56 protein-coding genes, 2 tRNA genes and 1 pseudogene are annotated in these 56,117 nt (G+C 65.9%); 41 read left to right on the forward strand and 18 right to left on the reverse strand.

Annotated features, from left to right (window positions below):
* Positions 1-899 precede the first annotated feature (899 nt).
* From C477_RS22185 to C477_RS22205, 5 genes are read left to right on the forward strand one after another with little or no spacing between them, the layout of a single operon-like run.
* On the forward strand, positions 900-2,168 hold the full coding sequence (locus C477_RS22185; protein WP_008896821.1) for an urea ABC transporter substrate-binding protein: 1,269 nt from the start codon (positions 900-902) through the stop codon (positions 2,166-2,168).
* Positions 2,169-2,170: 2 nt separating this feature from the next.
* Entirely contained in the window at positions 2,171-3,052 is an 882-nt protein-coding gene (urtB, locus tag C477_RS22190) for an urea ABC transporter, permease protein UrtB (protein WP_008896822.1), read from the forward strand.
* Entirely contained in the window at positions 3,049-4,155 is a 1,107-nt protein-coding gene (locus tag C477_RS22195; protein WP_008896823.1) for an ABC transporter permease subunit, read from the forward strand. Before urtB ends, C477_RS22195 begins: the two co-directional genes overlap by 4 nt.
* Positions 4,155-4,934, forward strand: coding sequence for an ABC transporter ATP-binding protein (locus C477_RS22200; RefSeq protein ID WP_008896824.1), 780 nt, complete (start codon positions 4,155-4,157; stop codon positions 4,932-4,934). The genes C477_RS22195 and C477_RS22200 overlap by 1 nt, the downstream gene beginning before the upstream one ends.
* Positions 4,934-5,632 (forward strand): ABC transporter ATP-binding protein, encoded by a 699-nt coding sequence (locus C477_RS22205; protein ID WP_008896825.1) that lies wholly within the window; start codon positions 4,934-4,936, stop codon positions 5,630-5,632. The genes C477_RS22200 and C477_RS22205 overlap by 1 nt, the downstream gene beginning before the upstream one ends.
* 52 nt (positions 5,633-5,684) lie before the next feature.
* Here the strand turns inward: C477_RS22205 and C477_RS22210 are convergent, their stop codons facing one another.
* Positions 5,685-6,224, reverse strand: a complete 540-nt coding sequence (locus tag C477_RS22210; protein ID WP_008896826.1) for a CBS domain-containing protein — start codon at positions 6,222-6,224, stop codon at positions 5,685-5,687.
* Positions 6,225-7,062: 838 nt separating this feature from the next.
* A complete protein-coding gene (locus tag C477_RS22215) occupies positions 7,063-7,416 on the reverse strand; it encodes a DUF555 domain-containing protein (protein ID WP_008896827.1) in 354 nt (117 codons plus the stop codon).
* Positions 7,417-7,786: 370 nt separating this feature from the next.
* Here C477_RS22215 and C477_RS24280 point away from each other — a divergent pair, with 370 nt between their 5' ends.
* Entirely contained in the window at positions 7,787-7,963 is a 177-nt protein-coding gene (locus tag C477_RS24280; protein ID WP_169332656.1) for a hypothetical protein, read from the forward strand.
* 133 nt (positions 7,964-8,096) lie between these two features.
* Positions 8,097-8,828, forward strand: a complete 732-nt coding sequence (psmB, locus tag C477_RS22220) for an archaeal proteasome endopeptidase complex subunit beta (protein ID WP_049914769.1) — start codon at positions 8,097-8,099, stop codon at positions 8,826-8,828.
* 139 nt (positions 8,829-8,967) lie between these two features.
* On the opposite strand, the gene C477_RS22225 is transcribed toward psmB, so the two are convergent.
* Entirely contained in the window at positions 8,968-10,092 is a 1,125-nt protein-coding gene (locus tag C477_RS22225) for a Gfo/Idh/MocA family protein (RefSeq protein ID WP_008896830.1), read from the reverse strand.
* A gap of 279 nt (positions 10,093-10,371) precedes the next feature.
* Between C477_RS22225 and C477_RS22230 the strand changes: the two genes are divergently transcribed.
* On the forward strand, positions 10,372-11,094 hold the full coding sequence (locus tag C477_RS22230; protein ID WP_008896831.1) for a ThuA domain-containing protein: 723 nt from the start codon (positions 10,372-10,374) through the stop codon (positions 11,092-11,094).
* A gap of 36 nt (positions 11,095-11,130) precedes the next feature.
* Here the strand turns inward: C477_RS22230 and C477_RS22235 are convergent, their stop codons facing one another.
* Both C477_RS22235 and C477_RS22240 read right to left on the reverse strand, forming a co-directional pair.
* Complete coding sequence (locus tag C477_RS22235; protein WP_008896832.1) at positions 11,131-11,982, reverse strand: translation initiation factor eIF-2B; 852 nt, start codon at positions 11,980-11,982, stop codon at positions 11,131-11,133.
* Between the two features lie 60 nt (positions 11,983-12,042).
* Positions 12,043-12,369, reverse strand: a complete 327-nt coding sequence (locus tag C477_RS22240) for a DUF5783 family protein (RefSeq protein ID WP_008896833.1) — start codon at positions 12,367-12,369, stop codon at positions 12,043-12,045.
* Between the two features lie 325 nt (positions 12,370-12,694).
* Here C477_RS22240 and C477_RS22245 point away from each other — a divergent pair, with 325 nt between their 5' ends.
* The 6 genes from C477_RS22245 (at position 12,695) to C477_RS22270 (ending at position 17,156) form a co-directional block, all read left to right on the forward strand.
* Positions 12,695-13,018: a hypothetical protein gene (locus C477_RS22245; protein ID WP_008896834.1), complete on the forward strand. Its 324-nt coding sequence runs from the start codon at positions 12,695-12,697 to the stop codon at positions 13,016-13,018.
* 106 nt (positions 13,019-13,124) lie between these two features.
* Positions 13,125-13,445, forward strand: a complete 321-nt coding sequence (sugE, locus tag C477_RS22250) for a quaternary ammonium compound efflux SMR transporter SugE (protein ID WP_008896835.1) — start codon at positions 13,125-13,127, stop codon at positions 13,443-13,445.
* Positions 13,446-13,648: 203 nt separating this feature from the next.
* A complete protein-coding gene (locus C477_RS22255; RefSeq protein WP_008896836.1) occupies positions 13,649-14,725 on the forward strand; it encodes an Mrp/NBP35 family ATP-binding protein in 1,077 nt (358 codons plus the stop codon).
* Complete coding sequence (locus C477_RS22260) at positions 14,722-14,985, forward strand: hypothetical protein (RefSeq protein ID WP_008896837.1); 264 nt, start codon at positions 14,722-14,724, stop codon at positions 14,983-14,985. The genes C477_RS22255 and C477_RS22260 overlap by 4 nt, the downstream gene beginning before the upstream one ends.
* Before the next feature lie 331 nt (positions 14,986-15,316).
* A complete protein-coding gene (locus C477_RS22265; protein ID WP_008896838.1) occupies positions 15,317-16,324 on the forward strand; it encodes a helix-hairpin-helix domain-containing protein in 1,008 nt (335 codons plus the stop codon).
* A gap of 208 nt (positions 16,325-16,532) precedes the next feature.
* Positions 16,533-17,156: a uracil-DNA glycosylase gene (locus tag C477_RS22270; RefSeq protein WP_008896839.1), complete on the forward strand. Its 624-nt coding sequence runs from the start codon at positions 16,533-16,535 to the stop codon at positions 17,154-17,156.
* Between the two features lie 12 nt (positions 17,157-17,168).
* Here C477_RS22270 and C477_RS22275 read toward each other — a convergent pair whose 3' ends face one another.
* Entirely contained in the window at positions 17,169-17,405 is a 237-nt protein-coding gene (locus C477_RS22275; protein WP_008896840.1) for a hypothetical protein, read from the reverse strand.
* Between the two features lie 110 nt (positions 17,406-17,515).
* Here C477_RS22275 and C477_RS22280 point away from each other — a divergent pair, with 110 nt between their 5' ends.
* From C477_RS22280 to C477_RS22320, 9 genes are all read left to right on the forward strand, one after another.
* Entirely contained in the window at positions 17,516-18,295 is a 780-nt protein-coding gene (locus tag C477_RS22280; RefSeq protein ID WP_008896841.1) for a hypothetical protein, read from the forward strand.
* 40 nt (positions 18,296-18,335) lie between these two features.
* Positions 18,336-18,419, forward strand: a tRNA-Ser gene (locus C477_RS22285).
* Positions 18,420-18,571: 152 nt separating this feature from the next.
* On the forward strand, positions 18,572-19,135 hold the full coding sequence (locus C477_RS23745) for an urease accessory protein UreE (protein ID WP_152423378.1): 564 nt from the start codon (positions 18,572-18,574) through the stop codon (positions 19,133-19,135).
* A 336-nt stretch (positions 19,136-19,471) separates the two neighbouring features.
* Complete coding sequence (locus tag C477_RS22295) at positions 19,472-20,290, forward strand: hypothetical protein (RefSeq protein WP_008896843.1); 819 nt, start codon at positions 19,472-19,474, stop codon at positions 20,288-20,290.
* Positions 20,291-20,392: 102 nt separating this feature from the next.
* Positions 20,393-21,481, forward strand: coding sequence for an AI-2E family transporter (locus tag C477_RS22300; RefSeq protein WP_008896844.1), 1,089 nt, complete (start codon positions 20,393-20,395; stop codon positions 21,479-21,481).
* A 122-nt stretch (positions 21,482-21,603) separates the two neighbouring features.
* Complete coding sequence (locus tag C477_RS22305; RefSeq protein WP_008896845.1) at positions 21,604-22,230, forward strand: hypothetical protein; 627 nt, start codon at positions 21,604-21,606, stop codon at positions 22,228-22,230.
* A complete protein-coding gene (locus tag C477_RS22310) occupies positions 22,227-22,877 on the forward strand; it encodes a hypothetical protein (RefSeq protein ID WP_008896846.1) in 651 nt (216 codons plus the stop codon). Before C477_RS22305 ends, C477_RS22310 begins: the two co-directional genes overlap by 4 nt.
* A 249-nt stretch (positions 22,878-23,126) precedes the next feature.
* Entirely contained in the window at positions 23,127-24,458 is a 1,332-nt protein-coding gene (locus C477_RS22315; protein WP_008896847.1) for a hemolysin family protein, read from the forward strand.
* A 48-nt stretch (positions 24,459-24,506) separates the two neighbouring features.
* Positions 24,507-25,361 carry a universal stress protein gene (locus C477_RS22320; RefSeq protein WP_008896848.1) on the forward strand — a complete coding sequence of 285 codons (855 nt, stop codon included), beginning with the start codon at positions 24,507-24,509 and terminating at the stop codon, positions 25,359-25,361.
* A gap of 24 nt (positions 25,362-25,385) precedes the next feature.
* Here the strand turns inward: C477_RS22320 and citE are convergent, their stop codons facing one another.
* The 5 genes from citE to glmS form a co-directional block, all read right to left on the reverse strand.
* On the reverse strand, positions 25,386-26,429 hold the full coding sequence (gene citE / locus C477_RS22325) for an L-malyl-CoA/beta-methylmalyl-CoA lyase (protein WP_008896849.1): 1,044 nt from the start codon (positions 26,427-26,429) through the stop codon (positions 25,386-25,388).
* Between the two features lie 97 nt (positions 26,430-26,526).
* A complete protein-coding gene (gene mch, locus C477_RS22330; protein ID WP_008896850.1) occupies positions 26,527-27,639 on the reverse strand; it encodes a 2-methylfumaryl-CoA hydratase in 1,113 nt (370 codons plus the stop codon).
* Entirely contained in the window at positions 27,632-28,909 is a 1,278-nt protein-coding gene (locus C477_RS22335; RefSeq protein WP_008896851.1) for a methylaspartate ammonia-lyase, read from the reverse strand. Before C477_RS22335 ends, mch begins: the two co-directional genes overlap by 8 nt.
* Before the next feature lies 1 nt (position 28,910).
* Positions 28,911-30,350, reverse strand: coding sequence for a methylaspartate mutase subunit E (locus C477_RS22340; protein ID WP_008896852.1), 1,440 nt, complete (start codon positions 30,348-30,350; stop codon positions 28,911-28,913).
* Complete coding sequence (gene glmS / locus C477_RS22345; protein ID WP_049914774.1) at positions 30,351-30,806, reverse strand: methylaspartate mutase subunit S; 456 nt, start codon at positions 30,804-30,806, stop codon at positions 30,351-30,353.
* A gap of 138 nt (positions 30,807-30,944) precedes the next feature.
* Between glmS and mct the strand changes: the two genes are divergently transcribed.
* Entirely contained in the window at positions 30,945-32,117 is a 1,173-nt protein-coding gene (mct, locus tag C477_RS22350) for a succinyl-CoA:mesaconate CoA-transferase (RefSeq protein ID WP_049914775.1), read from the forward strand.
* Between the two features lie 219 nt (positions 32,118-32,336).
* Here the strand turns inward: mct and C477_RS24660 are convergent, their stop codons facing one another.
* On the reverse strand, positions 32,337-32,753 hold the full coding sequence (locus tag C477_RS24660) for a hypothetical protein (protein ID WP_239641921.1): 417 nt from the start codon (positions 32,751-32,753) through the stop codon (positions 32,337-32,339).
* On the opposite strand from C477_RS24660, the gene C477_RS22355 reads away from it, so the two are divergent.
* The 7 genes from C477_RS22355 to C477_RS22385 all read left to right on the forward strand — a co-directional run bounded on the left by C477_RS22355 (position 32,655) and on the right by C477_RS22385 (position 37,982).
* Positions 32,655-33,767 (forward strand): 4Fe-4S binding protein, encoded by a 1,113-nt coding sequence (locus C477_RS22355; RefSeq protein WP_239641918.1) that lies wholly within the window; start codon positions 32,655-32,657, stop codon positions 33,765-33,767. The two genes, C477_RS24660 and C477_RS22355, sit on opposite strands and share 99 nt — an antisense overlap.
* Positions 33,768-34,012: 245 nt before the next feature.
* Positions 34,013-34,339, forward strand: a complete 327-nt coding sequence (locus C477_RS22360; RefSeq protein WP_008896856.1) for a DUF5785 family protein — start codon at positions 34,013-34,015, stop codon at positions 34,337-34,339.
* A 147-nt stretch (positions 34,340-34,486) separates the two neighbouring features.
* Positions 34,487-35,248 carry a GTP cyclohydrolase III gene (locus C477_RS22365; protein ID WP_008896857.1) on the forward strand — a complete coding sequence of 254 codons (762 nt, stop codon included), beginning with the start codon at positions 34,487-34,489 and terminating at the stop codon, positions 35,246-35,248.
* Positions 35,249-35,421: 173 nt separating this feature from the next.
* Complete coding sequence (locus C477_RS22370) at positions 35,422-36,042, forward strand: CBS domain-containing protein (protein WP_008896858.1); 621 nt, start codon at positions 35,422-35,424, stop codon at positions 36,040-36,042.
* Between the two features lie 141 nt (positions 36,043-36,183).
* On the forward strand, positions 36,184-37,410 hold the full coding sequence (locus C477_RS22375) for a phosphoglycerate kinase (protein ID WP_008896859.1): 1,227 nt from the start codon (positions 36,184-36,186) through the stop codon (positions 37,408-37,410).
* Positions 37,376-37,897, forward strand: coding sequence for a GNAT family N-acetyltransferase (locus C477_RS22380; protein ID WP_008896860.1), 522 nt, complete (start codon positions 37,376-37,378; stop codon positions 37,895-37,897). Before C477_RS22375 ends, C477_RS22380 begins: the two co-directional genes overlap by 35 nt.
* Positions 37,898-37,908: 11 nt before the next feature.
* Positions 37,909-37,982: transfer RNA gene (locus C477_RS22385), tRNA-Thr, on the forward strand.
* Positions 37,983-38,609: 627 nt separating this feature from the next.
* Here C477_RS22385 and C477_RS22390 read toward each other — a convergent pair.
* Together C477_RS22390 and C477_RS22395 are read right to left on the reverse strand one after the other, a co-directional pair.
* On the reverse strand, positions 38,610-40,115 hold the full coding sequence (locus C477_RS22390; protein ID WP_008896861.1) for an HTTM domain-containing protein: 1,506 nt from the start codon (positions 40,113-40,115) through the stop codon (positions 38,610-38,612).
* A 505-nt stretch (positions 40,116-40,620) separates the two neighbouring features.
* Complete coding sequence (locus C477_RS22395) at positions 40,621-41,247, reverse strand: universal stress protein (RefSeq protein WP_008896862.1); 627 nt, start codon at positions 41,245-41,247, stop codon at positions 40,621-40,623.
* A gap of 142 nt (positions 41,248-41,389) precedes the next feature.
* On the opposite strand from C477_RS22395, the gene C477_RS22400 reads away from it, so the two are divergent.
* The 7 genes from C477_RS22400 to C477_RS22430 all read left to right on the forward strand — a co-directional run bounded on the left by C477_RS22400 (position 41,390) and on the right by C477_RS22430 (position 47,985).
* Positions 41,390-42,409, forward strand: a complete 1,020-nt coding sequence (locus C477_RS22400) for a thiamine pyrophosphate-dependent dehydrogenase E1 component subunit alpha (protein ID WP_049914776.1) — start codon at positions 41,390-41,392, stop codon at positions 42,407-42,409.
* Complete coding sequence (locus C477_RS22405) at positions 42,409-43,461, forward strand: alpha-ketoacid dehydrogenase subunit beta (protein ID WP_008896864.1); 1,053 nt, start codon at positions 42,409-42,411, stop codon at positions 43,459-43,461. Before C477_RS22400 ends, C477_RS22405 begins: the two co-directional genes overlap by 1 nt.
* The gene (locus C477_RS22410; protein ID WP_008896865.1) at positions 43,458-43,721 is read left to right on the forward strand and encodes a lipoyl domain-containing protein; all 264 of its coding nucleotides are present in this window, start codon (positions 43,458-43,460) and stop codon (positions 43,719-43,721) included. The genes C477_RS22405 and C477_RS22410 overlap by 4 nt, the downstream gene beginning before the upstream one ends.
* 7 nt (positions 43,722-43,728) lie before the next feature.
* Positions 43,729-44,484, forward strand: coding sequence for a 2-oxo acid dehydrogenase subunit E2 (locus tag C477_RS22415; RefSeq protein WP_008896866.1), 756 nt, complete (start codon positions 43,729-43,731; stop codon positions 44,482-44,484).
* A gap of 83 nt (positions 44,485-44,567) precedes the next feature.
* A complete protein-coding gene (locus C477_RS22420; RefSeq protein ID WP_008896867.1) occupies positions 44,568-45,395 on the forward strand; it encodes a DUF6159 family protein in 828 nt (275 codons plus the stop codon).
* A 206-nt stretch (positions 45,396-45,601) separates the two neighbouring features.
* Positions 45,602-47,185 carry a long-chain-fatty-acid--CoA ligase gene (locus tag C477_RS22425; RefSeq protein ID WP_008896868.1) on the forward strand — a complete coding sequence of 528 codons (1,584 nt, stop codon included), beginning with the start codon at positions 45,602-45,604 and terminating at the stop codon, positions 47,183-47,185.
* Positions 47,185-47,985 (forward strand): enoyl-CoA hydratase-related protein, encoded by an 801-nt coding sequence (locus C477_RS22430; RefSeq protein WP_008896869.1) that lies wholly within the window; start codon positions 47,185-47,187, stop codon positions 47,983-47,985. The genes C477_RS22425 and C477_RS22430 overlap by 1 nt, the downstream gene beginning before the upstream one ends.
* Positions 47,986-48,042: 57 nt before the next feature.
* Here C477_RS22430 and C477_RS22435 read toward each other — a convergent pair whose 3' ends face one another.
* The gene (locus C477_RS22435) at positions 48,043-48,507 is read right to left on the reverse strand and encodes a dCTP deaminase/dUTPase family protein (protein ID WP_008896870.1); all 465 of its coding nucleotides are present in this window, start codon (positions 48,505-48,507) and stop codon (positions 48,043-48,045) included.
* A 224-nt stretch (positions 48,508-48,731) separates the two neighbouring features.
* On the opposite strand from C477_RS22435, the gene C477_RS22440 reads away from it, so the two are divergent.
* Positions 48,732-49,556: an MOSC N-terminal beta barrel domain-containing protein gene (locus tag C477_RS22440; protein ID WP_008896871.1), complete on the forward strand. Its 825-nt coding sequence runs from the start codon at positions 48,732-48,734 to the stop codon at positions 49,554-49,556.
* 173 nt (positions 49,557-49,729) lie between these two features.
* Positions 49,730-53,671 (forward strand): disk-shape morphogenesis protein volactin, encoded by a 3,942-nt coding sequence (locus C477_RS22445; RefSeq protein WP_049914777.1) that lies wholly within the window; start codon positions 49,730-49,732, stop codon positions 53,669-53,671.
* 126 nt (positions 53,672-53,797) lie between these two features.
* On the opposite strand, the gene C477_RS23750 is transcribed toward C477_RS22445, so the two are convergent.
* Together C477_RS23750 and C477_RS22450 are read right to left on the reverse strand one after the other, a co-directional pair.
* Positions 53,798-53,929, reverse strand: a complete 132-nt coding sequence (locus C477_RS23750) for a rubrerythrin-like domain-containing protein (protein ID WP_008896873.1) — start codon at positions 53,927-53,929, stop codon at positions 53,798-53,800.
* Positions 53,930-54,002: 73 nt separating this feature from the next.
* Entirely contained in the window at positions 54,003-55,223 is a 1,221-nt protein-coding gene (locus C477_RS22450) for an MFS transporter (RefSeq protein WP_008896874.1), read from the reverse strand.
* A 429-nt stretch (positions 55,224-55,652) separates the two neighbouring features.
* Between C477_RS22450 and C477_RS23755 the strand changes: the two genes are divergently transcribed.
* A complete protein-coding gene (locus C477_RS23755) occupies positions 55,653-55,793 on the forward strand; it encodes a rubrerythrin-like domain-containing protein (protein WP_152423379.1) in 141 nt (46 codons plus the stop codon).
* Between the two features lie 71 nt (positions 55,794-55,864).
* On the opposite strand, the pseudogene C477_RS22455 reads toward C477_RS23755, so the two are convergent.
* A pseudogene (locus tag C477_RS22455) lies at positions 55,865-56,117 on the reverse strand (hypothetical protein); the annotation flags it as partial.

Raw genomic sequence — 56,117 nt, forward strand, 5'->3', positions numbered from 1 at the left:
GGACTACAAGGACCGACTATTCGTTCGATTATTCGCTCGCCGTCATGTCTTCCGTCCCCTTGAGCGCCGCTCACGGCACATGGGTCGGTCTACCGTTCGCGGTGGTGGACTGCGACCACTTCCGAACCGATTCCTTACGTCCGATCGCCAGGCCGCCGCTCGAGTCATCGTACCCGAAGATCCGACCCGAACTTGACGATTCGGCGAAATAATACGGGATTGAGAATCGAATACAACACCTGCATCCTAAAACAGTATCGGCGGTCGCGAACGGACGACGCGACGCGGCGACTCGAAGCCTGTGCCCATTCGTCGACTAATATTGGCATAATACGCTGGTCGCAAACACAATTTCGGCAAGAAGGTTACAATTCCCATTCCGTCCGGAACGTGAACGTTTGCCAAATCGGTGCGTAGAGGCGGAGTGCCGCGGAATATTGTCGAGTTATCGGAGAGATACGAGGACGCAATATTCATCGTTGATAGCTGCATGTTGTTCAAGGATCCCCGATAGCGGCTGTCTGCGGGGGCTTCAGTAGAATTCGCCGTTCGTCGATCCACGGAGTATCGCTCTTCGATGCCGCCGTTCGACGAATCCGGCGAACGTTTGCAGCTATACGCGGACGAAATCGGATATTCCTCCGGAGTACTAGGGGATACAGTTACATTTTGGATGGTTACCCACTACCCGAGACAACTATAGCAATTGTACTCCCTTGAGACAATCCTTTTATATCTACTCTATTTTCAAGCACTCAGAGATATGATCGGACAATCGTGGCCCATATATCGAGATACGTTCGGGAAGGGGAAAGGAATTCGACCGGCTGCCGACGGAGGGAAACCGAGATGAGCGCGCCGACCGATTCGACGGGTGCGATCGGCGCCGGTGATCGCGCGTGACCGGCCGTCGGTGCTCTCGACGCGACGTTATCGCCGGGGGTTCCGCGAGCGTTCTCGCCGGACTCGCCGGCTGCGTCGCGGAAGGCGGCCTCGTCGGCCTCGGCGACGGCTCGAGCGGGCCGACGGTCGCCATCCTCGAGGACCGCTCCGGGACGTTCGCGCTGACGGGGACGGCCAAGTACCGGACGACGAAGCTGGCCATCGAGGAGATCAACCGCGACGGCGGGATTCTTGGCGAGGAGATCGAGGTCTTTGCTCCGGACCCGCAGTCGGACAACATGCGCTATCAGGACCTCACCCGGTACGCGATCTACCGGGAGGACGTCGACGTCATGTGGGCCGGCTACTCGAGCGCGACTAGGGAGGCGATCCGGCCGATCGTCAACGAACACGAGCAGCTGTACTTCTACACGACCCAGTACGAGGGCGGCGTCTGCGATAAGACGGTGTTCCCGCTGGGCGCGACGGCTCGCCAGCAACTCGGCGCGGTCGTCCCCTATATGATCGAGGAGTACGGCGACGAGATCTACACGATCGCCGCGGACTACAACTTCGGGCAGCTCTCGGGCGACTGGGTGAAGATCATCGCCGAGGAACACGGCGCCGAGGTCGTCGGCGAGGAGTACATCCCGTTGAGCGAGTCCCAGTTCGGCTCGACGATCAACGACATCCGATCGGCCGACCCCGACTTCGTGATGTCGATGCTCGTCGGCCAGGACCACTCCTCGTTCTACGAGCAGCGGCTGGCCAGCGGGCTCACCGACATCCCGATCGGGACGTCGACGAACATGGCACAGGAGCGCGAACACCTCCGAATCGACCCGCCCGCGCTGGAGGACGTCTACGCCGGCGTCAGCTACATGGAGGAGCTGCCGACCGACCGCAACGAGGCGTTCGTCGAGCGCTATTACGACCGCTGGGACGACGCCGAGTACATCAACCAGGAGGCCCAGAACAACTACTTCTCGGTCTACCTCTACAAGGAGGCGGTCGAACGCGCGGGCACGTTCGATCAGGAGGCGGTGATCGAAGAACTCGAGAGCGGAATCGAAGTCGAAGCGCCGGAGGGCGACGTCGCGCTCGATCCGACGACCCACCACGTCGAACACAACATGCGAGTCGCACACGCGGACGAGACCCACGAGATCACCTTCGACGACGAGCGGACGATCGAACCAACGTTCCTGCACGACGTCGGCTGCGATCTCACGAGCGAGGCCGAACAGACGCAGTACGAACCGGCGGACTACTACGAGGTGGTCTGACCGTGGCGGCACCGGAACTCCTGAACCTCGGCTTCGAGTTCGTCGAGATCTTCGCCTTCATCGTCCTCGCGACGGTGGGACTGGCGGTGATCTTCGGCATGATGGGGATCATCAACCTCGCTCACGGTGAGTTCATCCTCGTCGGCGCCTACGCGACCTCCTTCGCCGTCGCCGCCGGCCTGCCGCTCGCGGTCGCGATGGCCGTCGGCGTTGTCGCGACGGCCGCTTTCGGGCTCGTCCTCGAGCGATTCATCATCCGTCGTCTCTACGGACGGCTGCTCGACTCGATGGTCGTCACGTGGGGGATCAGCCTCGTGATGATCCAGCTCACCCGGATCGCCTTCGGCAACACCGCCCCCGGCGTGGGGATCCCGTTCGGCCAGCTCCCGGTCGTCGACGGGCCGGTCTACTACCTCGTGCTCGCCGTCATCGCGGTCGGCGTGCTCGGCGGGCTGTACGCGCTGTTCACGTGGACGGACTTCGGCGTCCGCGCACGCGCGACGATGCAAGACGAGGAGACCGCCCGCAGCATGGGCGTCGACACCGATCGGATGTACATGGCGACGTTCGCCATCGGCTCCGGACTCGCCGGTCTAACCGGCGCGCTGTACGCGCCCGTGATGACCGTCACGCCCGAGTACGGGACCAGCTTCCTCGTCGAGTCGTTCGTCGCCGTCGTCGTCGGCGGCTCCTCGGTCCTCCTCGGGACGATTCTGGCCAGCGGATTCCTCGGCACGGTCAACGCCGCGTTCACGAACCTCGCCGGGACCTTCATGGGACAGGTCGCGATGCTGGTCGCCGCCATCGTCGCCATCCGCCTGATGCCCGACGGGATCACCGGACTGCTGTCCGATCTCCGCGAGAAGTGGGGTGAGAGCGAATGAGCGTCGGTTCGAGCGACGGACCGCTGGCCGGACTCCGCCGGCCGTTCGAGGGACCGAACACGATGGGGAACACGCCGGGCTTCTGGCTCGGCTTCGTCGTCGCCGTAGCCGTTCTCGCGGCCTTGCCGGTTCTCTTCGGCTACTACGCCGCCGAGATCGGCGCCGTGTTCCTCGCGTACGCCCTGCTGGGCGTCAGCCTCGCGTTCATCTGGGGTTACTGCGGCATCCTGAGCTTTGGCCAGGTGGTGTTCTTCGGCGTCGGCGGCTACGCGTTCGGCGTCGTCGCGATCAACGTGCCGACGCTGACCGGGGCGACGCTGGGGCTGCTGGCCGCGATCGCCGTCTCGACGTGCTTCGCCGCCGCGCTGGGCTACTTCATGTTCTACGGCGGCGTCCGGAACGTCTACGTGACGATCCTGACGCTCGTCGTCGCGCTGGTCCTTTACACGTTCATGGGCCAGACCGCCGGCGGCGAGTGGGCGATCGGCGACGCCCGCCTCGGCGGGTTCAACGGGATGAGCGGCGTCCCCGACCTCGGGATCGGAATCGGTTCGACGGGTCTCGAGATCGGGATCGTCGCCCACTACTACGTGACGCTGGGCGCGCTCGTGGCGACCTACCTCGGGCTGCGCGCGCTGGTCAACAGCCACTTCGGGTACGCGATGGTCGCGACCCGAGAGGACGAGAGCCGGACCGAGATGTTCGGCTACAACACGACGTTCATCAAGTTCGCCGCGTTCACGATCGGCGGCGCGATCGCCGGCCTCAGCGGCGTCCTGTTCACGACCCAGAACAACTACATCGATCCGAGCGTCTTCGGGATCACCGCCGCCGCCCTGCCGGTCGTCTGGGCCAGCGTCGGCGGCCGGACCTCGCTTCTGGGCACCGTCGGCGCCGCGCTCGCGATCCAGTTCCTCGACTACCAACTCGCGCTCTCGGGCAGCGAGTGGGCGCTGGTGATCATCGGCTCGCTGCTGGTGTTCGTCGTCCTCGTGATGCCCGAGGGGGTCGCGCCGCGGCTCCGCGATATCGTCGTCGACTACCGATCGTCCGAACCGACGCCGGCGGACGCGCCGGCCGGCACTGAGGAGGTGAGCGACTGATGGGGGCCAGCGATCCGACCGTCATGACGACGCAGGCCGTCGACGAGACCGGCGAGGGCTCCTCGCGGATCCTCCAGACGCGGAACCTGCGCAAGGAGTTCGGCGGTCTCACCGCGACCGACGACGTCGACTTCGCGCTCGAGGAGGGGGAACTGCGCTGTCTCATCGGCCCCAACGGCGCGGGGAAGAGCACCTTCCTCAACCTGCTGACGGGCCAGCTCGAGCCCACGGCCGGGAAGATCTATTACGACGGTCACGACGTCACCGACCTGCCCTCGTACGAGCGGGTCGATCGCGGCATCAGCATGAAGTTCCAGGTGCCGAGCATCTACGAGGGGCTGACCGTCGCACAGAACCTGCGGATCCCGCTCCAGCAGGTCGCCGACGGCGACGCGTTCGAGACGCGAACGCGCGAGATACTCGAGCGCTTCGACCTGCTCGCCGAGCGCGATACCGTCGCGTCGAATCTCTCGCACGGCCAACAGCAGCGACTGGAGATCGGGATGGCGATGGCCCTTGAGCCGACCCTCATGTTGCTGGACGAACCGGTCGCCGGCCTCTCTGTCGAGGAGACCGCCGAGATCGCCGACCTGCTGCGGGAGATCTCGGACGACGACGGCGTCGCGCTGATCGTCATCGAACACGACATCGACTTCGTCGAATCGATCGCGGATCGCGTCACCGTCCTCGATCAGGGCTCGATCTTCCGGGAAGGCTCCGTCGAGGCGGTCAAGAGCGACCCCGAAGTCAAGCGGATTTACCTGGGGGAAGATCACTGATGCTCGAACTCACGAACCTGCGCGCGTCGTACGGCAAGACACCGATCCTCCGCGGCGTCGACGTCACCGTCGACGAGGGGGAGATCGTCGGCGTCATGGGGAAAAACGGCGTCGGGAAGACGACGCTGATCAAGGCCGTCGTGGGCCTGCTCGAGGCCGACGAGGGAACCGTCGTCTTCGACGGCGAGGACGTCACCGACGAGCCGGCCGACGTCCGCGCCCGCCGCGGGATGGGCTACATTCCGCAGGGGCGGGACGTCTTCCCCGAGCTGACCGTCGAGGAGAACCTGCGGATGGGCGAGACGATCAACGAGGGCGACGACCGCCTGCAGTACGAGGCCGTCTACGACTACTTCCCGATTCTCGAGGAGCGCCGCGACCAGGAGGCGGGAACGATGAGCGGCGGCCAACAGCAGATGCTCGCGATCGGGCGCGCGCTGATCGGCAACCCCGAACTGCTCCTGCTCGACGAGCCCTCCGAGGGCGTCCAGCCCTCGATCGTCCAGGACATCACGCGGGACCTCCGGAGCGTCAACGAGGAGGTCGGGACGACGATCTGCTTCGTCGAACAGAACCTCCACGTCGTGCAAAACCTCGCGGAACGCTGCTACGCCATCGACAAGGGAGAGATCGTCGACGAACTCGGTCCCGACCGCCTCGAGTCCCGCGACGCGGTGACGGAGTACTTGGCGGTGTGAGCCGCGACCTCGAGCGTCGACGAGGGGAACCGCCAACTCGAGTCCTGACCGACTAGGAGAACCGCGAGGCGATGTCGGCCTCGGTGATGATCCCGACCGTCTCGCCGGCCTCGGTGATCATCACGGCCTTGTAGTGCTCGAGCAGGTTGCTGATCTCGTCTAGCGTCGCGTCCTTCGACACCGTCGGGAAGCTCTCGCTCATGTGCTCCTCGACGGGTTCGTCGCGGGCCTCCGAGTCGAGGTGGACGAGGTCGCCCTGACTGATCGAGCCGACCGGAATGCCGTCCTGGATGACGGCGAGCTGGGAGTAGGCCTCCTCCTCCATCTTCCGGGCGGCTTCCTTGACGGCGTCGTCGGGGGCGACGTTGACCACGGCCTCGTTCATCAGGTCCTCGGCGCGGACGACGTCGCTCTCGGCCTTCTCGAGGGCGTTGACGATTCGGCGCAGCGTCGAGAGCCGCGGGTCGACGTCCCCGCCCTCGATTCGGGCGATCAGGGGCTGGGAGACGTCGGCCGTCTCCGCGAGTTCGCTCTGGGTCAGCCCGAGTTCGGTGCGGCGCTGGCGCAGATCCGCGGGCGTCGGAAGTTCCATACGGTACAATAACTACGGGTTATCAAAAATACTTTGCGTTGGGAGACTGTCCGAAGGAGAATAGGCGCGACGTTCACGCGTAAAATGCTAAAATGAATATGGAGAACATCGGAGATATAATTGATTTAGAGCGAGCAACGATAGCCATCCTTTTAACAACTACTACAGCTATTTTCAATTATATTGGCATATTTGGAGTAGAAAGGCAGATCTTTTCTGTGACGGATCTTATACTATGGCTCTTAGTCGGAATTATCATTGCATATATACTTCTCCCAGTCGTAATCTCGTGTAGTACATATATCATAGAGCGCTTTTTAGGCATTTCACGATAATTCTACTAGGCTATTCTTCTCGTATGGGATACAGACGCCTGCCAGTGGGTTTTTGCGATATGGACCGTATTGTGCGCCTCGCGTATATGGATCGATCACGACTCGAGGAGATCGCCGCCATTCTTGAGATCACAACATCGGATGATAGAACCGGTGTACGCCTTCTATTGTTTCCTGAAGAATGGGTCTACGCCAGTGGTTCACTCGAGACAGAGAAAATCAGGAATACGTGTAAGAGACTCCCGACATGAATTGGGATACACACGCGCGGACTCATCAGGAAAGACGGGTTCGCGTTTACCCTCGAGCACGAGTCGATTTCTTCATCGAGTAGCCGGACAAACCGGGCCCAACAATGGTATTTCTTCTCTTGTTTTACTTATCCATAACAATGTCATGCGTAGTATGGAATTTAGACACTCGTAAAAGCGGAACAGTCGCCGCCGTGGTGATGACCGGCCGACGCCGTCGATTGACGGCGGCAGTCAGCAGCCAAGGCGCGCTCAGTCCTCTTCTTCCGTCTCGATGATGTCGACGACCGAGAGGGGAACGTCACGCAGCGCGCCGCCGACTTCGCTCTTGGCGATTCGGGAGGCGTGTTCCTCGCTATCGGCGTTGTACACTTCCATCTCGAGGGCCAACCCCACGAGCGCCGTGTCGGCGGCGATGAAAGCCGAGTCGAAGGGTTCCCCGCAGGCGGGACAGCCCGTCGCGCCGACTTCGACTTCGACGTAGTCCATGTCTTCGCTGTTGAGTCGTTTCCCGGCTTCGCTGACGGCGACGCCGATCGCGTCGTCGATCTCTTCGACGTCACGAACGAGCCACGCGGCTTCCATCGCGACGAGATAATTGCCCATACGTGGTGGTCGTTCCGGGGGGTTTCCTGTCTTGCGGTTCGTCGCCGACAAACGACCGCGTCCTCGAGTCCGGTTCGTTCTCGACGAGCTCGCGACGAGCGCCGGGTACGGGACGTCCACGGTGGCCTACGACCGCCGCGGGCCGAGTGCGCACGTGAGCCGAATCGTTCCCATAAGTTACGAGAATTGCCCGGGTCAATTGCCGCCTGCATAGCCGTACATCGACTCGAGTGCGCCTCGAGTGAGTCGAACTACAACTACAGTTGAATCGCAAGACGGCGCCGACCTCAAACCTGACTATCGATCGTTATAGTCAGTGAATTACGAGAAGATTTATATATACCCATCGTCTGGCCATGGCTGAACGTCGATGATATCCCGCGTGTACCACGCGACCCTGTTCGCCCTGTACCAACTGTGCATCCTGATCGGCATCGTCGCGATGCCGCTCGCGATCGCCGCCCGCCAGGCCGGCGTCACGCTCCCGATCCACCGCGTCCTCGCGAACGTCGAGGAGGAACTCGAGGCCCGCCAATCCGAGGAGTAATCGAATCCGACCGAACTGACGACGAATCGCCGTTTCTGTAGGGCTCTCGACTCGAGAGCCACCGGTCCGAAAAGCGGAAACCCCCGAGGTGACCGCCGGTGTTTTATACCGTGCCGGTCGTAACGTTTCGTCAATGCGAGCACCTCAGCATAATTCGGACTTCTCTCGTACCGTCGACCAGTTGGCCGACGATCCGAACCCCTACGAGCCCGAAATCGGGTCGATGCCCCAGAACGACCTGACGCGGGCCGACCTCGACAACGTCAACAAGACCGGGACGACGACGATCGGCATCTCGACGGCCGACGGCGTCGTCATCGCGACGGACATGCGCGCCAGCCTCGGCGGCCGGTTCGTCTCGAACAAGAACGTCCAGAAGGTCGAGCAGATCCACCCGACCGGCGCGCTGACGCTCGTCGGCTCGGTCGGCGGCGCCCAGTCGTTCATCTCGAGTCTCCGCGCCGAGGTCAACCTCTACGAGTCCCGACGCGGCGAGCAGATGAGTATCGACGCGCTCGCGACGCTGGCGGGCAACTTCGCCCGCGGTGGCCCGTTCTTCGCCATCCACCCGATCCTGGGCGGCGTCGACGAGGAGGGCAGCCACGTCTACAGCATCGACCCCGCCGGCGGGGTCATGGAGGACGACTACACCGTCACCGGCTCCGGGATGCAACTCGCCTACGGGCATCTCGAGCAGGCCTACGAGGAGGACATGTCCAACGAGGAGGCCGTCTCGGTCGCAGCCCACGGCATCAAGTCCGCCGTCGAGCGCGACACCGGCTCCGGCAACGGCGTCTTCCTCTGTGAGATCACCGACGAGGGCGTCGACATCCACGGCCACCACGACTTCGACGACGTCCTGTAAGTCGGCTCGAGGCGAGCGGGTTCCGATTTTTCGCTGTTACAGTGGACGGAGCCGCGGCTCCGTTCGCCGCGGTAACCGTTCGGTATCGATCGTCGCGGAACGGAGAGAAAAATCCGGATTCGAGACGGACGTTACGCAGTTACTTGAGCCGGGTCGCCTGCTCGAGCTGGAACTCCGAGACCTGCGGTTCGGCGAGCTCGGTCGCGCGTCCCGTCTCGCTCGAGCGGTAGATCGCGTCGATGACCCGCTGGACGGTCAGGGCCTCCTCGACGGTGTTCGTCTCGGGCGTCGCACCCGCGGCGATCGCCGCGAGGAACTGTTCGTCCTGTTCCGCGTAGCCGGTCACCGACTCGTCGCCGGTCATCCTCACGTCGGCGTAGTGGTCGCCGCCTGCGGTGCCCGCCTCGAGGATATTGAGAGTGGTGTCGCCGATGTCGAACTGCGCGCCGGCCTCGGTGCCGCGCACGCGGAAGTCCATGCTCTCCTCGCGGTTGGTCGCCCAGGCGGCCTCGAGCGAGATCGTCTGGCCCTCGGCGGTGCGGATGAAGGCGCTGACGGAGTCGTCGACCTCGTAGGTCTCCGCTTCGGCGTCCCAGTTGTCGCCGAAGCCGTCGGGGTCGGCGTACTCCGCGTCGGTGCCAAAGGTCGTCCGGGTGACCCCCGACACTTCGGTGATCTCCGGGAAGTCGAGCGCGTAGAGGGCGAGGTCGAGCGCGTGGACGCCGATGTCGAGTAGGGCGCCGCCGCCGGCGAGTTCCGGGTCCGTAAACCACGAGCCGGGGCCGGGGACGCCTCGCCGTCGGACGTAGTTGGCCTCGACGTGGGTGAGGTCGCCGAAGCGACCGCGGGCGTGTTGTTCGTCGAACATCGCCATCGACGCGGCGTGACGGTTGTGGAAGCCGACCATGCAGATGCCGTCCGCGCTCGCGGCGGTGCGTGCGACTCGCTCGGCGCTCTCTATCGTGTGGGCCAGCGGCTTCTCGACGAGCACGTGACAGCCGGCCTCGAGGGCGTCGACGGCGATCGGTTCGTGAAACCGGTTAGGCGTCGTCACGATGACGGCGTCGACGTCGTCCGCGGCGACCATCTCTTCGTGGGTCTCGTAGGTCCGCGCGCCGAACTCGTCGGCGAAGCGCTGGCGTTGGGCCTCGACGAGGTCGGTGCCGGCGACGACCTCGGCACCAAGATCGGAGATGCTACGCGCGTGCAGGTGCCCCATCCCGCCCAGACCGACGATTCCGACGCCGATACCGTCGCCGATCATCGCGAAACCTCCGATTGATGAAGCGTCCAGGAGGAGATGGTAGCGGAAACGGGCGATTTCGATGGCATTTGCGTGCGGTCCCAGTCCATAGAGAGAAGCAGTCGGCGATCGAAATAAGGGTTGTGACCGATTAATCTGTGCAATTGTTCTGTTGTTCAGGAATGATTATACGATCGCTGTCTGACACCGGGAAACAGGTCCGAATAATCGTATCGTTAAACCGACCCGTCACGGGCCAGTATCACTTCAGCTAAGGGCGTTCGTGACGATGGCCGTCCGATGGCCGACGTTACGATCTGGAACGAGTACCGCCACGAACGCGAGGACGACGACGTCGCGGCCGTCTATCCGGACGGCATCCACGCGACGATCGCCGACGCGCTGGACGCCGGCGGCGCTGATCGGGACGACGGGCCCGATCACGAGATCCGTACCGCGACGCTGGACGACCCCGAACACGGCCTTCCGCCGGACGTCCTCGAGGAGACCGACGTGTTGCTGTGGTGGGGCCACGAGGCCCACGACGAGGTCTCCGAAGCCGTCGTCGACCGCGTCCAGCAGCGGGTGCTCGAGGGGATGGGCCTGATCGTCCTCCACTCGGGGCACTACTCGAAGGTCTTCAAGCGGCTCATGGGCACGACCTGTAGCCTGCAGTACCGCGAGGACGGGAGGACCGAACGGCTCTGGGTCGTCGACCCCGGCCACCCGATCGCCGACGGGCTCGACGAATCGATCGAACTCCCCAGAACGGAGATGTACGGCGAGCCGTTCGACGTGCCCGAGCCCGACCGGCTGGTGTTCACCAGCTGGTTCGAGGGCGGTGAGGTGTTCCGCAGCGGCTGTTGCTACCGGCGGGGCAGCGGCCGAATCTTCTACTTCCGGCCGGGTCACGAAGAGTATCCGATCTACGAGGACGACGACGTTCGGCGCGTGCTCCGCAACGCCGTCGACTGGGCGACGCCGAGGGAGGGGGCGCCGCGGACGTTCGGCGAACGCGATTGAATTCGGACGAATTCCGCCCAAGCGGGCGCCACTGGGTTAGAACGTCTGTCGTCCCTCGTCGGTGACGATGCTCTCGAGCAGTTCGATCGGCGTCGCGTCGTAATTGGGGTTTTCGACGGCGAAGCCCTCCGCGGGTTCCGGCATCACCTCGCTGCCCGGCCGGAACTCGTTTTCGAAGACGAACCCCTCGCTGACGATCTTCGACGCCGAGCCCAGGACGGTGACGGGGACGTCCAATCGCGCGGCCGTCGACGCGAGCGGAAACGTGCCGACGCGGTTATACAGCGTGTCCTCGACGATGCAGTCCATGCCGACGACGACTCGGTCACACTCCTCGAGGTAGACGCCGTGGGCGCTGTCGGTGATCAGCGTCGTCTCGACGCCGTCGAGGTCCGCGAGCGCTCGCGCCGTCTTGCGGCCGATGAAGCGGGGCCGGGCCTCGGTGACGTAGACCTCGAAGCTCTTGCCCGCGTCGGTCGCTTGCTCGAGGGCCTCCAAAACCGTCGAGGAGTAATCGTGGGTCAGCAGCGTCGCGCCGTCCTCGAGGAACTCGGCGGCGTTCTCGGCCGCGAGTTCCTTCCCGGACTCGACGCGGGAGACGACCGCGTCGATCTTGTCCCGGGTGTACTGCTTTGCCTCCTCGACGCTGTCGTGATCGGCGTCGGAGACGTCGTCGACGACTTCCCGGACCGCGTTCTGCAGCGAGGCGTGAGAGTGGTTCGCTCGTCGGAGCACCGAGCCGTTGCGCTCGAGGGCGCGCGTGTACTCCTCGACGGTAGCGAACTCCCGTTCGAGCAACTCCTCTAGGGCCCGCGTCGCGCGGACGGCTACCACCGAGGAGCTGTGGGTCTGCATCTCCTGGATCTGCTCGACCGTCTCGTCGATCATACCTGCACGAATTCCCGTCAGGGAGAAAGGTGTTCGGGTGTCGGTAGTGGCCGCGGCTGGTCAGTCTGCGGGTTCGAAGCCGAAGATGCGCCGTAACTCCGCTTCGATTCTCGTGACGAGTTCCTCGAGGACGGTGTCGAATCGCTCGGGTTCGCCGACGGCGCTTCGCACCTCCTCGACGTGCTCGTCGGGCAACTCGACGCGGAACTCGCCGTCTCCCTCGTAGAACGGCTCGCTCTCGCTCAGAACGTTCCGATCGATCGCTTTGAGGATCTCGGAGTCGTAGCGGCCGTGCAGCTGGTTGTAGGCGTTGGAGTAGGCCTCCTGGAGCTCCTCGAAGTAGTGGACGTACTTGTCCTCGAACTTCTCGGGATCGAACTCGGTCATGGTCGGTTGTGGGCCAGCAGGCGGGTAAACGGTTCGGGACCGCTTTGGAGACTCATCTCGAGCGACGTTCGGCGACTCGAGGTATCACAAATCACTCGGATCATCCCTGCTATCGTGGCGACGGGGAATTGCCACGCCCTCCCCAGCCGACTGCGGTCCTCACTCACGGGTCGTCCCTCCCCGTTCGTTGCGGTCCTCGTCCCTCGCACGAGATCGTTGATCGCTCCTCGCTGTCGCTCGGACCGATCGACAGCGCGCGCCACCGCACGCCTCACATCGGAGTCTCGACCGCAGACTTACGTCCTCGAGCCCCCTAGAACCGTCGATGACCGTCACCGTCCGCTACACCTGTCCCCACTGCAACGCCGTCGTGAGCCTCGAGCGGCCGCCGGATCTGGCGGATCGGTCAGTTACGACGGTCCCGCAGCCGGGGTGGGAGTACGCCGACCCGGACGATCCGGACCGTGAATCGGCCGACGGCATCGAGTTTCTCTGCGGTGAGGACGGCCCCGTCACCGACCTCGAGGGCGAGCCGGTCGAGGGCTGCGGGCGACCGTTCTATCTGAACTTCGTCCGCTACGAGCAGGGGGTCGAACTCGAGCCGGACCCGCCGACATACGGCGGGCCGCGGTTCGATTTCAACGCCTGACGAATTTGCAGTCGATCCGGTGATCGGTCCGCAGATCGGTTCGCGCGAGTCGTCGCCTCGAGACCGACAGGGTCCTCTACCCGCAGTTCCGATCCTCGAGTCGAGTATGTCGTGGTATCTCCTGGTGCTCGCGGGACTGTTCGAAGTCGGCTGGGCGATCGGGCTCGGGTACTCCGACGGGCTCTCGCGGCCGCTCCCGACGCTCGCCACCGTCGTCTCCCTCGTCATCAGCATGGGGCTGTTGGCCCTGGCGGTCAGAGACCTCCCGGTAGGAACGGCCTACGCGGTCTGGACGGGGATCGGCGCCGTCGGGACCGCGTCGCTCGGGATCGTCCTCTTCGACGAACCCGTGTCTGCGGCTCGAGTCGGCTTCCTCAGCGTGATCGTCGTCGGGATCGTCGGGCTGCACCTCACCGGCGGCCACTGACGACCGACCGGCGGCGGTCCGCGGTGCGACTTCAACGCGTAGACGGTGCGCATCGGTCACAGACAGCGTTCGCGCGGCCAATTTGCTGGTGCGGTCTTTTTGGACCAGCTTTTTGCAAGGGCTCGAGCGAACGAAGTGAGCGAGCGCCCGCAGGAAAAAGGTGGGAACACAACCCTTTTCGACGCCCGGAAGTAGCTAGTTACATGGACGAAGCCGCCGTTCGCGACCGCCTCCGGACGGTCGAAGATCCGGAACTCGGCGACGACATCGTTTCGCTCGGACTCGTCAACGACATCACCGTCGACGGCGAGCAGGTCGATATCGATCTCGCGCTGGGGGCGCCGTACTCACCCACCGAGACCGATATCGCCGGCGAGGTACGGGAACTGCTCCTCGAGGAGGGCCTCGAGCCAGACCTCTCAGCGAGCGTTCCCGACCGGGACGACGTCGCCAACGAGGATCAGGTGCTGCCGGGCGTCAAGAACGTCATCGCCGTCGCCTCCGGGAAGGGTGGCGTCGGCAAGTCGACGGTCGCCGTCAACCTCGCGGCCGGCCTCTCGCGGCTGGGCGCCAACGTGGGCCTGTTCGACGCCGACGTCTACGGCCCGAACGTGCCGCGGATGGTCGACGCCGACGAGCCGCCGATGGCCACCGAGGACGAGACGCTCGTGCCCCCCGAGAAGTACGGCGTGAAGCTGATGAGCATGGCCTTCCTCACCGGCGAGGACGACCCCGTCATCTGGCGCGGCCCGATGGTCCACAAGGTCATCACCCAGCTCACCGAGGACGTCGAGTGGGGCCACCTCGACTACCTCGTCATCGACCTCCCGCCGGGGACCGGTGACACCCAGCTGACGATGCTCCAGACCATGCCTGTCACGGGTGCAGTCATCGTCACGACGCCCCAGGACGTCGCCCTAGACGACGCTCGGAAGGGCCTCGAGATGTTCGCCAAACACGACACCGTCGTGCTCGGCATCGCCGAGAACATGTCGACGTTCTCCTGTCCCGACTGCGGCGGCGAGCACGACATCTTCGGTTCCGGCGGCGGCCGGGAGTTCGCCGACGAACACGAGATGCCGTTCCTGGGCTCGATCCCGCTCGACCCGGCCGTCCGCGAGGGCGGCGACGGCGGGAAGCCGACCGTCCTCGAAGACGAGAGCGCCACCGGCGACGCCTTCCGGACGATCACCGAGAACGTCGCGAACAACACTGGGATCGTCCACCGGCGCGGCGTCTCCACGAGCAGGCGGAACGAGGCGGCCTCGGCCGATCGATGACGCCGGACGTCGACCCCGACTCGAGCGACGGAACGGATGCGGACGCACCCGAGTTCGAGCCCGATCCCGAACGTGTGGCGGCGCTCCGCGACGTCGCCGACGACGTCCGCGGGGAAACCAGCGAGAGCAAGCAACTCGCCAACATCCTCTACCGGACTAGCGACCTCTACGATCCCGACGAGGAAACTACGCCCGAGGAGATCGTTCGCAACGTGAAGTTCATCCTCGAGGTCACCGAACGCGGCGGCCTCGATCGCTGAACCGCGACGCCGCTTCGCGGACCGGTTTTTCGACCGTCTTCGCCGGCTGTTCATTTCGTCCCCTCGTTTTTCGTCAGCCGTTCGTTTCGACCTCCCGTTTCTCGCCGACGCGCTCGAGTGAGCAACCACGAGTGAGGCCGCTCGCGATAGCTATGACTACGATGACAGGAGATCGAGAAACCGCCCGCTGATACCGTGATGAAGATCTACGGCATTCTGTGGTATCAAATGGTTCCTAAAACCATTTAGGGACAGTTCTTATACGAGTCGCCGTCGTTCTCGCGGGTAGGTACCAGGGACGGCAATTACCCGTCACTGCGCCCTCGACACCATGACCGACGCAACCACGCCCATCGAAGCCACGTTCGAGCTGCAGCGCCAGTCGATCAAACAGAGCCAGCAGCTGTTCGAGCAGGGGCTCGAGTTCCAGGAGAACGCGATGGAGACGATGCTTCGCAACGGGATGGCGGCCCAGCGAAGCGCCCAGCGCCAGGGCACCGAACTCGCCCGCCGGTTCCTCGACGCCCAGCTCGAGGCCCTCGAGGACGCCATCGACGAGGACGCCTACGACGTCCGGTCGACCGTCGACGAGGGATTCGAAGAGAGTACGGCACAGACCAAGCAGGCGTTTAACGAAGGGGTCGAGCAACACGCCGAACTGGTCCAGCGGATGCTTCACGCGCAGTTCGACGCCCTCGACTCCGTGATGAACGGCGACGAGTTCAACGTTCGCTCGGCCGTCAACGACGGCTTCGACGAGTTCGAGCGCACCCAGGACGAGGCCTGGGAGGAGCTCGAGGACGGCTTTCTCGAGGCCGTCGACGAACTGACCGCCCAACAACAGCAGGTGCTCGCCGACTCGACGCAGTCGATGCTCGAGGCCCAACAGGAGACCGAACAGCAGACCGTCGAGGGCATCCGCCGTGCCGAGGAGGCCGCCGAAACGGTCCAACAGCAGACCGAAGACGTCGCTGATACCGTCCAACAGTCCACCGAAGCGGTCGCACAGACGGCCCAGGAGTCGACCGAGTCGGTCGCCCGGACGAGCCAGCGCGGCGCGCAGGACCTGGTCGGCGAGGCCGCCGAAGCGACCGAGAGCACCGTCGTCGAGACCACGAACGCGATCGAAACCGCGACCGAGGAAGGAGCCGACGCGACCGAGCAGAACCTGCAGGCCCTCGAGGGCGTCGGGCAGACCTACGCCGAGCGGCTGGCAGACGCGGGCATCGAGACGATCGCCGACCTCGCGAGCACGCAGGCCCACGCCGTCGCTAGCGCCGCGGAGATCTCCGAGGACCGCGCTTCGGACTGGATTCAGGCCGCCCAATCGCAGGCGTAATCGGGCCGCAGCCGAACGAGCCAGGATCGCCGCCGTGACAGGGATCGTTTTTTCGTCGGTACGTTCCCAGTGACTCTCCGTCTCGAGTCGGCGGGAACCGAAGCGCGCTTCGGCGGCAGCGAGCGGCGGCAGCCGCGTCACTTTTGGGCGCCTCCCTCGAGACTCGAGTGTGGACGCGAATCAACAGTCTCGGGCGAACCCGTTCGGCATGGACGAGGAGTGTCGGAACTGTCCGGCGCTCTGTGAGACGCGCACGCAGGTCGTCCACGGCTACGGCGACGTCGACGCGGACTTTCTGTTCGTCGGCGAGCGACCGACCGCGAGCGCGGACGCGATCGGCGTCCCGTTCGCCGCGGAGGCGGCTGACGGGGCGGCCGCCGAGGGAACCGAGTCGGCGACGACCCTCCGGCGAATGCTCGAGCGGCTCGGGCTCTGCGATTCGACGTCACCGGCCGACGAGCCGGTCCTCGAGAACGTCTACCTGACGAACCTCACGCGCTGTCGCGATCCCGATCGACGGCCGACGGACGAGGAAATCGGCAACTGCGATCCCTACCTCAACGCCGAGATTCGGATGATCAACCCCGAGATCCTCGTCCCCGTCGGCGAGCGACCGCTGCGGGAGCTCGGCGTGGAATACACGACGACACCGGCCGACGACCTCGCGCTGCCGGACGACCACGCCGTACGGATCCGCGGTCGCGGGTTCGAACTCGTTCCGATGGTCGATCCCCGCGAACAGTCCGACGCGCAGACGCAGGCGTGGCTCGAGGAGTTCGTCGATCTGATGGCCTCGGACTACCGCCAGACGAAGGGGCGACGCGAGCGGTAAGCGATCGACTCATCACCAGTACGGGTTGGCGAGCCACTCGCGGGATCGCGCACCGAGGGCGGCCAGCGCGCCGACCGCGACGACGACGACCGCGAGCACGCCAAGAAGCGGCGCGAGGTAGTCGCCGGAGCCGAGCAGGGTGCTGTCGGCGAAGCTCCAGACGCCGAGCGCCGCCAGCAGGACGACCGTCAGGACGCCGAGCAGACCGACCGATCCGGGAATCGACCGCGGGAGCGTTTGCTCTTCCATAGCCGAGTGCTGTCGGTCCACCACCATAATTCGTCCGCCGGCGGCGCAAGCGGCGGGGTCGCGCTGGCGAAAGCGCCGCGTTCAAGAGTCGCGTCCGCGGAGAACCGTGTATGATCGTCGTCGTTCCGGTCGATCCGCCTCGAGAGGGTCTCGTCCTGTCGTCGCTCGTCGACGAAACGCCGCTGTCGGCCGCCGACGCCGTCGCGCTCTACGAGGCCGCCGTCGCCGACGTCTGCTGGGCCGTCGCCGAGAGCGGCGGCGACCTACTGGTCAACTACCGCGACGCGGAGACGTTGCCCGACGAGTTCGCCAACGCCGACTCCGACTCCGATCCCGAAGCCGAGGTCCGCGCGCTCGTCATCGACGCGCTCGGGGAGGACGCCATCGCCGGCGACGGCGACCGCGACGCGGGCGTCCGATTCGAACCCCAGGTCGGCTCGAGTCGCGATGCGCGGATCGGCAACACCGTCACGCACCTTCTCGAGCGCGAGGGCGCCGACAGCGTCGGCGTCCTCGAGTCGACGGCCCCGCTGGTTCGGCGAACTGAGATCGACGGCGTGGCGATGTCTGTCCGGCGCCACGAGGTCGTCCTCGGGCCGTCCGCCGAGGGACGAACCTACCTCGCCGGCTTCCGGGAGGCGATCGACTTCGCCGACGCGTACGCGACGCCGGAGGTAACCACGCTGGCAACTCGAGCCACGGACGCGGGTTTCGGGGTCGGATTCGCCCCCATGCTCCCGACCGTCGACACGCCCGCGGGACTTCGCTCGACGCTCGCGCTGCTTGAGGCGCGACGCCTCGCGGACCAGCCAGGCAGCGAGGCGACGGCTGCCGTCGTCGACGAACTGGGACTCGCGGTCGGGGACGACGGTTCGCTCGAGCGATCGTAACCGACAGTACTTTTTGAACGTACGGAGAAGGTGAGCGTGAGGTGGGGTAGCGAAGCGGCCCAACGCGCCTGCCTTGAGAGCAGGTGGCTGTATAGCCTCATGGGTTCAAATCCCATCCCCACCGCTTCCTTGCGATTTTGGTGATTACTTCACATATCTGGTTTTACAGCGATCATATATTTTTTATAACAGAGAACAAGTCCATGGTGATTAGTTGGTGATCGTCGTCAATGAAATAGAAACTATCAAACAGAAGTCGAGATACATACCATCTGAATGATTGAATCATTTGCTCTATCAGATTTATTAGCATCAATCCCAGTACTCACAGTCATCCTTGTGTCATATAATATCTACAAATCACGCTTGGAAACTAAAGCAAGCGACATAGACATAGAATACGTACATCAGAGAAATAATTTTAAACATCTACAAGATGGTGGGTTAAAATATACTCTTGGTTTAATAGCTATCAATAATGGCGAACGTAATGGGATCATTGAAAGAGTATTTTTAGATGAGATTATGATTGTTAACGATGGTTCTGTGGAAGATTATGTACCGGAGAGTGACATCGACTATTGGACAATCGAGACATCTCCCGAAGAGTATGAGGACTGGATAGATGTTCCACCTGAGGAAACCATTCGATTTGATGTAACCGCCTTTTTATCAGGAGAAGACATCAAAGAGAGATACGATCAGAATTTACTGCCTGTATTTAAGTTCGAGATCAGAGATCATAGTCAGCACTATTTGGAGGAAATCCATGGGAAGTTGGAGTGGTACGAAGACGACTATGAACCATCAGGATTAGAGTGGGTGAGTGGAGCGGAATAGTGACGAAATCCAACAGTGATCTAACGCAGAGGAGACCCGTGTCTTATACGAAACGTTGGGATTTGAATCAGGGAGGAGCTTCGCTCCGACCGTGGTTCAAATCCCATCCCCACCGTTTTAACAACGACGACGAGCGTAGTGAGACGTCTGTGAGCACGAAAGCGACACGTTGGGATTCGAATTAGAGAAGTCGCAGCGCCCGAACGGAGAGCGCGATCGTCTCGGCGTGGTTCGAATCCTATCCCACCGGATTTTGCCGCAAGTGGCGATTCCCACATCGCGAGTCACGGAGTTCGCTTGCACCGAATCAAAGACGATACCGACCGAACAACCGATATGCTCTCTGCCTCGAGCGCCGTAACCGATCCCGGTCTCGTCAACGCCCTCGCCGCGGTGTTCGCGGTCGCCCTCGCACTGGTCCACGTCTTCGCCGGCCGACTGCGTCATCTCGAGGCGATCCCGCGCAGCCGGTGGCTGTCGATAGCGGGTGGCGTCTCGGTCGCGTACGTCTTTGTTCATATCCTCCCCGACGTCGGGGCAGCCGCCGAGGCGATCGACGAGAGCAACACCGTCCTCGCCACCGTGGATCACCACGTCTATCTCGTCACGCTCGTCGGGTTCGCCGCCTTCTACGGCCTCGAGCGGTTCGCCATGGTGAGAGCCGACGCCGAGAGCGAAGGGGGAGGGAGGGGTAGCGCCGCCGTCGATGCCGACGACTCGAGGGCCGTCGCTGACGGCTCGGAACCGGAGCCCGACGGCGTCTTCTGGCTCCACGCGGGCTCGTTCGCCGCCTACAACGCGCTCATCGGCTATCTGCTCGTCCACCGCGAGGAGCCGGGCGTCGAGAGCCTGGCGCTGTTTTTCGTCGCGATGGCGCTGCACTTCCTCGTGAACGACTTCGGCCTCCGCGAGCACCACGGGGGAATCTACCACCGCTACGGTCGGTGGCTGCTCGCGGCGGCCGTGCTGTTCGGGCTCGCCGTCGGCTACGTAACCCCCATCGGGGAGTTCGCCGTCGCGCTCCTGTTCGCGTTCCTCTCCGGCGGGATTATCCTCAACGTCATCAAGGAGGAACTCCCCTCGGAACGCCGGAGTCGGTTCTGGGCCTTCGCCGTCGGCGCCGCGGGTTACACCCTGCTGTTGCTCGCCGCGTAGCGGTCGAACTACCGGCGAGCCCGCGGGAGCGATCGTTCGGAGACGGAACGGCGTGCAGTCGCACACCTGTCGTTTTTGCCTCGGACCGGTGAGAAACCCACTATGTGCGCGTTCCGCGAGTGGGGCAGTCGTCGTGTCGTCTGGATCGGTCTCGGCCTGCTCATCGCCCTCGCGATCGCCGTCGCCCTCCGAGCCTACTTCGGGACGTTCCTCTTCGCGATCTTCCTCTACTACGCCACCCGACCGCTCTACCGACTGCTCGATCGCCGTCTCGAGCACCCGACCGCCACGGCGACGATTACGATTCTGGCCGTCGTCGTCCCCATGGTCGCCGTCGTCGGCTACGCGGGATTCGCGGCCCTGCAGGAACTCGACCGGTTCCTCGCCGCGAGCGATCTCGAGACGTATCGATCGGCTCTCGAGCCGTACCTCTCGCTGGCTCGCAAGGGGAACGTCGGACGGCTCCGGGAGATGGCCGCGTCGGACACGGGCCGGTCGATCGCCTCGGCGCTCCGGCAGGGCCTTCCGAGCGTCCTCGGTCAACTGTCCGCTGTCGCGGGCTTCGTCGTCGGGGTCCTCGTTCGGGTGTTCCTCATGCTCACGTTCCTCTTTTATCTCCTGCGGGACGACTGGAAGCTCGGCCGCTGGTTCGCGGACAGCGTCGACCACGACGATCAGGTCGTCTCGTACCTCGAGGCAGTCGACGACGACCTCGAGACGATCTTCCTCAGCAACCTCGCGGTCGTCGGGGTCGCGGGGGCCATGGCCGCCGTCACTTACCTCGTTCTGAACCTCGTCGCGTCGGGTGCCGTCGTCGGCACGCCGGTGTTGCTGGCCGTCCTGATCGGAATCGGGACGCTGATCCCCGCGGTCGGGATGAAGATCGTCTACGTGCCGTACGGCCTCTATCTGGTCGGCCTCGCGATCGCAACGTCGGTGCCGTTCTGGCAGCCGATCGCCTTCTTCGTCCTCTCGTTTACGATCGTCGACACCGTCCCGGACTTCTTCGCCCGGTCGCTGCTCTCCGCGCGCAGCGGCGTCCACATGGGGCTGGTCCTGCTGGGCTACTTCCTCGGAACGCTGGCGTTCGGCTGGTACGGGCTCTTCCTCGGCCCGATCGTCGTGGTAGCGGCGGTCCACTTCGCCCACCGGATCTTTCCCGACCTCGCGAGCGCCGCCCTCGCCGACTGACGGTCGGCACCGCCGCCGAGGGGGAGTCGGTCCCGAAATCGAGCGGCCTGCCTCGAGACCGGACCGAACCGGATCGACATATCAGGCAGCCGATTTAGGAGCGTGTGAGCCGTAGGAGGCGTATGACCGTGACCGTTCTCGAGACGATCGTCGAGAACGAGCGGGTCAACGCCGCGCTCGCGTGGCCGCTCGTCGGGGCGATCGCTCTCACCGCCGTCGTCACCGCTCGATCGGGCGCGTTCGTCTGGACCGGACTCGCGACGGCGGTCGTCGCGCTCGCGCTCGTCCCGACGGTGCTCCGCTGGGACGCGCTCGTGATGCTCCCCTGGGAGTTGTTGGCCATCGCGGCCGCGCCGCTGGGACTGCGGCTGGTCGGGAGCCTGCCGATCGCGGGCTTTCTCACGGTCGCCACCATCGCGTTGCTTGTCACCGTGGAACTCGACGCGTACACGCCGATCGAGATGAGGGCGCGGTTCGCCGTCGTGTTCGTCGTCCTCGCGACGATGGCCGTCGCCGGCTGCTGGGTTATCCTCCAGTGGATGTCCGACGCGCTACTCGGGACGGCCCATCTCACGGAGACGACCGAGGTGATGTGGGACCTCGTCTACGCGACCGCCTTCGGCGGGCTCGCCGGCGCGGTCTTCGTGGGCTACTTCTTCCGCCACGACGCCGCGGGCGGCGTTCGACGGGGAAACGGCCGCGAGTGGGGAGACGGTCGCGACCGCGAACCCGCAGGTGATGCGTCGTGACGACCGACAGCGAGACCGTCCTCGGGCTCTCCGAACGTCGCTGTTGGCAGGCCGTCCGGCTGCTACAGGCCGCGCTCGTCGCGCTTTCGGGATACGCCGTCTTCACGGCGAATCCGAGCCTGTTCGCCAACAGCGGTGTTCCGCTCGCGCTCACCCTCACACCGGCGCTCGTGCGCCGCGAGTTCGACCACGAGATGGGCGGTGGCCTCGCCCTCTGGATCGCCACCGCCGCGTTCCTCCATGCCGTCGGCGCGATCGGGCTGTACACGTGGTTCGGCTGGTTCGACCAGCTCACCCACACCGTCTCGGCGACGCTCGTCGCCGGCGTGGGGTACGCCGTCGTCGACGCGCTCGACCGCTCGGGAACCGCCGTGGAGTTCCCCGCCGAGTTCCGGTTCGTCTTTATCGCCGTCTTCGTGCTCGCGTTCGGCGTCATCTGGGAGATTCTCGAGTTCGCCACCGGCGGGCTCGCTGCCCTGATCGGCGGTGAACCGGTCCTCGCCCAGTACGGAACGACCGACATCGCGTTCGACCTCCTGTTCAACGCCGTCGGGGCCGTCCTCGTCGCCCTCTGGGGGACCGGCTACTTCGACGGTGTCGCCAGAATATTCACGGACGGGATGGACAGCACCGGCGATGCCTCCTGAACGCGGTTCCGGCCCCGCCATCGTTGCACCTGTCACCACGGCAACTATGTGTCCCGCGTCACGAGGTCTGCGTATGAACGACGCCGTCAGACGGAAGCCGGTCCTCGGCCGGTCGGTCGAACACGGGACGGCTCCGCGACCGGACCCTGCCTCGCCGTCGACGCTAGCTTCACGTATCGAGCCAGGCGACGGACGGAGTCACCGAACGGGAGCCACCGGAGCCGAGCCGCAGTCACGGAGGGAACGGCGATGGTAGACCTCGTCGCCGACCTCGCGCGGCTGTTCGGGGCGTTCGTGCTGGTCGGACTGAACGGCTTCTTCGTCGCCTCGGAGTTCGCTTATGTCCGCGTTCGCTCGTCGGCCGTCGAGCAGGCGGTCGCGGAGGGAAAGACCGGGTCGGGGATCCTGCAGGAGGCCGTCGACAACTTGGACGACTACCTCGCGACCACCCAGCTGGGAATCACCCTCGCCTCGCTGGGGCTGGGGTGGCTGGGCGAACCGGCCGTCGCGGCCCTTCTCGAGCCGGTGCTCGCACCCGTGCTCCCCGAGAGCCTGCTTCACTTGGTCGCCTTCGCCATCGGATTCAGCTTCATCACGTTCCTGCACGTCGTCTTCGGCGAACTCGCGCCGAAGACGATCTCCATCGCCCAGGCCGAACGCGTCGCCCTGCTGGTCTCGCCGCTGATGAAGTTCTTCTACACGATCTTCATCCCTGGGATCATCGTCTTCAACGGGACGGCCAACGCCTTCACTCGACTGATCGGGATTCCGCCGGCCTCAGAGACCGACGAGACGCTCTCCGAGGAGGAGATCCTGACCGTCCTGAGCAGGTCCGGGAGCGAGGGCCAGATCGACGCGGAGGAGGTCGAGATGATCGAACAGGTGTTCGAACTCGACGACACGACCGTTCAGGAGGTGATGGTACCCCGGCCCGACGCCGTGACGATCACCGAGGATCTCTCACTCTCGGCGCTTCGCACGCTGATCCTCGAGGAGGGACACACCCGCTATCCCGTGCTCGATCCCGACGCGGACGATCAGGTGATCGGCTTCGTCGACGCCAAGGACGTGCTGCGAGCGGGCGAGTCCGCAGGCGACCTCGCGGACGTGACCGTCGGCGAGGTCACCCGCGAGATGCCGGTCGTCCCGGAGACGACGCGCGTCACCGACCTCCTAGAGCAGTTCCAGGGCGATCGGGCCCAGATGGCCGCGGTGATCGACGAGTGGGGCGTCTTCGAGGGGATCGTCACCGTCGAGGACCTTGTCGAGGAGATCGTCGGCGACCTCCGCGACGGGTTCGACGCGGACGAGCCCTCGATCGATCGCCGGGACGACGGCGCCTACGTCGTCGACGGCGCCGTCACCGTCTCGGACGTCAACGAGCGACTCGACGCCGACTTCGAGTCCGACGAGTTCGGCACGATCGGCGGGCTCGTGCTGGACCGACTGGGTCGGGCACCCGACGTCGGCGACCACGTCGAGGTCGACGGCTACGCCTTCGAAGTCGCCGACGTCGAGGGCGCTCGCGTCGCCACAGTCGTGGTTCGCGAGGAGCCACAAGCGGAGGAATCGGCCGAATAAGTCACCGACAGGCCTAGAGGTAAGCGGGTCCGGTCCGTACTCCACCGCATGTTCGACCGCATTCTCGTTCCCGTCGATGGGAGCAACGCTGCATCGGCGGCACTCGATCACGCGCTCGAGATCGCCGACGACAGGGACGCGGACCTGATCTGTTTGTACATCGCGGACACGAGCGAACCCAGTCAAACCCGCGTCGGCACGAACGTTGTCGACGTCCTCGAACAGGAAGGTGACGACGTCGTCGCGGACGCCAAAGATCGGGCCGAGGCTCACGGCCGCTCCGTCACCACGGACGTCGTTCAGGGGGTTCCACACGACACGATCGTCGACTACGTCGACCACTACGACGTGGACCTCGTGGTGATGGGAACCCACGGTCGCGACGGCCTCGAGCGGTACGTGCTCGGCAGCGTCGCTGAGCGCGTCGTCAACGCGTCGCCGGTTCCAGTGGTGACGGTCCGCGACGCCGACGAGACGACGACGACCTATCCGTACGAGTCGGTCCTCGTTCCGACCGACGGCAGCGACCACGCGGCGGCGGCACTACGCCGGGCCGCGGCCGTCGCGGCCCGCCACGGCGCGACCGTCCACCTCTTGACGGTGGTCGACGAGTCGATCCTCGGCGGGGCCGACGATCGTACCGACCGCGCCCGCGAACTACTCGCGGAGGCCGAGACGACGGCCCGAGACGCCGGCGTCGACGACGTCGTGACCGAGGTCCGATCCGGGTCGGTGCCCCGAGAGATCGTCTCGTACGCCGACGACGAGGGGGTCGATCTCGTCGTGATGGGAACCCACGGCCGAAACGGTCTCGACCAGCTCCTGCTCGGCAGCATCACCGAACGGGTGTTGCGAACCGCGTCGGTCCCGGTCCTGACCACTACCGAAGCCGACGATTCGTAACGCACCGCCGGCGTGGCTGCCCGATCAGCCGTAGGAGAGTTCGAGGTCGCGAGCGCGCTCGAGCAGGTCGTCGTCGTAGTACTCCTCGGTCTGGCCCGGACGCATCTCGTCGATCGCGCGGACCTGTTCGACGGTGTTCTTGAAGTTCTTGAACGTGGCTTCGTCGACCATCTGGCCGTCGAGCGTGACCGCGCCGGTGCCCTCGCGCTTGGCCTCGTTGAACCGCTCGATCTTGCTCACGTCGCGCTCGAGCTCGTCGTGACTGGGCATGTGGATGGTGTTGGCTTGGATCGTCTGCTTCGGATACAGCGACCAGGAGCCGTCGAGACCGAGGCGAGCCTCGTGTTCGACCTGATCCGCGTACTCGTCGGCGTTGTAGTAGGTCAGCCCGGCGCGTTCCTTGAACAGGTCGTCGAAGGGACCGCCGATCGAGACGAGGCCGGCGGCGCTGGCCTCGTTGGACATCGCCTCGAGCAGGCCGTCCCAGCGCGGCCGGCCGTCGCCGAGGTCGCGGCCGCCGAGTTCGGCGGTGTAGTCGACGGGGCCGAAGACGAGCCCGGTGAGCCGAGAGTCCTCGCCGAACATCGTGATCTCGCGTAAGTCCGAGCGGGCGCGGCCGGTCTCGACGATGATCGAGAGGCCGATCGAGCCGTCGTCGTAGCCGTGTTCGGCCTCGGCCTCCGCGACGGCCTCGGCGGCGCGCCGGACGTCCTCGAGTCGGCCCACCTTGGGGACGACGACGCCGTCGATCTCGTCGCCGATCTCGCCCACGAGCCGGTCGATCTGGTCGCGGCCCTTCTCGCGGTACTCCTCGTCCTCGTAGCTCCACTCGACGCGGGGCCAGATCTCGCCGGGGAAGTCGTGTTCCGGGACTTTCTCGATGGTGTTCTCGAGACCCTCCGCTTTCATGTTCGGCGCTGTGCCGTCCTCCATGTCGGGGACGAGCCAGTCGGGCGCCTGAAAGCCCTCCGCGGTGAGCGCGGAGACGAGATACTTCGCCGAGTCGTCTTTCGGAACGGCGGCCGGTGCGGTCTGGAAGGTTCGACAGAGTCGGATGTCGTCGGTCATGTGTCTGGGTCTGGGTGGATCTGCGGTCGTTGGCGGTCGGTATCGGTTGGTAGCGGTCGGGATCGATCGTCAGCCACGGTCCTCCTGCTCGATCGGATCAGCCGGAGCGCTTCCGGATCTCCGCGGTTCGCGTGCCGGAGTAGACGGGTTCGTCGTCCTGGTTGAACGCGATGTGTTCGAACCGGACGGTGCCCGCCTCGTCGCTCGAGGCGGTATTCTCGGACGACGTCCGAGAGCCAGTCGAGGATTCCTCGACGCTGTCTTCGGCCTCGAGCACGCGCGTGAACGCGTAGACGGTGTCACCGACCGCGACGAACGTGTGGAAGGACTCGTCGTCGAAGCCGACCTCGCGCCAGGTCTCCTCGTCCGAGCGGGCGTGACCCAGCGCGGTCGAGCGAGTCACGTCGCCGTAGGTGACGATGTCGCCCGACGGCGAGTCGCTCATCACGTCGACGTTGTGGTGTTGTTTGGCCGTGTTGAGCGTCGCTAGCGGCAGCGAGGCGACGGTGACGTCGTCCTGCGTTCGGCCGCGCTCGTGGCGGTAGGCGACGGCCGCGTTCTCCTCGTCGGCTCGCTCGAGCGCTTCCGCGAAGTCCTCGAAGTAGCCGCCCTCGGGCGTGACGAACGTCTCGGGGAGGTCGGGTCCGTCGTCGTCGCTCTCCTCGGCGGCTGCCGCGCCGCTCCCGTCCGTCGCGACGGGCTCGCGCCGCGGGATCATGTTCGTCCGCTCGTAGGAGCAGAGCACCTCGCCGGTCTCGGCGTCCTTCCCGCGGGTGCGCCAGGAGACGATGCCGTACTCCGGCCGGGAACTCGAGGTCGCGCGGTTGACGACCTCGCTCTCGACGTGGAGTTCGGTGCCCGCGTAGACGGGCGTCCCGGGGAACCGGACGTCGGTGCGCCCGAGGAAGTAGCCGCCCTTCTCGCTGAGATCCTCGACGGTGATGCCCAGCGTCGCGGCGGTGAGGTAGTCCGGGTGGATCGGCGGCTCCTCGAAGCCGCGCGCTTCGGCGGCATCGGATCGCCAGTAGGCGGGGTCGTGGTTGAGCGTCTGGCCCATCCACTGTTCGTTACCGAACTGCGTGAGGGTGAGGCCGGGATCGTGCTCGATCACGTCCCCCTCTTCGAAGTCCTCGAAGCAGTTGCCCTTCTCCTTCGTGTCGGCTCGCTCGAGCGCCCGTGCGAACGTGTCGGGATCGGTCCAGTCAGTCATCTGCAGCCACCTCGTCAGTGCCGGTTTGCCGTTGTTCCCGCTCGCGGCGGGCGATCGTCCGTCGCATCTCGTTCTCGACGATCATGTAGCCCTCGTCGAAGCCCATCCCGGGCTTTGCCAGCACCTGCGCGGCGTTCGTCGCGAGCGCGACGTGGGCGCAGGCCCGCGCGGACGTCTCCGTCTCGTTACAGGTCCCGCCCAGATAGGCGCGGGTTTCGGTCCCCTCGCAGTAGCGGACCGCCTGCCCGCTGCGGTGGATGCCGCCGAGGTCGGGGGTCTTGACCTGCACGAGGTCGGCCGCTTCGGCGTCGACGAACGCCCGCACGTCCTCGAAGGTGTTACACCACTCGTCGGCGACGATGTCGACGCCGACGCCGGCGTCGTTCAGCCCCTGTCGGAGTTCGACCATCGCGTCGATCTGGTCCGCGCGATTCCCGACGTCCATCGGCCCCTCGATCTGGATCGGGTACGGTGCAGCGGCGTCCTCGAGGTCGGCGAAGTAGTCGACGACCTCGTCGCGGTCGTAGGGCGCCTCGAAGACCTCCCCGATCATGCCGTACACGTCGATATGGAATCGGGGTTCGTAGCCGTCCGGTCCGAGTTCCTGGGATCGCTCGGTGAGCCACTCGACGTACTCGAGGAGCGTCTCGCCGTTCTCGCCGATCTTCTCGACGCTGTTGATGAGCGCGTGCGGGAGCACGGGAACGCCCTTGACGAACATCTTCTCGGTGTTGTTGTAGCGGTCGTCGCCGGACTGCCCGAAGACGGGCACCGGCTCCGTCGCGGGCTCGGTGCCCAAGGCGTCGGCCAGCACGTCAGTGCGCGTTGTGTGCTGCGCTTCGGCGGCCGCGGACAGCAGGGCCTGCGAGACGCCGTAGCGGATCGCCGTGTGGAGCCGATCGCCGTCTATCTGCATCACCTCGAGAGCCTCCGCGTTCTCGAGGAAGTCGGTCGCGTCCCGTCCCTCGAGTTCGTCGGCGACGGGGCCCTCGATGACGGGGGCGTACTCCTCGGCTTGAAAGAGCGGGTCGCGCCCGCCGGCGCCGGAGTACTGGACCGCGGCGCAGTCGCCCCGCACCACGGTTCCGTCGGCGAGTTCGATATCGACGATGAGCGTCTCGCCGGCCTGACGAATCTCGTCGAAGCCGTCGGTGACGGGCTCGCCCTCGTAGGTGAACCCGTCCTGCTGTGCGCCCTGCTTGATCGCGCGCTGGTCGTCGAAGAAGAACCCGGAATAGCCGGGCGTCGCGTGAATGCCTGTGAGTTCCATGTTAGACGTCACCCGTTGACTGCGGTCGGCCGATGAGCTTGCCGTCGCTGATCGCGTCGACGTCGTCCGCGACCATACGGAACGACTGTTTGCGGCCCTCGGTGTCGGCCCGGCGCGAGAGCCGGGCCTTGTGGATCTCCTTGATATCGTCGTCCATCTCGAGGTCGGCCCACTCGAAGATGCGGACGCGACCGTCGTCGTCCCGCGCGGGGAGGACGGCGCCCTTCGCGCTGTCGCTGGGGGCGAAGGGGACGTCCAGCGCGCCCGAGTCGAAGGCCTCGATCGTGCCCTGGACGACGTCGCCGTCGCCGTGCTCGAAGATGGTGTCCATCAGACACCGCGTCTCGCGCTCGATCAAGTCCTGTTCCTCCGCGATGCCGTCGATATCGATTTTCTGCTCGATGGCCATGTCGATGACCTGGCGCGTGGTGCGCAGGCCCGCGGAGTTGGCCTCCTTGGTCGGGACCCCCTGAAACTCCTGTGGGGACTTGGTGATGACCTTGTCCGGCTGGGCGATGGCGGCGGTCATCCCGCCGAGGCCGATCACGCCGTTGGCGCGGGCCTCGTCCGGCGGGAAGCCGCCCATCCACTCGTGGAAGACCGTCGTGACGACGACCTCGTCGGGGAGGTACTCGTTGCCCAGCTTCTTCAGTGCGTTCAGGGCGGCGACGTCCTGGACGACGTTGCCGACCTGTCCGTAGCCGAGCGTGATCGAGCGCACGCCCTGCGTTGCGGCGAGTTGTCCCTCGACGATCATGATCGCGATAGCGATCGACGGCGGGACGAGGGTCCCGGTGAGGGGGCCGAAGGGCTCGCGGTTGATCCGCACGCCGCGTTCGGTATAGGCGCCCGCCAGCCGGTCGACGAACTGCCACTTCTCGATGGTCTCCTCGAGGCCGTGGCGTTTCGTGTACGGGATGTTGTACGAGATCGGACCCCCCTCGAAGCTCTGGAAGCCGCCGGCGAAGGTGATCGCGGCCAGCAGCCGGGCGTCGGGCGTCCCGTGACGGACCTCGATCGGCGCGTCGATCGAGTCGATCAGCTCCCGGCAGCCGTCGACGCCGTGGTTGACGGCGGGGAACCCGTTGAGGGTGTCGTCGCCGGTCTCGCGAGCCTTCTCGAGGCCCTGCTGGGCCTTCTCGTACTCGTTGTCGCGCGTGTACGAGTCGATCGTGGTCGGCAGGAGGTCCGCCTTCCCCTCCCGGTGGAGGTACTCGAGGAGTTCGATCTGGTCGTCGAGCCGGGGGACGCCGGCTCGCGGTTGAAGGAGCGGTTTGTCGGCCGACTCGAGGACGTCCGCGAATCGCTTGCTATCGGGGAGCGACTCGTGGTAGGCAACGGCGTCCTCGAAGTCGACGTCGTCGCCCGTCGACCAGTTCGACCGGATTTCTTCGTCGATACGCCGTAGCTCGTCGGCGGGAATGCGTTCGTCTCGTATCATCTACGAACTGATGGTGGCCCGTTCGGACTCGGTCGGTCTGATCTGCAGGTCCTCCCGCAGCGCCGCGATCGCGTCTTCGGGGTCCGTCTCGGAGTCGAACACGCGATCGAAGCCGAGCTTCCGGAAGGTGCGCCGGGTCCGCTCGAACTCGTCCTGGCCGACGGCGAGGTTGCCGCCGATGTAGGTGACGGCGTCGACCCCGGCGTCCTCGAGGACCTCGTGGAACCCCTGGCAGTCCTGCTCGGCGTGGCCGTAGAGCGAGGAGACCAGTACGGCCTCAGCGTCGTGTGCTACGGCGGCCTCGGCGAACTCCTCCTGGGAGGTCTGGACGCCGAGGTTGATCACGTCGAAGCCCGCTGCGCTGAAGGCCTGTTCGAGGATGGTGATTCCAACGACGTGAGCGTCGGAGCCGATCACGCCGAGGACGACCGTTTGGGACATCGTATGCAGAACCATGAGGAACTGGGCTATAAAGTTAATGATCTTCCATGATAATACACCTTAACCGTCCTAATAGCGTCCCAATGGGACGGTGTCACAATGTACATTATCGATGATAAGGTTTAGGTGCCGGCCTGAAAAAGGGTCCGGTACATGGGAGCGCTTTCGAATCTGCGCGTGCTCGATCTGACCCAGGTGCTGGCCGGGCCGTACTGCACGATGTTGCTCGCGGACATGGGCGCGGACGTCGTCAAAATCGAGCGGCCGGGCGGCGACATGATCCGCTCGAATCCGCCGTTCGTCGACGACCCCGAGACGGAGGCCTACGGCGGCTACTTCCAGAGCGTCAACCGCGGCAAGAAGAGCATCGAGCTGAACCTGGGCGACGAGGACGACCGCGCGGACTTCCTCTCGCTGGTCGAGGAGGCCGACATCGTCGTCGAGAACTACCGCTCGGGGACGATGGAAAAGTACGATCTGGGCTACGAAACCCTCACAGAGTACAACGACGACCTCATCTACTCCTCGATCCGCGGCTTCGGCGACCCGCGAACCGGTGAAACGGAGCGGCAGGGACAGCCCTCCTTCGACCTCATCGCGCAGGCGCTGGGCGGGGTCATGGAGACCACCGGCCAGCCCGACGGCCCACCGACGAAGACCGGCCCCGGCGTCGGCGACCTCTTCACCGCGACGCTGAACTGCATCGGCATTCTGGCCGCCGTGAACCACCGCGAACAGACCGGCGAGGGCCAGTACGTCGACACCGCCATGTACGACTCGATGCTCAGCTTCACCGAGCGTGCCGTCTACCAGCAGTCCTACACGGGCGAGGCGCCGACTCGACGGGGCAACTCCCACCCCACGCTCTTTCCCTACAACGCCTTCGAGACCGCCGACGGCTACGCCGTCATCGCCGCGTTCAACGACAACCACTGGGCCGAGCTCTGCGACGTGATGGGCCGCGAGGAGTTGGCCGAGGAGTATCCGACCACCGCCGAACGCCTCGAGCACCGCGCGTCGCTCCGCGACGAGATCGCCGACTGGACCCTCGCACAGACCAACGAGGAACTGGTCAGCAAACTCGAGGGCCGGGTCCCGGCCGCCAAGGTCCAGACCACCGAGGAGATCTTCGACGACCCGCACGTCCACGCGCGGGACATGCTCGTGCCCGTCGAACAGCCCGGCGCCGACCGCGACGTCGAGATCGCGGGCAACCCGATCAAGATGAGCGAGACCGAGCCCAAGCCTCGCGGTCGCGCGCCGCTGTTGGACGAACACCGCGCAGAGATTCTGGGCGAGGAAGCGGAGCGGGCGGCGGACGACTGAGTAGTGATCGCGTTCGGTGTCGATCAACTCGTGAACTGCCTTGGGATCGAAGCAGAACCGCACGCGATCAGCGGAGAGAAGCGCTTTTTTGACCGGATATTGCACGATCGGTGAGCGAAACGAACTCGAGCGGAACTGAACAGCGGCGAATCAGCGCTTATCGTTCACACAGACGGCGGACGTGTCGGCTGAAACCGGCGATCGTCTCGCCGAACCGTACTATTCGACCGTCGTACTAGTTTCGTTTAACGCACCAGAATGACCACAATAAGCCAGAAGCGAAAGCGAATGATGGCAACGGAAGACCAACGATCGGATCGAACCGCTGCCGATCAACGCGACTCGGCGGGCGGCTTCATCGTCACGAATAATCGAGTCATTCGGGCTCTGTTCACGAATAAAAACGTACAGCACGCAGTTAATTTGATTACGGTGTTCCTCTTCTTCTACGCGATCTACCGGGCCGCGGTAGGGCCGGCGGATTCCGGGGCGAATTTCGGAAACGTCGCGTTTTTCGGCCTCTGGTGGACGCCGGTTATGATTCTCAGCCTCGTTTTTCTCGGTCGGATCTGGTGTTACTTCTGTCCGATGGGGGCGATCGTCCGATTCACGCAGCGGTTCGGACTGCAACGTCATTTCCCGATGTACACGCGGAACTGGGTCGTGTTCGGCCTGCCGATCTCCGTCTTGTCGTTGACGGCGCTATCGTTCGTACTGGCGCGGTGGCCGATGTACAAAGTCGGCGTCGCGTACTCGCCGCGTCTCATTCCCGTCTACTGGCTCGCAATCCTCGGCGTTGCGGTCGGCGTCAGCCTCGTATACCAACGGCAGGCGTTCTGTCGGTACGTCTGTCCCGCCACAGGCGTGATGAGCGTTACCTCGAAGTTCTCGCCCCTAGAGATCTCCCAGAACTCGGACACCGGCGTCCAGTGTGCGACGCTCGAATACAAGAGCGACTTTCTGAGCACCGATCGACGGTGTACCGCCTGTATGAAATGTACGACCGAACGACCCGAAAAAGACGTGGAGTTGCGGTTTCGCTGGCCCGGTGCGAAGGTGCTCACGGAGCGCATCCCACTCGTCGACGAGGCGCTCGTCGCGCTCGTGCTCTGGGCCGTCTTTCCGATCGATCATGTGCTCGGCAGCGCGGTTGAGGAAACCACACTCGTCGGAAATCTCCCCGGGGTCCTCGCCCCGACTACGGCCTACCTCGTGAGCATCACGGCGACGATTCTGGCGTTCACCGCCGTCAATCGACTGGCGAGCAGTTGGAGCGGTATCGACTGGACGACGTCGTTTACGAAGTTCGGACTCGCGTACGCGCCCCTCGGGATCATGTTTACGCTCGGGAGTCACGCCATCGGCGGGCTATTGGAGTCGGGCGGACAGACGCTGAACGTGTTCGCGCGTGGCCTGGGGATTCCGCTCGACCTCCCCGCGGGAGCGAGTCCCGCGATCGTTTCGGCTTGGAACGAGTTCTTCGTCACGGGCTGGCTGTGGCTCGCGGTTCTCTGGAGTGCGCTGATCGCGTGGCAAGTCGCGAGGGTGATGACCGACTCGAAGAAACGGGCGGTGAAAGCGGTTGTCCCGCACGTTGCGCTGATGGCGAGTAGCACGTACGTCGTCGCTACCGTTCTCTCGACTCACTGATACCGAACTGGGTGATTGTCGCGGAATTCCGGTCTGACGATACGTCTCGCCTCAAGTACAGACGGAACGACCGAACACCCAGTAAGGGACGGCCGTCTCGACTGCGGGCACGATGACGGTCGTCGCGACGATCTCCGCATCATAGCGGGACACTCGCGGAACGAAGTGGCGACCACCGACGTCGTGTCATCGGTTGTCGCCCGAAGAGAGTAACCCTTTTGCGGGACCCCTGCACACGTCGGAGTATGAGCAGCGACTGGCCCGTCGATCCCGACGGCGAGGAAGGCAGCGAGGGAATGCGCAAGTACGACATGCGAATCATCGCGGACAAGGTCGACGAAGAGGAGGACTTCCCGATGGTCCGCGACGAGTTCGTCGAGGAGTACGGCGACTACCCGATCCGGATCAACTACAAGCGCGTCGTCCCGATGCGCGAGATCTTCGAGTACGTCGAACCCGAGCGCTTCGAGACGATCCTCGACATGCACAAGGCCGTCGGCGACGCCATGCGCGCCGGCGACTTCTGGGAATACCACCCGCAGGGCAAGAACCCCGAGCGGAAACACGCCTAAAGCCGACGCCGTCGCGTCTCGCCCCCCGTTTTCGACTCGAGGCCAGGATCCCTATTCGAGCGCTCGCCTCGAGTCACCCGTTCGGACACCATCACGAATCTGGATTACGTATCGCTTATATGACGGCGTTCGAAACCAACTGCTACCGTGACTAATACGCAGGTTACGCTCGTTCAGATCGACAACTACGGGCCGTGGACGGTCACACCGGAGCCGCGACGGGAGGCCGACCTCCAGACGATGCAGTCCCGGCTCTACGCCGACATCTCCCAGTTCGTCGGGAACCGCGGCGGCTACACCTTCTTCACTCGCTTCGACAACATGATCGCCGTCACGAACGGCCTCGACCTCGAGGACCACGCGCTCCTCCAGGAGTCCGTCGGCAACCGGTATCCCGTGACGCTCAGCCTCGGCGTCGCGGCCGACGCGAGTCCCGTGCAGGCGCTGGCCGACGCGACCGCCCGCGTCCAGGACGCCGGCAGCGCACAGGATGAAGATCGGCGCGAGTGCCTCGAGGGACGGGCCGTCGGCCCCGCCGACCGAACCGCCGAAGACGTCCAGATCGCCCACTTCGACGTCATCAATGCGACCGGTACCTACACCGACGAACTCAACGCCTTCGACACGTTCATCGAGATCGAACAGGGATACGCCGAGCTGATGCGGCACATGCGCCACGCCCACGAGAGCCTCTCGTTTTTCGTCGGCGGGGACAACATCATCGTCACCTGTCCGGACCTCGACGAAGGCGACTACGAGGAGGCCATCTACCACGTCGAGGAGGCCGTCGACGTCGAACTACAGGTCGGCGTCGGCCGCGGGGAGTGCGCCCACGACGCCGGCTTCGCCGCGAAACACGCCCTCGAGACCTGTCGGGCCGACGGGACCCGCGTCGAACTCGAGTGGTGAGCGATTCGAGCGATCGCACCGGAAGTGCGACCGACCGGGGACGGGATGCCGCCAGCGTAGCGGACAGTTTTCCGCGGTAGAACGGCCGAGAAACCGACTCACGGAACTTCGATCCCGATTCGCTTAAGAGTGGCGGGGGTAGCTTTTAGCCGGTGTGTGGTTATCTTTCACACATGGAATCGGAACTGTCGGTCAGGGAGGTCCTGACGAACGACTACGTCGGCGTCAGCGAGTCGGACACGGTTCGCGGCGCCGTCGAACTCATGCGAGAGGAGCGCTCGAGTTGCGTCCTCGTCGTCCGCGGGAGCGAGCCGGTCGGAATCATGACCGAGTGGGACGTCCTCGACGTCGTCGCCGACGAGCGCGATCCGTCCGAGACGACCGTCGGCGACGTCATGAGTTCGCCGGTCATCACGTTCGGGCCGGACCGGTCGCTCACCGACGTCGCCGACGCGATGGCCCGCGAGAGCATCCGCAACGTCGTGGTCGAGGACGACGAGGGCGTGGTCGGCCTGCTCACCCAACGCGACGTCATCGCCGCCGCGGGCTCGTTCCAGGCCACGATGACACCCGGGCGAACGGCCAACACCGCGACGGGACTCGAGGGCGCGCAGCCGTCGGACGAGCGCTCTGCCCAGTCCCAACCCGCCGGCGAGAGTCTCGACTCGCGGATGCTGGCCAACGGCGGCGACGAGTACACGACCCAGGGCGTCTGCGAAGCCTGTGGCTCGCTCGCGGAGGCGCTGTGGGACGCCAACGGCCAACTGGTCTGTGCGGACTGTCGCACGGTGTGACCGTCGAGGCGCCGGCGGCTGCGGTCCAGCGCTCCGATCGGATCCGCGCCGCTGCGTGCCAGGACGTAGCGCGACACCAGTCACCGACAGCGATTTCTCCGATAGAAAGACCTTTCGGGGGCCGCGATGCACCCATGGATAATGATCGATACCCTCGACGACCTCGACGTCGAAGGGACCACCGTCGGCGTCCGCGTGGACATCAACAGCCCGATCGGCGACGACGGTACCCTCGCCGATGACGCCAGACTGCGTGCCCACGTGGACACCCTCTCGGAACTGCTCGAGCGCGGCGGCCGGGTCGCCGTCCTCGCTCATCAGGGCCGGCCCGGCGGCGACGACTTCGTCTCCCTCGAGTCCCATGCCGAGCGGCTCTCGAAACTGCTCGAGCGGCCCGTCGACCACGTGGACACAACGTTCAGCGACGCCGCCCGCGAAGCCGTCCGGACCCTCGAGAACGGCGACTGCCTCGTCCTCGAGAACACGCGCTTCTACAGCGAGGAGTACATGGAGTTCGACGCCGAACGCGCCGCCGAGACCCACCTCGTGGAGGGGCTGGCGCCGGCGCTGGACGTCTACGTCAACGACGCCTTCGCCGCGGCCCACCGCTCCCAGCCCTCGCTGGTCGGCTTCCCGACCGTCCTCCCCGGCTACGCCGGCCGCGTGATGGAGTCGGAACTCGACGTCCTCGGGACGATCGAGGAGACCCCCGAACCGCGGATCTACGTCCTCGGCGGGGCGAAGGTCCCGGACTCGATCGACGTCGCCTGGTCCGTCCTCGAGAAGGGGCTGGCCGACCACGTCCTCACCGCCGGCGTCGTCGGCAACGTCTTCCTCATCGCCGACGGCGTCGACGTGGGCGACGCCAGCTCCGACTTCATCTACGATCAGGGCTACTGGGACGAGATCGACCGCGCCGCCGACCTGCTCGACGCCTACGGCGACAGCATCGCGCTCCCGCGGGACGTCGCCGTCGAACGCGACGGCGAGCGCCACGAACTCGGCGTCAACGCCCTCCCGCCAGGCGACGAGGAGGCCGCCATGGACATCGGTAGCTCGACACTGGCCTACTACGAGCGTCTGCTCGAGGACGCGGGCACGGTCATCCTCAACGGCCCCGCCGGCGTCTTCGAGGAGGAGGCGTTCGCGACGGGGACCCGACAGCTCTACGGCGCCGCGACCGACGTCGAGATGAGCATCGTCGGCGGCGGCGACACCGCCTCCGCGCTGCGCAGCCTCGGCGTCGACGGCTTCACACACGTCAGCACCGGCGGCGGCGCCGCCCTGCGGATGCTCACCGCGGAGCCGCTGCCCGCCGTGACCGCACTTCAGGATGGACCCAAACGACAACAGCCGGCCGACGATTGAACGCGCCACCGCCGACGACGTCGAGACGGTCGCGGACCTGTGGGTCCGACTGGCTCGAGACCAGCGCCGACACGACTCCTACGTCCGCGCCGACGCCAACCGGGAGACGATGCGGGACACGCTCGCGGCCCACCAGGTCAACGACGGCCTGCTCGTCGCCCGCGACGGCGGGACCGTCGTCGGCTTCGCCTCGTTTTCCGTCGAACGGGGCTCGCTCCAGCTCGACGCCACCCGCGGCGTGCTCTCGAACATCTACGTCGTCCCCGCCGCCCGCGGACAGGGCGTCGGGACGGCGCTGCTCGAGGCCGTCGAAGACGAACTCGCATCCCAGGGCGCCGACGTCGTCGTGCTCGAGGTGATGGCCCGCAACGAGGCCGCCCGGCGGTTCTACGAGCGGAAGGGGTACGAGACCTATCGGGTCGCGATGGATCGCGACCTCGAGGACGACCGCTCGGAAAACGATACACATTCAAAGGAGGACGGCTAACCCGAAACTGCGCCAGGGGAGCATGGGTGGTTCATGCACTCGACTTGTAATCGAGACTCCCGGGGTTCAAATCCCCGCCCTGGCTTACTGACGCAACCAATTCCGTGAGCGTCTCGGTCCCGTTCAAATCCCGTCCGACCTCGAATCCTGATTATCAACTACTCCACTGACAGGTATCGATACTTCCGTGACTAATGGAGAGTCCGGAAGATCGAATCTCGAGCGACGAGAATCGCCCGCGACGGGGACGACTCACGACTCGAAACGCTCCGGACTATTATTACGGACTCGCCGATACTGGATACTGTCCGGGTCGCATCTCCCTGAGAACGCCAGATCTCACATCTACTCCCAAGTCGCCTTCGACTCGGACACCCCGGTACCGGCACGTAGTGTCACCCGAAACGCCGACGGAAGTCGGCGTCGGAACTCCCCTTTCGACCGGTGGCGTGTCGATCGAAATCGACTATTGATAGCGGAGCGATTCCGATCGGCAGCGGCCGGTGTGTTTCGAATGTCTCGAGTCGAACGGTAGTCGTCGGCAACGGCGGACTCCCCATCCCGCCACTCGAGTATTCGACTACCGCAAAGTAAGCCTACTGGCCGGCTAGTCGCACGTTGGCCCGGGTTTCGGACGATTCGGAGCGCCCCGAGTGACATCGCAGCCGGCCGATCGTTCCCAGCCGTTGCCGACGCGTTCGGAGACGTGCGCTCAACAGCGTCTGGTGACCCGTTCGTTCACGACCGGGTCGCCGGCCGACCCGTCCGCCTCGACCGGCTGCTCGAGGTGATAGATCGTCACCGACTCGAGGTCTCGATCCGATTCTGCGCAGACGTACGCCGCCGCCGGCTCGTACTGCGACTCGCCGGCGTAGCGCATATCGACGCCGTACCGGTGCCAGAGCGTCGTCGGGTACGTCCCGGCGGCGTCCGGCGGCGGGTCGAACGCGACCTCGCCGCCGTCGACCGCGTCGATCGTCTCGCCCGACTCGAGGGTCGCCTCGACCGCGTACCAGCTCGAGGTGTCCGGCGGGTTCGGCGCGAAGAACGACCAGCTCACGTCCGAGAGCTCGCCGTCCAGATCCGGGGTCGAGTCCTCTGCGATTCCGAGACTCGCCGCCTGCCAGCAGAGTATGGCGACGAAGACGCCGACGAGCAACGCGGTGCTCCCGACCCAGATACCCCGCCGGACGCGAGGAACGTGGGGGCTCGACTCGGGCAGTAACGGTCCGGTTTCTCCGATTCGATCCACCCGAATCGAGGCCGGGAGCCGCTGACGGACGCCCGGGGCGACGAGTGCTGTGATCTCCTCGAGCCGGTCCCAGACCGGCGCCGGGAAGAACAGGAGCAGGCCGGCGATCATGACGAATGGGAACGCGCCCAGGCGCATCGTCGCGGCCATCCCGAGGTGCGCACAGACGAACGCGGCGGCGAGTGCGGTCCGCGGTCGCCCGGTGGACAGAATCAGGAACGGCGAGACGGAGAGCATGGTGACCCAGAGCCAGTTGATCGCGGTGAGCACCGTCCCGAACTCGGCGAGGGACGGCCCGAGCAACACGATGTACTCCTCGAGGCGGAAGATCCGGGACACCGCCGTCCCGGACAGCCACGCCTCGCTCTGGAACTTGTGGACCGCGCTCGCCGCGTAGATGGTCACGAAGTGGACGCAGAGGATCGCCGTCTCGAGCGAGTAGACGGGACGATCGTCGTCGCTCCGCCGGCGGTCGTCGAGCGACCAGCGCGCGTCGAGCGGCAGGAACAGGCCCAGAAACAGGAACGTGAGCAGGATGGTGTCGCCGCCGTTGACCACGTGCGGGTTCCGGGCGAACAGCGAGGCCAGCAGGACCAGGGAGAGCCCCAGCGAGAGCTTCGTCCGGTAGCCGACGAGGAGACACGCGGCGGCGACGCCGGCAATCGCGAACAACATCCCTTGTACCCACGCCGCGCCGGAGACCGCGTGGAGCGACGCGGCCGCAAACGTCGGATAGACGTCGGCGAGCGCCGAGCGTGGGAAGACGCCGTCGTCGGTGTAGAACGTTACTAACCCCGGCACCCGGAGGAACGCCATATCGGCGAGCAGGAGCGCTCCCAGCACGATCCGAAACGCGCCGAGCGCTCGCGGATCGACGCCCAGACGCGGTCTCGCGACCGCGTGGAGTCGCTCGAGCGCCGCGCGGGATCGATCGGTCGGTTTCGAGTCCTGTGGTGACGAACTCATCGATGAGTGACGTCCGGCAGATTCGATCGATAGTATAAGTGCTTTGTAGTGTCAATTCTGACGTCACGTTGCGCCGCTATCGGACTAGTCTGAGAGCGAATGAGACGATGACTCTCGAGACGGACGAGAGCCGCAGCGACGACCGGCTGAGCGAACCTACTGGATAGACTCAACTCGAGAGATCGGAGTCGTCACTCGCCGGGGTCCGGTAGGTACCGATTCGAGCGCCCGAAAAAGTCGGCCGGCGAAAGCCGACGGTGGAACGATGATAACCGAGGACGAGGGAACTGTCTCAGAGTCGGAACCCCCCTACTGGCAACGACTAGGTGTTCCTCCCTCGTCATTAGCGTGAACGTCCCAGATAGTGATAGCTCCATTGCCAAACTGTGTAGGTAGTGGTGTGACGGAACGTCGACTCGAGCCCGTTACCGACCGGTTCGATCCGGAACGCGACCGAATCGTCACCGCCGCTCTCTCGGCCCGATCGGTAGTGTCTCGCGCCCGGTCACTCGGGTCGTTTCGCGGTCCGCACCTCGCCCGATACGGCGTCGACGTGGACGTGGACGGTATCGGTCGCCGTCTCGAGGGGGACGATCCAGGAGGCGCTGGTCCGATGGGGGTCCTCGAGGACGGTGATCTCCGCCGGGTCGAGCGAGCCGTCCTCCTCGACGAGCGCCTCGCGGGCGATCCGGACCGCCTCGTCGGCGTCGTCGATCCGGACGTTCTCGGTGAGACGAACGGTCACGACCGGTACGTCGGCCATCCGGACGACGCGCTCGGTGACGCTCCCGACTAGCACGCGGTCGAGGCCGGTCCGGCCCTGGGTCCCCATGACGATCATGTCGACGTCGTGTTCGTCGGCATACTCGAGGATTTCCTCGTGGGGAACGCCCTGCTCGACCGCCGTCACGACCTCGACGCCCTTGCGGGTGGCTTCCCGCTCGACGCGCTCGACGGCGCGGTCGGCGGCGGCAATCGCCGTATCGCTCTGTAGCGTCCCGAGGGGTCCCTCCGGAACGACCGACAGCGCGTGGATGGTCGCCCCGAACTGCTGTGCGATGGCCATTCCGTGGTCGATCGATTGGCGGGTCCCGTCGCTCCCGTCCGTCGGAATGAGCACGTCCTGATACATGGTATCGGACGTTAGGAATCCGGACGTATATAGCCTCGAGTCGCACTCTCGGGGACTCACGTCGCCGTTCCGGTGCCTAGCTATTTATCGATCGATGTGGTGACACCCACCGAGTATGGTATCTGTTACCGACCTGCAAGAGATGTACGAGGCAATGGTGACGGCGCGCCAGTACGAGGAACGCCTCCAGGAGGAGTACCTCGAGGGGAAGCAACCGGCGTTCGACATCTCCGCCGGGCCGATTCCCGGCGAGTTACACCTCGCCGCGGGCCACGAGGCGTCGGGCGCGGGGGTCTGCCAGCACCTGCGCGACGACGACACGGTGACGGCGCCGCACCGACCCCACCACATCGCCGTCGCGAAGGGCGTCGATCTGAAGCGGATGACCGCCGAAATTTTCGGCCGTGAGACGGGGCTGAGCAAGGGGAAGGGCGGTCACATGCACCTCTTCGATCCGGACGTCAACTTCGCGTGCAGCGGGATCATCGCCGAGGGCTGTCCGCCCGCGGTCGGCGCCGGACTGGCCGCGAAGAAACGAAATACCGACAGCGTCGCGGTCGCGTTCCTCGGCGAGGGGGCGATCGATCAGGGCGCGTTCCTCGAGTCGCTCAACCTGGCTGCCGTCCAAGACCTCCCCGTCGTCTTCGTCGTCGAGGACAACGACTGGGCGATCAGCATGCCCAAAGATCGCGTCACCGACGTCGAGAACGGCGCGCGGCGCGCCGACGGCTTCGATATGCCGGGAACCCGCGTGGACGCCGACGACGCCGTCGCGGTCTACGAGGCCGCGCGGGAGGCGATCGGGCGCGCTCAAGACCGGAACGGGCCGTCGCTGCTCGAGGTCCAGGTCCACCGACGCATGGGTCACTTCATGGGCGACCCCGAGGCCTACCGCTCCGACGAGGACAAGGCCGCGGCCGAGCGGCGGGACTCGATCGATCGTCTCGAGGCGGACCTGCGGGCCCACGGCGTCGACGACGAGACGATCGACGAACTGCGCTCGAGCGCTCGGGAGCGCGTCGAGGAGGCGATCGAGTGGGCGAAAGAGCAACCGGAGCCCGAGCCGGCGGACGCTCACGAGGACGTGTTCACGAATCCGCCGTCGGGCGTAACGGACAGCGAACCGAACGTCGCGAAAACGGAGACCGGAGGTGACGACTGATGGCCCAACAGGAGAAAGATCCGGCGGAGGGAGGGCAGACAGACCGATCGCTGACGATGAGCCGGGCGATGGTCGAGGCGATCGCCCACGAGATGCGCGAGGACGACGACGTCTTCTACATGGGCGAGGACGTCGCCGACTACGGCGGCATCTTCGACAGCACCGAGGGGCTGCTCGAGGAGTTCGGCCGCGACCGCATCATGGACGTCCCGATCAGCGAGACGGCGTACATCGGCGCCGCGGTAGGGGCGGCTCAGGCCGGGATGCGCCCGATTGCCGAACTCATGTTCGTCGACTTCTTCGGCGTCGGAATGGATCAGATCTACAACCAGATGGCCAAGAACACCTACATGAGCGGCGGCGCCGTGAGCGTGCCGATGGTGCTCACCGCCGCCGTGGGCGGCACGTACAACGACGCCGCCCAGCACTCCCAGACCCTCTACGGGACGTTCGCCCACTTGCCGGGGATGAAGGTCGTCGTCCCGTCGACCGCCTACGACGCGAAGGGGCTGATGCACAACGCCATCCGCGACGACGATCCGGTCGTCTACCTGTTCCACAAGCGGCTCATGGGCATCGGCTGGCTGCCCGCCCCCGACGGGCCGAAGACGCCCGTCCCCGAGGACGAGTACACGATCCCCTTCGGCAGCGCCGACGTCAAGCGCGAAGGCAGCGACGTAACCGTCGTCACACTCGGCCTGCACGTCCACCGCGCGCTCGAGGCCGCCGACGAACTCGCCGACGACGGGATCGACGCCGAGGTCGTCGACCTCCGGACGTTGGTGCCGCTCGACACCGAGACCGTCCGCGACTCGGTCGCGAAGACCGGGCGACTCGTCGTGGTCGACGAGGACTACCGCTCGTTCGGCGTCACCGGCGAAATCGTCGCGCGGGTGGCCGAGGCCGAGGACGGACTCGCCGCCCTCGAGGCCGTCGAGCGGGTCGCCGTTCCGGACGTCCCGCTCCCCTACGCGCGGCCGATGGAGAACGAGGTCATCCCGGACGCCGAGGACATCACGGACGCCGTCCGCGCGGCCCACGGTGACGAATGAGTCCGGACGACGACCGCGTCGCCGTCGACACCGGCGACGTCTGGCCCGAGGACACCGACGAGGACGAGGGCGTCGTCGTCAACTGGTTCCTGCGCGAAGGGGCCGACGTCGAGGCGGGCGACGACCTCTGTGAGTTCCAGGTCGAGAAGGTCAGTGTCGACGTCCCGGCGCCGACGGACGGCACGATCGACGAGATCGTCCTCGAGGAAGACGACGAGTTCGAGCGCGGGGCCGTCCTCGCCTGGATCGAGCCGGAGTAGTTTCACGATGGCACCGACCGACTCCGATACGGACGACGACGACGGCGATCGGACCGAGAGCGACGAGCACGGGCGAACCGTCCGCGAGGAGCGATCGCTCTCCCCGATGCGGCGGACGATCGCGAACCGCCTGCAGGACAGCTATCGGAACGCCGTCCACGTGACCGCCAGCCGGGAGGTCGACGCCGAGGCGCTGTTCCGTGCGACCGAGACCGCGAACGATCGCCTCGAGGCGGACGTCTCGCTCGTCGACGTCGCGCTGGCCGCGCTCTCGGCGACGCTCGCGGACCATCCGGCATTCAACGCGACGTTCGAGGACGGAACCCACCGCACGTACGAGGAGCACAACGTCGGCGTCGCGGTCGATATCGAGGCGGGGCTGGTGACGCCGGTCCTGCGCGATGTCGGCTCGAAGTCCCTCGCCGAGATCGCGACCGAACGACGACGGCTGACCGAGACAGTCCAATCCGGCGAGTACACGATGGACGACCTCCGCGGCGGGACGTTCACCGTCACGAACCTCGGCGCCCTCGGTGTCGACTCGTTCACGCCGGTCATCAACCCGCCGGAGGTCGCGATCCTCGGAATCGGACGGACGCGGGAACGGACCCGCCGCGGCGACGACGGCCTCGAGTTTCGCCGCGAGGTGACCTACGATCTGAGCTTCGACCACCGGATCGTCGACGGCGCGGACGCGGCACGGTTCCTCGGGACGCTCGCGGACTACACCGAGGGTGCCGAGCGGTTCGCGCCCGACGGCTGATCCGACTCAGCGGGGTCCGCTCCTGTTCTCGGTACGGTTAGAAACCCAACAAGAATATATATTCAGAGTGACTATCGTGAAATATGCGCGACCGATATCGCAACGGGCTGGCGGTAGTCGACGCCAGTCTGGACGTGTTTCGCGCCCGCCCTGGGCTCGCGATCCTCCCGCTGTTGAGCCTCGTCGCCGTCGGCAGTGCGTACGCGGCCGTCGGCGTCGCGATCCTCCACTACGGCCTGCTCGGCGCGGTATTCACGAACGATCTCGTCAGGTACGGCGCCACGTTCGCCGGCCTCGCGATTTCCTCGAGCGTCGGCGTCTTCTTCAATGCCGCGGTGGTCCACTGCGCGTCGCGACAGTTCGACGGCGAGGAGACGTCGGCCCGCGACGGGCTCGCGGCCGCGTGGGACGCCCGCCGGGAGATCGCGAAGTGGAGCCTCGTCTCCGCGACGATTGGGACCCTCCTCTACGTAGCCGAAGACAACGTCCCCGGCGTCGGCACGCTCACCCGATCGATCCTCAATCTCGGATGGGGGCTGCTGACGTTTTTCGTCGTCCCGGTGATCGTCACGGACCGTACGGGGTCGCTCCGGTCGGAGCTTCGGCGAAGCGGTAGCGCGTTCGCCCGGACGTGGGGCGAGTCGATCACCGCGGCGTTCGGGATCGGCCTGGCGCTGCTCCCGGTCACGCTAACCGGAATCGGCATGCTCGTCGTCGCCTATGTCTCGGCGACAGGACTCACCGCGTACGTGCTCGGTGCGCTCGGCGGCCTCTTGGTCGTCGCGACCCTCGTCGTCACGCAGGTACTGGGCATGATCGTCCGAACGGCGCTCTACCGGTACGCGACCGACGGCGAGCGCGTGGGCCCGCTCGCGGAACTCGACCCGGACCGGATCTTCGTCGACGACTGACCCGCTCGAGTCGGTCCCAGTCACCCTTCGAACGGATCAGCAGCGACCTGACTCACGCTCGAGAACGACCGGTCGCGGTCGGCGAACCGGAACGACTCGCTAACGTTGACTGTATTGATTGGGTGAGTGGTTACCGTCGGAAAGGATTCCTCCGGTGTATCTTTGACAATCTTTTTTACGGTACACGAAAACGTATCGCACGGAGCATGACAAATCTTGTCACTAACGTCGCGGCCGCCGTCGAGGACCACGGCGAGAACACCGCGATCGGCTTTCAGGGCTCGGAAACGAGCTACGAGGAATTCTGGGGTCAGACCGGGGCGTTCGCCACCGCGCTCGAGGAACGGGGGCTGGGTGCCGACGATCGAGTCGCGCTCTATCTGCCGAACGTGCCGCCGTTTCTGATCTCGTTCCACGGGACGTTGCGGGCCGGCGGAGTCGTCGTCCCGATGAATCCGCAGTACAAGGCCCGCGAGATCGGCCACCTGCTCGGGGACAGCGAGGCCAAGGTCGTCGTCGCGCTGGCCGATCTGGTCCCCTTCGTCCGGGAGGTAGCGGACGAGACGAGCGTCGAACACATCGTCAGCGTCGGCGGCGACGCCGAGGGTGCCACCGCGTTCGAGGAGTTCCTCGAGCCGGGCGATCCCGGTATCGCCGAGCGCGACGACGACGACGACGCCGTCCAGCCGTACACCTCCGGGACGACGGGCCAGCCGAAGGGCGTCCAACTCACCCACGAGAACCTGTCGTCGAACGCGAAGGCCGCGGCGAAGCTCATCCCCGACGGGATCCGGCCGGACGACAAGCAGCTCGGCGTCCTGCCGCTGTTCCACATCTACGGAATGACGGTCACGATGAACGCGGCGCTGTTCAACGGCGGCGCGTACTATCCGATGGCCTCGTGGGACGCACAGGACGCCGTCTCGCTGATCGAGGACGAACAGTTGACGATCATGCACGGCGTCCCGGCGATGTACAACGACGTGATCAACCAGCCTAACGCCGAGGAGTTCGACATGTCGTCGCTGCGGCTCTGCGGCGTCGGCGGCTCCGGGATCCCGGTCGAGGTCCTGCGCCAGTTCGAGGAACGCTACGAGCCGAAGATATACGAGGGGTACGGCCTGACCGAGACCAGCCCGATCACCCACTTCAACAGCCCGATCGAGGGTCGTCGGGTCGGCAGCATCGGGAAAACGGTTCCCGGCGTCGATTCGAAAGTGGTCGACGACGACTTCGGTGAGGTTCCGCCGGTCGAAGAGGGACCGATCGACGAGGAGGAAGCCGACCTCCACGATATCACCGGCGAGATCGTCGTCGCCGGGCCGAACGTCATGAAGGGCTACTACGGCCTGCCCGAGGCCAACGAGGAGGCCTTCACCGAGGAGGGCGGCCGACGCTGGTTCCACACCGGCGACGTCGGCTACCACGACGAGGACGGCTTCTTCTACGTCGTCGACCGCGAGAAGCACATGATCGTCACTGGCGGCTACAACGTCTACCCGCGCGAAGTCGAGGAACTCCTCTTCGAGCACGAGGACGTCGCCGACGCCGCCGTCGCGGGTATCCCGGACGAACGACGCGGCGAGACCGTCAAGGCCTTCATCGTCCGCACGCCCGACGGCGACGTCACCGAGGACGAGATCAAGGAGTACTGCCTGTCCAACCTCGCGGAGTACAAACACCCCCGCGAGGTCGAGTTCGTCGAGGAACTGCCCCGGACGACCACGGGCAAGGTTCAGAAGTTCAAGCTCCGCGAGCAGGACGAAGAGGAGGGAGCGGAGGCCGAATAATGGCGCTGGGCGAAGCGGTCCACCTCGAGATCGAGGCCGACGGTCCCGCGACGATCACGCTCGACCAACCGGATCGGCGCAACGCCCTCTCGGAGGCGATCAGCACCGGTATCTCCGAAGCGCTCGACGAGATCGAGGGCAGCGACGCTCGAGTCGTCCGTATCGAGGGCTCTGGCGGCTCGTTCTCGGCCGGCGGCGACATCGAGCGCATGGTCGAGGGAATCGAAAACGACATCCCCGCCGACGAGCGGGTGCGCAGGCTCGAGCGCTCGACAAACGAACTCATCGGACGAGTGGTGGAGTTTCCGATTCCGACGGTCGCGGTGGTCGACGGCCCCGCCGTCGGCGCCGGCGCGAACCTCGCGATCGCCTGCGACGTGCAACTGGCCAGCGAAACAGCCGTCTTCGGCTTCGTCTTCCGGCAAGTCGGACTGAGCGTCGACGCCGGGACGTCCTACCTGCTGCCCCGTATCGTCGGTGAAAACGTCGCCAAGGAGCTCGTGTTGACCGGCGACATCATCGACGCCGACCGCGCCGAAGAAATCGGCCTCGTCAACCACGTCTACGGCGCCGAGGAGTTCGACGAGCGGGTCGACGAGTTCGTCGAGAAGGTCGTCTCCGGCCCGCCGATCGCGCTCCGACACGCCAATCGGCTGGTCGGCGAAGGGCTCGATAAATCGCTCGAGCAGGCCCTGACCGACGAGGCGACGGCCCAGGGAATCGTCTTCGACACCGCGGATCACGAGCAGGGCGTCGAGGCCTTCCTCGAGGACCGCGAGCCGTCGTTCGACGGCCGGTAGCGGCCGGATTCGTTCTCCGACTCGAGCGATACTCCCGTCCCCGTTCGCGACCGTCGCTTAGCGATCCGGCTCGGTCCGAGCGGTCCCGCCGCCGACTGGAATCAGCGTCGAAACCCGCGCGTTTTCCTTGATCTGCAGGCCGCCGTCGGCGACGGTCAGCGGGATCAGTGGCAGGTGCGACGCGACCAGCATCGAGGGGTGGGAGCCGCCCCGGGCCAGCAGTTCGTTGCGCGGCTGGAGCTGGACCGGCTCCTCGAGGTCCGTCAGGAACTCGTTGTGCTGGAGGACGTACTGGCCGCCCTCGAGGGCCCACCAGCCGTACTCGTCGTCCGGCTCCCGGAGCTCGGTGGGGACCGGCTCGAGGTCGGCGTCCTCGAGTTCGTCGCCGCCGAAATCCAGTCGCCCGGGCGCGGCGACCTCGTAGACGGCGCTGACGGTCAGATCAATGCCGTGCTCGTGGACCTGTACGGGTTCGTACACGAGGTTGTCGACGACCTCGGCGAGCGGATGCTCGGCGGACATTTCGGTCGAAGTGATGGGTTCCCAGCGCAAAAAACGTGTCCTCGTCGCATCGAATGTCGTCAGCGCGTCGAGCGCCGTCGAAGCTATCGGACCTGGACCCCAATCGAGGCACCCTCGTCGTCGATACGGGTCACGACCGGCGGCTCGCTATCAACCACAGTGACTTTCCGATATTCTTTCCAAAACGAACACACCTAAAAGTTAGGCCGTCAACAGTAGGGCCGATGGTACACCTCGAGCGGATTCGGATTCGGCCGGTCGCGTCCCTCGATGCGATCTCGGTTTCGGAACGGACGCTCGTCGACCGCGGACCGGCGTGGGAGCGGCGGTATACGATCGTCGAGCGAACACCGGGAAGCGACGCCCGACCCGCGCCGGTCACCGCGGAACGCGAACCCCGACTCCGCAGGCTCGAGACGACGTACGACCTCGAGCGAGAGACGGTGACGATCCGCGAACGAGGAAGCGACGAGACCGCGACCTTCCACCTCGACCTCGATCGGGAGTGTTTCGCCTCGTGGCTCTCGGAGTTCCTCGGCTACTCGGTCGAGATCGTTCGCACCGACGAGAGCGGCGGCCCGAGCGCCGCAGTTCCGTCGGGGCCGACGGTCGTCAGCGCCGAGACGCTCGAGACGGTCGCCGAGTGGTACGACGAGATCGACGCCGACGAACTGTGTCGTCGCGTCCAGCCGACGCTCGTCGTCGGCGGCGCCCCGCCGTTCTGGGAGGACCGACTCTACGGGCGGGCCGATCGGATCGTTCCCGTCGAGGTCGGGTCGACGACGCTGTACGGGACCGCACCGTCGCAACTGCGCGGCCTCTCGGCGCGCGACCCCGAGACCGGCGCGCAAACCGACGGGTTTCGGGAGACGTTCGTCGAGCGCCGCCGCGCGACGCTGCCCGACTGGGCGACCGCGGTGCGGTTCGACCACTACTTCCGGCTGTTGTCCGAGACGCGAGTCCCGCAGGCGTCGGTGGGGACGACGCTCTCGGTCGACGAGCCGGTCACCGTCGGGGAGCCAGTCCCGTCCCCGACGCCGGCCGACTGACTCGAGCGACGCCGGTCGACGGCCGACGGCCGACGCATTGGTGCTCATCGATCGGCGTAGCGAAGTGAAACGGCCGTTTACCGGCCGAACGCGCCGAGACGCGACCGCACGCTATTTTCACATCTGGTATTCGGAGCCAAAACTCAAAGAGGGCGCTCTGACTTCCCGGTAGCATGGGAACGGGTCTCGATATCGGACCGGGAGCGCTCAGGGTGGCCGCCGAACCGGCCGGGGAGGCGATCGAATCGGTACCGCCGCTCGTCGTTCCGGTCGACGATGCAGCGGGGAGCGACCTGCCGGATGACGGACTGTTCGTAGAGCGAGACGGAACGACCTACGCGGTGGGGGCGACCGCCGAAGCGGTCGCCGACGCGACCGGCGCGGCGCCCGAGTCGCTGTTTTCCAACGGTGTCTTGGCGGTCGACGGCTACGCCGAACCGGCTCTCGAGGCACTGCTTGAGGACGAGCTCGAGATCCGCGGGAACGACGGGCGACTCTGCTATACGACGCCGGGGACGCTGGTCGACGCCGCGGAGCCGACCGCGGCCCACCGGGAGACCGTCGAGTCGATCGTCGCCGAGCACGCGGCCGACGCCACGCCGATCAGCAGGGGCTTCGCCGTCGTCTACGACCAGTTGGCCGAGGACAACTACACCGGGCTCGGCATCTGCATCGGACCGCAGACGACCGGCGTCGCGCTGGCCTACTACGGCGTGCCCGCGTTGGCGTTCTCGCTCGCGAAGGGCAGCGAGTGGATCGTCGAGCGAGCGGCGGCCGAAACCGGCCGCGAGCCGGCGGAGATCGCGGCCGTCCGCGAGGAGTTCGCGCTCGATCCCGACGCCGCGTCGGGCGAAGTCGAGAGCGCGCTCGCGAAGGCCCACGACGCGCTGATCGGCGACCTCGCCGACGCGATCGCGGCCGAGGCCGACGAGAACGACGTGCAACAGGGGCTGGCCGTCCCGATCGCGGTCGCCGGCGACGGCGCGATCGAGGGCCTCGAGTTCCTGCTCGGCGGGCGGTTCGACGCGTCGGCGCTCCCGTTCTCGGTTCGCGGCGTGCGGCTGGCCGACGACCCCGCCGGGAGTGCCGCCCGCGGTGCGCTCGCGGCGGCCGAGGACGACGTCGACGCCTACGAGGACGTCACCTGGTCGGCGGCCGAAACCAATGGGGACGGCGACGAGTCGAACGGGGCTCCGGCCGGCGCCGACGCGAGCGGATCGACGACGCTCTCCTTCGACGGCGATCTGGGCGGTGAGGGCGGCGCGGACCGCGACCGCGCTGACGACGCCATCGAGCAGTTGTTCGACCGGCTCGCCGACCGCGACGAGGAGATCGAATCGGTCCGAACCGACCTCGAGTCGGCGTTCGAGGACATCGCGTACGTCGAGGAGCGGACGGCCGAGGCCGAGACGGTCGCGGAGCTCGACGAGCGCCTCGAGGCGTTCGCCGACGATCTGCGCGACCTCGAAGCCGAGAGCGAGACGCACGCGAGCGACGAGGCGGTCGACGAACTGGGAGACGACCTCGAGGCGCTCTCGACGGCCTTCGAGGACTTAGAGACCGACGTCGACGGCCTCGCGACCGAGCTGGAAGCCGACCTCGAGGCGGTCGAATCCGGGCTGGCGGACGACATCGACGAGTTGGAAGCCGAGCTGGCGGACGACATCGGCGAACTGGAGTCCGGACTCGAGACCGACCTCGAGACGCTGTCGGAGACCGCCGCTGACGAACGCGCGACCCTCGAGGAGCGGATCGGGGAGCTCGCCGACGATCTCGAGGGGGTTTCGGGCAGAACGAGCTCGCTTGACGAACGACTCGAGACGCTCCGAGCGGACCTGGAACGGCTCGAGGTGGAGGCCGCGTCCGCGGCCGACCTCGAGGACGCGATCGTGACGATCGATCGCCTGGCCGAGACGCTCGCGGCGATCGACGAGGACGTCGATCGGATCGACGATCGTCTCGTCGCTCTGGACGACGGCCTCGAGGAGCAGGCGACCCGGGTCGAGGGTGTCGACGATCAGCTCGACGATGTCGACGACCGACTCGAGGATCACGTCGAGCGAACCGACGACGACCTCGCGGAACTCGCCGCGGAGATCGAGGCCGTCGAGGCGACGGTCGACGACGAACTGGCCGCCGTCGACGCCGATCTCGAGGACGTGGCGGCGACGATCGAGGACGAGATCGACGCGGTCGAAGGCGAACTCGAGTCGGTCGACGATCGGATCGGAGACGTCGATAGCCGGGTCGGCGATGTCGACGACCGGCTCGAGGACGTGATCGATGACGTCGACGACCGAATTCAGGGCGTCGACGATCGGCTCGAGACGACCAGAACGGACCTCGATACCGTCGCGGAGGATCTCACGGCCGTCGACGATCGGCTCGAGACGACCGACGACCGCGTCGGGACGGTGGCCGACGACGTCACCGACGCCCGCGAGACGCTGGGTGCCCGAGCCGACGATCTGGAGGCGCGCCTGGAGAGCGCTCGGGAGACGATCGGGGACGTCGAGGCGACGGCGGCCAGCGACGAACGGGTCGACGCCGTCGAAGACGACCTCGAGGCCCTCGAGATGGATTTCGAAGAACTCGGAGACAGTGTCACGAGCGTCTCGGAGCGACTCGAGGACCTCGCGGAGCGGACGGCGCTCGAGGATGCGGTCACCGACCTCGCGACCGACCTCGACGCCGCCGAGAGCGAACTCGCCGATCTCGGCGACGAGGTCGATTCGCTCGAAGTGGAGGTCGACGACCGACTCGAGGCGACGACCGCCGAATTCGAAGCGACGGCGACCGAACTCGAGGCGCGACTCGCCGACCGGACGGACGACGTCGAGACGAGACTCGAGAACGCGGTCGGATCGATCGAGGACGATTTCGCGATGCTCGAGTCGCGCCTCGATCGCCTCGACGAAGCGGCACCAGAGGCTGACGCGGTCGCCGAACTGTCCGATTCGCTCGCTGAGACGCGGGAGACGGTCGAATCGGCGACCGCGGAGGTCGACGACCTCGGAGACGACCTCGACGCGCTCGAGACGACGCTGACGGATCGGATCGACTCGGTCGAGACGAACCTCGACGACGTCGCGTCCGATCTCCGATCGACGGTGGCGGATGAGACCGACGCGCTCGCGGACCGTCTCGAGGGGCTCGGTGACCAGGTCGACTCGCTCGAGGCCGACGTCGAGACCCGACTCGAGGAGGTTACCGAAACCGTCGACGGGGTCGACGCCGACGTCGAACGGGTTTCGGCGCGCGTCTCGGAATTCGACGACCGCCTCCAGTCTCTCGACGAGACGGCCGCGTCCGCGGACGCCGTCGAGACGCTCGAGGAATCGACCGACGCCCTCGAGGGAGAGCTCGAAACGCTTCGGGCGGCGTCCGACGAAACGCGAGAGGCGATCGACGCCCTCGAGGCCGACCGCGAGGCGGCGCCGGAGGGCGTCGCGGAGCGTCTCGAGGCCGACCGCGAGGCGGCGCCGGAGGGCGTCGCGGAGCGTCTCGAGGCCGTCGCGGATCGCATCGACGGTCTCGAGGGCCAGACCGACGCGCTTGCGGGTCGGATCGATCGACTCGACGACCGCTCGACGCGAGTCGACGACCTGGCCGATCGCGCGGACGAACTCGACGACCGGACGAGCGAGCACGGGTCGCGGCTCGATCGGCAAGGCGATTCGCTCGCGGCCCACGACGACCGCCTCGAGTCGGTCGCGAGCGAGGTCGACGACCTCGCGGCGGCCCTCGACGCGACGCCGGACGAGGCGGTCCTCGAGTCGACGGACGATCGACTGGACGCGCTCGCGGATCGAGCGGACGGACTCGAGTCGGCGCTCGACGACGTGGAGTCGTCGACGGCCCGCGGAGAGCGACTCGAGGCACTGCAGGCGGACGTCGCCGAGTTGCGAGAACGCGTCGAGACGGAAGCACAACCCCACGAACGGGACGAGTCGTCCGGAACGGCGGAGACGGTCGTTCCGATCGCTGCCGGCGGTGGCGGCGCCGGCGTCGTCGCCGGCGGCTCGCTCGCGCTCGCGGGCGACGGGACGATCGGCGCCGTCGCCGTCGTGCTCGGCGTCGTCCTGATCGCCGGCGCTATCGCGGCGAGTCGGTAAGGAGATCGTTGCGGGTCGCACGCACAGCCGCTCCTCCTCGGAGATTCTCGCGTTCGCGGAGCCGACGCTACGCGTACGGAGCTGCGGGAAAACGGCACCGTCGGTCGTCACGAGGGCTGCGACCGGTTACTCGCGGATCGGGTCGACGTTTCGCATCTCGCCCCCGCATCGCCGACAGGTACTGACGAGCGCGTCGGCGACCGTCTCGCGGTGCCCGCACGCCACACACTCGTACTCGAGCTGCTCGGCTACTGTCATGTGCTAACGTTTGTGATGGATCGTGTTAACTCTTTCCACGGTAAATAGTATCGATGAATTACGTCGAAGTCGACTACTCGAGCAGCCAAAGCACGGCGCCGAGTGCTGTGGCGGCGGCGACCGACGCCGCGAGGAGGGCGAACGCGGGCCGGAAGCCGGCGACTTCCGAAAGCGTGCCGACGATCGCGGGGGCGATCGCCCCGGCCGCCATCAGCAGCGTCCGGACGACGCCGAGCCCGCCGCCGGCGACGTCGTCGGGGATCGCCGACATCAGGTAGGCCCCCCTGACGGGCCGGAAGCCGTGGGAGCCGATGCCGACCGCGACGAGCGCCACGCCGAGAACCGGCGGCCCAGCCGTCCCGGTCAAGGCGATGAGGGCGGTCAGGGCGACCGACGCGATCCCGAGCGTGCCGACGATGAGCGGGAGTCGTCCGACCCGATCGCTAAGATCGCCGGTGACGAGCTGGACGAGGCTCGCGAGGAAGAGGGCGCTGTAGAGCAGGCTCGCCGTCGCGTCGGTCAGCCCCGCCTCCTGTGTGAGATACAGCGGGGCGAACGCGACGAACCCGTTGTAGGTGAACGAGAACAGCACCGTCAGCAGCGCGAACACCGCGAACCGCGGGTCCCGAAGGAGCGTCGTGTACTGGCCGATGCCGCCGGCCGAGACGGCGGCCGTAGCGGCGTCGCCCGCGGAGTCGTCCGGCAGGCGTTGTGGGACGCGTACCCGAAACGCCGCGCCGAGAGCGAGTCCGACCAGTCCGGCGCCCAGGAAGAGCAGCCGCCAGCTATCGCCCAGCGGGAACGAGACGCTCGCGACGGCGACGATCACGGCCGGCGCGACGACGCCCCCGAAGGCACCGAACGTATCGAGCACGCCGAGGGCTCGGCCCGTGCGCGCGGGGTAGGCCCGCGACAGCAGCCGAACGGCGACGGTCTTGTGCGCGCCGGTGCCGGCGCCCATGACGAGCATCGCGCCGACGAGGACGAGAAACGGCGAGTCGACGACCAACGCGAGCGCGGCGACGGCCGCCACGACGACGCCCGCCGTGATGACGCCCACCGAGCCGAAGCGATCCGCGAGCACGCCCGAGGGAAACTGCATGGCCGCGTAGACGAGCATCAGTCCGGTGTAGGCGGTCCCGAGCACCGCGTTCGAGACGCCGTAGCTCGCCCCGAACGAGTCGAACAGCGGCGGGAAGGCGTAGCGAAGGAATTTCGCGAGAAACCAGATCGTCGCCGTCAGGACGAGGACGTCGTAGCCGCGGAGCCGATCGACTGTCTCGCGAAGCGCCATGTGGGTCTATCGGGGATATCCGAACGAACGACGAATACCCACCGATTTCGCCACCGCGATCGAAACGGGGTCGAACGGTGTGTCAGTGACTGCAGCGGGGCCGGTCGACGGCGGTCACGACCGATCTCGGGCGGTCTCGTAGTCGGTCGTCTCGGAGGCGATCGTCGCCGCGCTGCGCTCGCCCTCGAGTCCGCTCGAGTCCCCGCTTATCGCTGACCCCAGCGTCGAATACCGACGGACCGTCGCAACTGCGTTATCCCTGCACTTACTGATCGATTGGACGAACGACTACCGATAGCGTCCTCGAGCCATCGAGGATAATCGGACGAACGAACAATATTCTAGGAGATCAATCCGAGTATGATTGTAGAATGAGGTACTGTCCGTACCAGCACAACGCTTTTTCGTGGTAAGCCAACCCATTCCACCATGGTGCATCCTGCCCCACGCGCGCCGGAACGTTCGTACTACGAGTGCTGTGAGTGTGGCTACCGAGAGATGACCGATTCGCTCGAGTCCTGTCCCGAGTGTGACGGACGAACGAGAAATATCGCGGTCGCCCGAGCGTAGGGCGTCGCCGCGTCGGTCCGCCGCAGTAGCTCACGCGTGTCTGTGGCGACGCGGCCCTAACGGCCGCCTCGTCAGTCGAAGTCCGGGAGGTCCTCCGGCGGTTCGTACTCGGCCTCCCAGTCGACGTACTCCTCCTTGAGGGTCACCGAGACGATCTGGCCGAACTCTGTCAGTTCGGCGTTGATTGAGGAGACCGTCCCCCATGTATCGAGACCCGGGTGGTACTCTCGCGCCTGCCAGTCCTCGGGGATACCGGGCGCGTGATAGCCGACCCTGTCGGCGAAGTCGTCCCAGAAGAAGTCGAATCCGGCGAAGAGATCCATC

The sequence above is a fragment of the Haloterrigena salina JCM 13891 genome (assembly GCF_000337495.1).
Lineage (GTDB): Archaea > Halobacteriota > Halobacteria > Halobacteriales > Natrialbaceae > Haloterrigena > Haloterrigena salina.

What these genes read in the sequence shown, in the direction of transcription:
- mct (WP_049914775.1), top strand. Translation starts at nt 30,945, where the DNA reads ATGGGAGCGCTTTCGAATCTGCGCGTGCTCGATCTGACCCAGGTGCTG.
- C477_RS22425 (WP_008896868.1), top strand. Translation starts at nt 45,602, where the DNA reads ATGACAAATCTTGTCACTAACGTCGCGGCCGCCGTCGAGGACCACGGC.
- C477_RS22440 (WP_008896871.1), top strand. Translation starts at nt 48,732, where the DNA reads ATGGTACACCTCGAGCGGATTCGGATTCGGCCGGTCGCGTCCCTCGAT.
- C477_RS22275 (WP_008896840.1), bottom strand. Translation starts at nt 17,405, where the DNA reads ATGGAAGAGCAAACGCTCCCGCGGTCGATTCCCGGATCGGTCGGTCTG.
- C477_RS22315 (WP_008896847.1), top strand. Translation starts at nt 23,127, where the DNA reads ATGGTAGACCTCGTCGCCGACCTCGCGCGGCTGTTCGGGGCGTTCGTG.
- C477_RS22380 (WP_008896860.1), top strand. Translation starts at nt 37,376, where the DNA reads ATGGACCCAAACGACAACAGCCGGCCGACGATTGAACGCGCCACCGCC.
- C477_RS22255 (WP_008896836.1), top strand. Translation starts at nt 13,649, where the DNA reads ATGGACGAAGCCGCCGTTCGCGACCGCCTCCGGACGGTCGAAGATCCG.
- C477_RS23755 (WP_152423379.1), top strand. Translation starts at nt 55,653, where the DNA reads ATGGTGCATCCTGCCCCACGCGCGCCGGAACGTTCGTACTACGAGTGC.
- C477_RS24280 (WP_169332656.1), top strand. Translation starts at nt 7,787, where the DNA reads ATGATATCCCGCGTGTACCACGCGACCCTGTTCGCCCTGTACCAACTG.
- C477_RS22305 (WP_008896845.1), top strand. Translation starts at nt 21,604, where the DNA reads ATGACCGTGACCGTTCTCGAGACGATCGTCGAGAACGAGCGGGTCAAC.
- C477_RS22420 (WP_008896867.1), top strand. Translation starts at nt 44,568, where the DNA reads ATGCGCGACCGATATCGCAACGGGCTGGCGGTAGTCGACGCCAGTCTG.
- C477_RS23750 (WP_008896873.1), bottom strand. Translation starts at nt 53,929, where the DNA reads ATGACAGTAGCCGAGCAGCTCGAGTACGAGTGTGTGGCGTGCGGGCAC.
- C477_RS22265 (WP_008896838.1), top strand. Translation starts at nt 15,317, where the DNA reads ATGACCGACGCAACCACGCCCATCGAAGCCACGTTCGAGCTGCAGCGC.
- C477_RS24660 (WP_239641921.1), bottom strand. Translation starts at nt 32,753, where the DNA reads ATGACGTTGCAGTCCGAACCGCTGCGTGAATCGGACGATCGCCCCCAT.
- C477_RS22215 (WP_008896827.1), bottom strand. Translation starts at nt 7,416, where the DNA reads ATGGGCAATTATCTCGTCGCGATGGAAGCCGCGTGGCTCGTTCGTGAC.
- C477_RS22340 (WP_008896852.1), bottom strand. Translation starts at nt 30,350, where the DNA reads ATGATACGAGACGAACGCATTCCCGCCGACGAGCTACGGCGTATCGAC.
- C477_RS22235 (WP_008896832.1), bottom strand. Translation starts at nt 11,982, where the DNA reads ATGATCGACGAGACGGTCGAGCAGATCCAGGAGATGCAGACCCACAGC.
- C477_RS22360 (WP_008896856.1), top strand. Translation starts at nt 34,013, where the DNA reads ATGAGCAGCGACTGGCCCGTCGATCCCGACGGCGAGGAAGGCAGCGAG.
- C477_RS22445 (WP_049914777.1), top strand. Translation starts at nt 49,730, where the DNA reads ATGGGAACGGGTCTCGATATCGGACCGGGAGCGCTCAGGGTGGCCGCC.
- mch (WP_008896850.1), bottom strand. Translation starts at nt 27,639, where the DNA reads ATGACTGACTGGACCGATCCCGACACGTTCGCACGGGCGCTCGAGCGA.
- psmB (WP_049914769.1), top strand. Translation starts at nt 8,097, where the DNA reads ATGCGAGCACCTCAGCATAATTCGGACTTCTCTCGTACCGTCGACCAG.
- C477_RS22260 (WP_008896837.1), top strand. Translation starts at nt 14,722, where the DNA reads ATGACGCCGGACGTCGACCCCGACTCGAGCGACGGAACGGATGCGGAC.
- C477_RS22320 (WP_008896848.1), top strand. Translation starts at nt 24,507, where the DNA reads ATGTTCGACCGCATTCTCGTTCCCGTCGATGGGAGCAACGCTGCATCG.
- C477_RS22280 (WP_008896841.1), top strand. Translation starts at nt 17,516, where the DNA reads ATGATCGTCGTCGTTCCGGTCGATCCGCCTCGAGAGGGTCTCGTCCTG.
- C477_RS22230 (WP_008896831.1), top strand. Translation starts at nt 10,372, where the DNA reads ATGGCCGACGTTACGATCTGGAACGAGTACCGCCACGAACGCGAGGAC.
- C477_RS22435 (WP_008896870.1), bottom strand. Translation starts at nt 48,507, where the DNA reads ATGTCCGCCGAGCATCCGCTCGCCGAGGTCGTCGACAACCTCGTGTAC.
- C477_RS22295 (WP_008896843.1), top strand. Translation starts at nt 19,472, where the DNA reads ATGCTCTCTGCCTCGAGCGCCGTAACCGATCCCGGTCTCGTCAACGCC.
- C477_RS22400 (WP_049914776.1), top strand. Translation starts at nt 41,390, where the DNA reads ATGTACGAGGCAATGGTGACGGCGCGCCAGTACGAGGAACGCCTCCAG.
- C477_RS23745 (WP_152423378.1), top strand. Translation starts at nt 18,572, where the DNA reads ATGATTGAATCATTTGCTCTATCAGATTTATTAGCATCAATCCCAGTA.
- C477_RS22225 (WP_008896830.1), bottom strand. Translation starts at nt 10,092, where the DNA reads ATGATCGGCGACGGTATCGGCGTCGGAATCGTCGGTCTGGGCGGGATG.
- C477_RS22240 (WP_008896833.1), bottom strand. Translation starts at nt 12,369, where the DNA reads ATGACCGAGTTCGATCCCGAGAAGTTCGAGGACAAGTACGTCCACTAC.
- sugE (WP_008896835.1), top strand. Translation starts at nt 13,125, where the DNA reads ATGTCGTGGTATCTCCTGGTGCTCGCGGGACTGTTCGAAGTCGGCTGG.
- C477_RS22270 (WP_008896839.1), top strand. Translation starts at nt 16,533, where the DNA reads ATGGACGAGGAGTGTCGGAACTGTCCGGCGCTCTGTGAGACGCGCACG.
- C477_RS22415 (WP_008896866.1), top strand. Translation starts at nt 43,729, where the DNA reads ATGGCACCGACCGACTCCGATACGGACGACGACGACGGCGATCGGACC.
- C477_RS22205 (WP_008896825.1), top strand. Translation starts at nt 4,934, where the DNA reads ATGCTCGAACTCACGAACCTGCGCGCGTCGTACGGCAAGACACCGATC.
- citE (WP_008896849.1), bottom strand. Translation starts at nt 26,429, where the DNA reads ATGACCGACGACATCCGACTCTGTCGAACCTTCCAGACCGCACCGGCC.
- C477_RS22210 (WP_008896826.1), bottom strand. Translation starts at nt 6,224, where the DNA reads ATGGAACTTCCGACGCCCGCGGATCTGCGCCAGCGCCGCACCGAACTC.
- C477_RS22375 (WP_008896859.1), top strand. Translation starts at nt 36,184, where the DNA reads ATGATCGATACCCTCGACGACCTCGACGTCGAAGGGACCACCGTCGGC.
- C477_RS22200 (WP_008896824.1), top strand. Translation starts at nt 4,155, where the DNA reads ATGGGGGCCAGCGATCCGACCGTCATGACGACGCAGGCCGTCGACGAG.
- C477_RS22195 (WP_008896823.1), top strand. Translation starts at nt 3,049, where the DNA reads ATGAGCGTCGGTTCGAGCGACGGACCGCTGGCCGGACTCCGCCGGCCG.
- C477_RS22395 (WP_008896862.1), bottom strand. Translation starts at nt 41,247, where the DNA reads ATGTATCAGGACGTGCTCATTCCGACGGACGGGAGCGACGGGACCCGC.
- C477_RS22450 (WP_008896874.1), bottom strand. Translation starts at nt 55,223, where the DNA reads ATGGCGCTTCGCGAGACAGTCGATCGGCTCCGCGGCTACGACGTCCTC.
- C477_RS22335 (WP_008896851.1), bottom strand. Translation starts at nt 28,909, where the DNA reads ATGGAACTCACAGGCATTCACGCGACGCCCGGCTATTCCGGGTTCTTC.
- C477_RS22405 (WP_008896864.1), top strand. Translation starts at nt 42,409, where the DNA reads ATGGCCCAACAGGAGAAAGATCCGGCGGAGGGAGGGCAGACAGACCGA.
- C477_RS22245 (WP_008896834.1), top strand. Translation starts at nt 12,695, where the DNA reads ATGACCGTCACCGTCCGCTACACCTGTCCCCACTGCAACGCCGTCGTG.
- C477_RS22430 (WP_008896869.1), top strand. Translation starts at nt 47,185, where the DNA reads ATGGCGCTGGGCGAAGCGGTCCACCTCGAGATCGAGGCCGACGGTCCC.
- C477_RS22390 (WP_008896861.1), bottom strand. Translation starts at nt 40,115, where the DNA reads ATGAGTTCGTCACCACAGGACTCGAAACCGACCGATCGATCCCGCGCG.
- C477_RS22300 (WP_008896844.1), top strand. Translation starts at nt 20,393, where the DNA reads ATGTGCGCGTTCCGCGAGTGGGGCAGTCGTCGTGTCGTCTGGATCGGT.
- C477_RS22410 (WP_008896865.1), top strand. Translation starts at nt 43,458, where the DNA reads ATGAGTCCGGACGACGACCGCGTCGCCGTCGACACCGGCGACGTCTGG.
- C477_RS22355 (WP_239641918.1), top strand. Translation starts at nt 32,655, where the DNA reads ATGATTCTCAGCCTCGTTTTTCTCGGTCGGATCTGGTGTTACTTCTGT.
- glmS (WP_049914774.1), bottom strand. Translation starts at nt 30,806, where the DNA reads ATGGTTCTGCATACGATGTCCCAAACGGTCGTCCTCGGCGTGATCGGC.
- C477_RS22370 (WP_008896858.1), top strand. Translation starts at nt 35,422, where the DNA reads ATGGAATCGGAACTGTCGGTCAGGGAGGTCCTGACGAACGACTACGTC.